58 protein-coding genes (1 of these 58 cut by a window edge) are annotated in these 57,671 nt (G+C 38.8%); 40 read left to right on the top strand and 18 right to left on the bottom strand.

Annotated elements, in window-relative coordinates:
- Together H561_RS0120575 and H561_RS0120570 are read left to right on the top strand one after the other, a co-directional pair.
- On the top strand, positions 1-377 hold the final stretch of the coding sequence (locus H561_RS0120575) for a pepsin/retropepsin-like aspartic protease family protein (RefSeq protein ID WP_027388669.1). It extends 559 nt beyond the left edge of the window; 377 of the gene's 936 nt are visible here — the last part of the coding sequence; its start codon lies off the left edge, out of view; the stop codon is at positions 375-377.
- Positions 378-461: 84 nt separating this feature from the next.
- Positions 462-1,040, top strand: coding sequence for a hypothetical protein (locus H561_RS0120570; RefSeq protein ID WP_027388668.1), 579 nt, complete (start codon positions 462-464; stop codon positions 1,038-1,040).
- Positions 1,041-1,072: 32 nt separating this feature from the next.
- On the opposite strand, the gene H561_RS0120565 is transcribed toward H561_RS0120570, so the two are convergent.
- The 5 genes from H561_RS0120565 to H561_RS0120530 all read right to left on the bottom strand — a co-directional run bounded on the left by H561_RS0120565 (position 1,073) and on the right by H561_RS0120530 (position 5,820).
- Positions 1,073-2,086, bottom strand: coding sequence for an ankyrin repeat domain-containing protein (locus tag H561_RS0120565; protein WP_027388667.1), 1,014 nt, complete (start codon positions 2,084-2,086; stop codon positions 1,073-1,075).
- 163 nt (positions 2,087-2,249) lie between these two features.
- Entirely contained in the window at positions 2,250-2,924 is a 675-nt protein-coding gene (locus H561_RS0120560) for a hypothetical protein (RefSeq protein ID WP_027388666.1), read from the bottom strand.
- A 543-nt stretch (positions 2,925-3,467) separates the two neighbouring features.
- A complete protein-coding gene (locus H561_RS0120550; RefSeq protein WP_155845875.1) occupies positions 3,468-3,950 on the bottom strand; it encodes a hypothetical protein in 483 nt (160 codons plus the stop codon).
- A 439-nt stretch (positions 3,951-4,389) separates the two neighbouring features.
- On the bottom strand, positions 4,390-5,004 hold the full coding sequence (locus H561_RS0120540) for a hypothetical protein (RefSeq protein WP_027388662.1): 615 nt from the start codon (positions 5,002-5,004) through the stop codon (positions 4,390-4,392).
- 243 nt (positions 5,005-5,247) lie between these two features.
- Positions 5,248-5,820 carry a DUF2500 family protein gene (locus H561_RS0120530; protein WP_027388661.1) on the bottom strand — a complete coding sequence of 191 codons (573 nt, stop codon included), beginning with the start codon at positions 5,818-5,820 and terminating at the stop codon, positions 5,248-5,250.
- 774 nt (positions 5,821-6,594) lie between these two features.
- On the opposite strand from H561_RS0120530, the gene H561_RS0120520 reads away from it, so the two are divergent.
- The 20 genes from H561_RS0120520 to H561_RS0120420 all read left to right on the top strand — a co-directional run bounded on the left by H561_RS0120520 (position 6,595) and on the right by H561_RS0120420 (position 21,717).
- Positions 6,595-7,434 carry a class I SAM-dependent methyltransferase gene (locus tag H561_RS0120520; protein ID WP_027388660.1) on the top strand — a complete coding sequence of 280 codons (840 nt, stop codon included), beginning with the start codon at positions 6,595-6,597 and terminating at the stop codon, positions 7,432-7,434.
- The gene (locus H561_RS23765) at positions 7,424-7,636 is read left to right on the top strand and encodes a hypothetical protein (RefSeq protein ID WP_081411708.1); all 213 of its coding nucleotides are present in this window, start codon (positions 7,424-7,426) and stop codon (positions 7,634-7,636) included. The genes H561_RS0120520 and H561_RS23765 overlap by 11 nt, the downstream gene beginning before the upstream one ends.
- 147 nt (positions 7,637-7,783) lie before the next feature.
- A complete protein-coding gene (locus H561_RS23505; RefSeq protein ID WP_051349498.1) occupies positions 7,784-8,356 on the top strand; it encodes an SMI1/KNR4 family protein in 573 nt (190 codons plus the stop codon).
- An 85-nt stretch (positions 8,357-8,441) separates the two neighbouring features.
- Positions 8,442-9,146 (top strand): hypothetical protein, encoded by a 705-nt coding sequence (locus H561_RS0120505; RefSeq protein ID WP_027388658.1) that lies wholly within the window; start codon positions 8,442-8,444, stop codon positions 9,144-9,146.
- A gap of 65 nt (positions 9,147-9,211) precedes the next feature.
- Positions 9,212-9,793, top strand: a complete 582-nt coding sequence (locus H561_RS0120500; protein ID WP_228372322.1) for a DUF1572 family protein — start codon at positions 9,212-9,214, stop codon at positions 9,791-9,793.
- A gap of 183 nt (positions 9,794-9,976) precedes the next feature.
- Complete coding sequence (locus tag H561_RS0120495) at positions 9,977-10,342, top strand: hypothetical protein (RefSeq protein ID WP_027388656.1); 366 nt, start codon at positions 9,977-9,979, stop codon at positions 10,340-10,342.
- Positions 10,343-10,481: 139 nt separating this feature from the next.
- Positions 10,482-11,396, top strand: a complete 915-nt coding sequence (locus H561_RS0120490; protein ID WP_081411707.1) for an alpha/beta hydrolase family protein — start codon at positions 10,482-10,484, stop codon at positions 11,394-11,396.
- Positions 11,397-11,599: 203 nt separating this feature from the next.
- On the top strand, positions 11,600-12,130 hold the full coding sequence (locus tag H561_RS0120485) for a hypothetical protein (RefSeq protein ID WP_027388654.1): 531 nt from the start codon (positions 11,600-11,602) through the stop codon (positions 12,128-12,130).
- Positions 12,131-12,459: 329 nt separating this feature from the next.
- A complete protein-coding gene (locus H561_RS23010) occupies positions 12,460-13,059 on the top strand; it encodes a hypothetical protein (protein WP_034763001.1) in 600 nt (199 codons plus the stop codon).
- A 148-nt stretch (positions 13,060-13,207) separates the two neighbouring features.
- The gene (locus H561_RS0120475) at positions 13,208-13,753 is read left to right on the top strand and encodes an SMI1/KNR4 family protein (RefSeq protein WP_155845874.1); all 546 of its coding nucleotides are present in this window, start codon (positions 13,208-13,210) and stop codon (positions 13,751-13,753) included.
- 155 nt (positions 13,754-13,908) lie between these two features.
- On the top strand, positions 13,909-14,451 hold the full coding sequence (locus tag H561_RS0120470; RefSeq protein ID WP_027388652.1) for a CbrC family protein: 543 nt from the start codon (positions 13,909-13,911) through the stop codon (positions 14,449-14,451).
- A 182-nt stretch (positions 14,452-14,633) separates the two neighbouring features.
- Complete coding sequence (locus H561_RS24545; protein ID WP_051349476.1) at positions 14,634-14,921, top strand: DUF3781 domain-containing protein; 288 nt, start codon at positions 14,634-14,636, stop codon at positions 14,919-14,921.
- 198 nt (positions 14,922-15,119) lie between these two features.
- Positions 15,120-16,613: a S41 family peptidase gene (locus H561_RS0120455; RefSeq protein ID WP_027388650.1), complete on the top strand. Its 1,494-nt coding sequence runs from the start codon at positions 15,120-15,122 to the stop codon at positions 16,611-16,613.
- Positions 16,614-16,730: 117 nt separating this feature from the next.
- Positions 16,731-17,252, top strand: coding sequence for a hypothetical protein (locus H561_RS0120450; protein ID WP_027388649.1), 522 nt, complete (start codon positions 16,731-16,733; stop codon positions 17,250-17,252).
- Between the two features lie 94 nt (positions 17,253-17,346).
- The gene (locus H561_RS23005) at positions 17,347-17,841 is read left to right on the top strand and encodes an SMI1/KNR4 family protein (RefSeq protein WP_051349475.1); all 495 of its coding nucleotides are present in this window, start codon (positions 17,347-17,349) and stop codon (positions 17,839-17,841) included.
- Positions 17,842-17,984: 143 nt separating this feature from the next.
- Entirely contained in the window at positions 17,985-18,608 is a 624-nt protein-coding gene (locus tag H561_RS0120440) for an SMI1/KNR4 family protein (RefSeq protein ID WP_027388648.1), read from the top strand.
- An 84-nt stretch (positions 18,609-18,692) separates the two neighbouring features.
- Positions 18,693-19,208, top strand: coding sequence for a hypothetical protein (locus H561_RS0120435; RefSeq protein WP_027388647.1), 516 nt, complete (start codon positions 18,693-18,695; stop codon positions 19,206-19,208).
- Between the two features lie 185 nt (positions 19,209-19,393).
- Entirely contained in the window at positions 19,394-19,894 is a 501-nt protein-coding gene (locus H561_RS0120430; protein WP_027388646.1) for a hypothetical protein, read from the top strand.
- A 196-nt stretch (positions 19,895-20,090) separates the two neighbouring features.
- Positions 20,091-20,639, top strand: coding sequence for a hypothetical protein (locus H561_RS0120425; RefSeq protein WP_034762996.1), 549 nt, complete (start codon positions 20,091-20,093; stop codon positions 20,637-20,639).
- 160 nt (positions 20,640-20,799) lie between these two features.
- Positions 20,800-21,717 carry an alpha/beta hydrolase gene (locus H561_RS0120420; RefSeq protein ID WP_228372321.1) on the top strand — a complete coding sequence of 306 codons (918 nt, stop codon included), beginning with the start codon at positions 20,800-20,802 and terminating at the stop codon, positions 21,715-21,717.
- Between the two features lie 168 nt (positions 21,718-21,885).
- Here H561_RS0120420 and H561_RS0120410 read toward each other — a convergent pair whose 3' ends face one another.
- Positions 21,886-22,653, bottom strand: coding sequence for a hypothetical protein (locus H561_RS0120410; RefSeq protein WP_027388643.1), 768 nt, complete (start codon positions 22,651-22,653; stop codon positions 21,886-21,888).
- A gap of 406 nt (positions 22,654-23,059) precedes the next feature.
- Here H561_RS0120410 and H561_RS0120400 point away from each other — a divergent pair, with 406 nt between their 5' ends.
- The 10 genes from H561_RS0120400 to H561_RS0120355 all read left to right on the top strand — a co-directional run bounded on the left by H561_RS0120400 (position 23,060) and on the right by H561_RS0120355 (position 29,328).
- Complete coding sequence (locus tag H561_RS0120400; RefSeq protein ID WP_155845872.1) at positions 23,060-23,689, top strand: hypothetical protein; 630 nt, start codon at positions 23,060-23,062, stop codon at positions 23,687-23,689.
- 33 nt (positions 23,690-23,722) lie between these two features.
- Complete coding sequence (locus H561_RS0120395) at positions 23,723-23,971, top strand: hypothetical protein (protein WP_027388640.1); 249 nt, start codon at positions 23,723-23,725, stop codon at positions 23,969-23,971.
- On the top strand, positions 23,949-24,110 hold the full coding sequence (locus tag H561_RS24085) for a hypothetical protein (protein WP_162143041.1): 162 nt from the start codon (positions 23,949-23,951) through the stop codon (positions 24,108-24,110). Before H561_RS0120395 ends, H561_RS24085 begins: the two co-directional genes overlap by 23 nt.
- A gap of 252 nt (positions 24,111-24,362) precedes the next feature.
- Complete coding sequence (locus H561_RS0120385) at positions 24,363-25,289, top strand: DUF2262 domain-containing protein (protein ID WP_027388639.1); 927 nt, start codon at positions 24,363-24,365, stop codon at positions 25,287-25,289.
- 94 nt (positions 25,290-25,383) lie between these two features.
- Positions 25,384-26,085 carry an SMI1/KNR4 family protein gene (locus tag H561_RS0120380; RefSeq protein ID WP_027388638.1) on the top strand — a complete coding sequence of 234 codons (702 nt, stop codon included), beginning with the start codon at positions 25,384-25,386 and terminating at the stop codon, positions 26,083-26,085.
- Between the two features lie 152 nt (positions 26,086-26,237).
- On the top strand, positions 26,238-26,762 hold the full coding sequence (locus H561_RS0120375; protein ID WP_027388637.1) for a hypothetical protein: 525 nt from the start codon (positions 26,238-26,240) through the stop codon (positions 26,760-26,762).
- Positions 26,763-26,926: 164 nt separating this feature from the next.
- Positions 26,927-27,541, top strand: coding sequence for a hypothetical protein (locus H561_RS0120370; RefSeq protein WP_228372320.1), 615 nt, complete (start codon positions 26,927-26,929; stop codon positions 27,539-27,541).
- Positions 27,542-27,600: 59 nt separating this feature from the next.
- Positions 27,601-27,732, top strand: coding sequence for a hypothetical protein (locus H561_RS24415; protein ID WP_262486249.1), 132 nt, complete (start codon positions 27,601-27,603; stop codon positions 27,730-27,732).
- 92 nt (positions 27,733-27,824) lie between these two features.
- Positions 27,825-28,460, top strand: coding sequence for a hypothetical protein (locus tag H561_RS0120360; protein WP_027388635.1), 636 nt, complete (start codon positions 27,825-27,827; stop codon positions 28,458-28,460).
- Between the two features lie 118 nt (positions 28,461-28,578).
- Positions 28,579-29,328 carry a hypothetical protein gene (locus tag H561_RS0120355; protein ID WP_027388634.1) on the top strand — a complete coding sequence of 250 codons (750 nt, stop codon included), beginning with the start codon at positions 28,579-28,581 and terminating at the stop codon, positions 29,326-29,328.
- Between the two features lie 136 nt (positions 29,329-29,464).
- Here the strand turns inward: H561_RS0120355 and H561_RS0120350 are convergent, their stop codons facing one another.
- The 11 genes from H561_RS0120350 to H561_RS0120290 form a co-directional block, all read right to left on the bottom strand.
- Positions 29,465-30,052, bottom strand: a complete 588-nt coding sequence (locus H561_RS0120350; protein ID WP_027388633.1) for a hypothetical protein — start codon at positions 30,050-30,052, stop codon at positions 29,465-29,467.
- 101 nt (positions 30,053-30,153) lie between these two features.
- Positions 30,154-30,324, bottom strand: coding sequence for a hypothetical protein (locus H561_RS24080; RefSeq protein ID WP_155845870.1), 171 nt, complete (start codon positions 30,322-30,324; stop codon positions 30,154-30,156).
- A complete protein-coding gene (locus H561_RS0120340; RefSeq protein WP_027388632.1) occupies positions 30,302-31,468 on the bottom strand; it encodes an immunity 26/phosphotriesterase HocA family protein in 1,167 nt (388 codons plus the stop codon). Before H561_RS0120340 ends, H561_RS24080 begins: the two co-directional genes overlap by 23 nt.
- Positions 31,469-31,566: 98 nt before the next feature.
- Complete coding sequence (locus H561_RS0120335) at positions 31,567-32,937, bottom strand: hypothetical protein (RefSeq protein ID WP_027388631.1); 1,371 nt, start codon at positions 32,935-32,937, stop codon at positions 31,567-31,569.
- Between the two features lie 196 nt (positions 32,938-33,133).
- On the bottom strand, positions 33,134-34,162 hold the full coding sequence (locus H561_RS0120325) for a hypothetical protein (RefSeq protein WP_027388630.1): 1,029 nt from the start codon (positions 34,160-34,162) through the stop codon (positions 33,134-33,136).
- A gap of 43 nt (positions 34,163-34,205) precedes the next feature.
- The gene (locus H561_RS0120320; protein WP_027388629.1) at positions 34,206-35,339 is read right to left on the bottom strand and encodes a hypothetical protein; all 1,134 of its coding nucleotides are present in this window, start codon (positions 35,337-35,339) and stop codon (positions 34,206-34,208) included.
- Positions 35,340-35,405: 66 nt separating this feature from the next.
- Entirely contained in the window at positions 35,406-36,422 is a 1,017-nt protein-coding gene (locus H561_RS0120315; protein WP_051349474.1) for a HEAT repeat domain-containing protein, read from the bottom strand.
- 15 nt (positions 36,423-36,437) lie between these two features.
- Positions 36,438-37,205, bottom strand: coding sequence for a hypothetical protein (locus H561_RS0120310; protein WP_027388627.1), 768 nt, complete (start codon positions 37,203-37,205; stop codon positions 36,438-36,440).
- A gap of 240 nt (positions 37,206-37,445) precedes the next feature.
- A complete protein-coding gene (locus H561_RS0120305) occupies positions 37,446-38,207 on the bottom strand; it encodes a DUF6630 family protein (protein WP_027388626.1) in 762 nt (253 codons plus the stop codon).
- 82 nt (positions 38,208-38,289) lie between these two features.
- Complete coding sequence (locus H561_RS0120300; protein WP_027388625.1) at positions 38,290-38,868, bottom strand: DUF7822 domain-containing protein; 579 nt, start codon at positions 38,866-38,868, stop codon at positions 38,290-38,292.
- 526 nt (positions 38,869-39,394) lie between these two features.
- The gene (locus tag H561_RS0120290; protein WP_027388624.1) at positions 39,395-40,222 is read right to left on the bottom strand and encodes a GLPGLI family protein; all 828 of its coding nucleotides are present in this window, start codon (positions 40,220-40,222) and stop codon (positions 39,395-39,397) included.
- Between the two features lie 760 nt (positions 40,223-40,982).
- On the opposite strand from H561_RS0120290, the gene H561_RS0120285 reads away from it, so the two are divergent.
- The 8 genes from H561_RS0120285 to H561_RS0120245 all read left to right on the top strand — a co-directional run bounded on the left by H561_RS0120285 (position 40,983) and on the right by H561_RS0120245 (position 55,668).
- On the top strand, positions 40,983-41,912 hold the full coding sequence (locus H561_RS0120285) for a hypothetical protein (protein WP_027388623.1): 930 nt from the start codon (positions 40,983-40,985) through the stop codon (positions 41,910-41,912).
- Between the two features lie 28 nt (positions 41,913-41,940).
- On the top strand, positions 41,941-46,023 hold the full coding sequence (locus H561_RS0120280) for a hypothetical protein (RefSeq protein ID WP_027388622.1): 4,083 nt from the start codon (positions 41,941-41,943) through the stop codon (positions 46,021-46,023).
- Positions 46,024-46,035: 12 nt separating this feature from the next.
- Positions 46,036-47,529, top strand: a complete 1,494-nt coding sequence (locus tag H561_RS0120275; protein WP_027388621.1) for a hypothetical protein — start codon at positions 46,036-46,038, stop codon at positions 47,527-47,529.
- Between the two features lie 10 nt (positions 47,530-47,539).
- Positions 47,540-48,277: a tail fiber protein gene (locus tag H561_RS0120270; RefSeq protein WP_027388620.1), complete on the top strand. Its 738-nt coding sequence runs from the start codon at positions 47,540-47,542 to the stop codon at positions 48,275-48,277.
- Between the two features lie 61 nt (positions 48,278-48,338).
- Positions 48,339-51,044, top strand: a complete 2,706-nt coding sequence (locus tag H561_RS0120265) for a DUF6603 domain-containing protein (RefSeq protein WP_155845869.1) — start codon at positions 48,339-48,341, stop codon at positions 51,042-51,044.
- A gap of 1 nt (position 51,045) precedes the next feature.
- Entirely contained in the window at positions 51,046-53,190 is a 2,145-nt protein-coding gene (locus H561_RS0120260) for a hypothetical protein (RefSeq protein WP_027388618.1), read from the top strand.
- A 688-nt stretch (positions 53,191-53,878) separates the two neighbouring features.
- Positions 53,879-55,039: a helix-turn-helix domain-containing protein gene (locus H561_RS0120250; protein ID WP_027388616.1), complete on the top strand. Its 1,161-nt coding sequence runs from the start codon at positions 53,879-53,881 to the stop codon at positions 55,037-55,039.
- Positions 55,040-55,128: 89 nt separating this feature from the next.
- The gene (locus H561_RS0120245; protein ID WP_027388615.1) at positions 55,129-55,668 is read left to right on the top strand and encodes a DUF3575 domain-containing protein; all 540 of its coding nucleotides are present in this window, start codon (positions 55,129-55,131) and stop codon (positions 55,666-55,668) included.
- Positions 55,669-56,858: 1,190 nt separating this feature from the next.
- On the opposite strand, the gene H561_RS0120235 is transcribed toward H561_RS0120245, so the two are convergent.
- Entirely contained in the window at positions 56,859-57,098 is a 240-nt protein-coding gene (locus H561_RS0120235; protein WP_027388613.1) for a hypothetical protein, read from the bottom strand.
- Positions 57,099-57,671: the final 573 nt, after the last annotated feature.

Below are 57,671 nucleotides of genomic sequence, written 5' to 3'. Positions count from 1 at the left end.
AAAGCAATGACGGCAGGCCTAAAATTCCGCTGACCATCAATGACAAAACCCGGTATGTGATGTTTGACACGGGATCAAGCCTCTTTACCTTGACCACCACTAAAAAAGATGCCCTTGAAATATCAAGTCCCGCCATAGCAGATTCGCTGAAGGTATCCAGCTGGGGTACAATGTTAACCTATTACGGCGTTAAAACCAAAAAACCGATAAAGTTCGGCAATAAAGTCCTTAATGGTTCGCTCGTTTATTATGATGAAAAGGAAACCTTCCGGGATTTTTATAAATTTGCTGAAATATGGGGCCTGACCGGAAATATTTTTTTCCTGAACAATACCGTTATCATCGATTATAAGAACAACGTTTTCGGAGTATTATAAAAGAATTGCCAGGTCATTGAGTAACTGATTATCTTTGTTAAAACTGATGACATCGAAGACCGCTAGAATCAAACTCTATCAATTATGCTAAAAAATAATTATCGTGAAGTGCTGTTAAAAAAAATCAGCCGGATCAAAAAAATCACATTCGGAATGATCGGGTTTTGTATTGCTTTTATGATCGCAGGCTTATGTATTTTATTCTATTATTCATACAAAACAGATATAACTGCCGACTACAGTATTTATTCAGTATTATTCGGTTTATGCTTATTCATCATTGTAGGAATATTGCTGAGATCTTTTTTTAAAAGCTATAACGAAGTTATTAATGAGATGAACAATGAAGATCTGGAGACTTTGGAAAAACTTGGTGAATCCCGATCCTGGACAGAAAAATCTCTTCCGTCATTTATTGTCTATTCAGGAAAAATAAGGGTTTTCAAATTGTATCATCAGCCTGATTTTTATTTTACCGACCTGACTGAGATTTCAATTCGTCCCAATAACTTCACCCGAAGCAGACAGAACCAACTGGTCATCTTCAAAAAATCAAAAGGGGGAAGTTATTTTTTCGGGATAGACAGCAATTATCTTCAGCGCAATCATCTTATTGACAAGGCAATAGAATATAATCCTAAAATTATTATAAAAAACAGATAAGCTTTCTCACTTGAAATCCTGCCCTGAGCATTTTACAGCCAAAACTTCCACCATTTTTTATTGACTGTTTCAAACTCATCATTATTTATCTTCAGGTGGAACAGGCAGATCTGGTCTGTTAAATAATCGTAGACATCATCTTCCAGATAAGGTTTTTCCGGGTTCATTAATTTTTTAACGGCTTCCGTGATTTTCTCAATATCATCACTGCCAGTTTTTGTAAAGGTTGTCAGGTTATCTAAAATAAACGCGGCAAAATCTTTATGGGTCTTTGAATAATTTGCATTTCCGTTTCTATACGCTTCATCCTGTAAAATATCTAATCCGCGAAGCATTTCCCCTTCCAATGTTTCCGCTTCTCCCCTAACGGGAATTAAATGAGTGCGGATGTATTTTACAATATCAGGATAGGTATAATGGGTCGGAAAATCCGGCTGGATGGTGGAACTTTCTTGATAACGGGGATTTAATTTCTCACATTTCCGGACAAGTTGCCGGAGGTCTTCAGGTGAACGCTCCAGCCAATCTCTTGGGGCAACGCCAAACTTATTCTTACGGCCGAGGTCTGCCCCCAGCATCATTATTTTCTCAACAACATTTAAATGCTTTTGCCTCAGTTCGCCTTCCGCCTTCCACGGAAATCCCTGAATTGCCCAATACGCCACCGTTGCTCCATTCTGATCCGCAGAATTGACATCACCTCCAAAGTCCAGGAAAAGGTCTAATGCACGGACCAGCCTTTCCTGCTGCACCGCTATGTGCAGAGCGTTATACCCTGATTTACAGTTCAGGTTGGGATCAGCTCCGTGATCAAGGAAAAAGCGGAGTATTTTCAATCTGTCATCCTCGTCCTTTATTCCGAAAGAAGTAAGAGCCTCCATCATAATAGGCGAAAAGGTACGGTGATCATAAACATTGGCATCAATCCCGTTTTGCCCGATGATCTTTTTAATCTGATCAAGATCTCCATTGGCAATGGCAGATAATAAAGAGCGCTGATGTTTGTCCGGAATAAATTGAATCCTAGTCTCTCGGTTAGTGATCATATCGTTAAAAGCTTTTGAAGATATTTATTTTAATGATTTTTTGCCTTTTCCTTTTTTCACACCCGGTGTTTTTTGTTTTATACCCGACCAGGCTTACTGCTCAAAACAGATCCATATGAGCTGATCTTCAAAATGGCCTGATATCATGTCTGCCAGAAGGATTTTAGTCGCAATACAGCAAATCGCCGGAACTCATTATTCCGATAATCTGTTTGGCATATTCATTTTTTATAATGTAGAGGTATGCTTTTAAATGAGGTTCCTTAGCTCCGTTGTTAATGCTGCTGCCCGTTTCATCGGTTTCAATTTTCATTGTATTATTTTCGTTGTCGCCCACAATACAATATTTGATGATCCTGTCTTTTAACTGCCAGGTATAAATGTCATAAGGTTTGATAAAAGTTTCTTTGGTTTTTTTTGACTTTCCATATTTCCCATCTAAAAGCTCAACAAATTTTTCGGTTTCTTTTGAAGAAATCTTCCCTGCAACCGCATTAAAAACCATCATCTTACCCTCTAAAGTGGTTGCAAAATTAATGGCATTAAAATTAAAATCATCAAATCTCGCCAGAACATCGTTGTATGAAAACATTTCCTGCTTGTATTCAATCCGTACGGGTTTTTCACTCCCGATAAACTCTCCGTCATAAATAGTATCTGCTCCTATAACTTCAGATTTTATCTGGTAATAATTATCATACGTTTTGTATTTGTCTTTATCTGAAAAATATGCTGAAGTCTTATTGTTAAAGTTAAAATCCTGCAATTCTATGGCTTCTTCCTTTTTACAATTTGTTAAAAAAAGCAAAGTGCTTAAAACAATTATTATTTTTCCCATTGTTGGCGTTGGCTTACATGTCAGTAATCTATTGATTACCAATTCACATTAATATATAAATTTGATCTCCAAATGATCCATGCACAGTATTATTTCTTACTGCAAAAGTTACTTTACCTTACGGCTGGTTTCATCATTTTTTAAATCAGCGGCTGCATTCTGCTGTTGTCTGAAGATTCAAACCACAAATCCGAAAAATTATTTACCGTATAAAAGGCAGAATTTCATTGTAGGGTTTTCCGGCAATAATTCCATATAGGGCAACCAAAAATAAAACAACGATAATGATTAAAAAGACAGGCTTATACCTGAATACCATCCCTTTTTTCCGGGTATACCGATAATTAATGTAAGTACCTATTAAGAAAAGGCCCGTAAAAAAGAGTATAAAATAATTTACCTGCATATGATAATGTTAAATGTAATGAATCCGTATCAGGCTTTTCAACAATAATTTTTATGATTTTCAGCTTGGTTCAATTCAGTTTAATGAACCGAATTTATTTATGAAAGGCCCGATACATGCTGGACTGCTTTTCTTTTTTATTTTACTTTGTCTATCCGGACTTCAACGGGATAGACTGATGCTTTGTCAACTTCAAATGATACTTCTACCTTGTCATTCGTTGTCAATGGTTTACCTTCATTATCGTAAAATATTGTTTTATCAGATCCCCGTCCTGCATCTTCAGGGACAAACACGCTGTTATACCCGTTTTGTGCCCAATTCATTGCCACGTAAGCAATCGTTTCTCCGTTATCGTCAGGCGCTGTATTGACATTGACGGTTTGGGGCCTGTTAATGTAAACCGTCATTCCTGGGGAATAATTCAAATAGCCTGTGACAGAAAAACGTTTCCCTTCATTCGCCTCTTTGTCATCTAAAATTTTTTGTACCGCTGCCTTTGACGATTCTATCGGCGTCCCTTTTTCACGGTTTTTACTACTGTCAAAATATGAGCACGAAACTGCTATTGATAAGGTTCCTGCGACTGCTGCCGTTACAAATAAGGTTTTGAATTTCATCGTAAATTTGTTTTTATTAATGGTGTTTTTTGGTATCGTGACATGCTTACGGCCCGGCATTATTTCTTCATGAACTGCACTGATTCTCTGATCAATAATAGATACCCGATACTTTCATTATTTCCTGATCGTACGGTGTCCCGGCCTTTTATGTTTTGATGATATAAGAATAAGAATTTTTTTTGAAATATATCAGCATTATTTTTCCCTTTTTGTTTCTGATTGTTTTATTCCCTGTGCAATTATAATATGGCATCGCTGATTTAATAAAATCAACAATGATCGCTGATTCATAACATCCCGGGCATAACGGACCAAGCGGCAGCAAATGCAGAATATCTTCCTGCCCATTGCCATCTGGCGATAAAATAAAAGCAAGATGTAAAAACGTATTATTATAATTGCTGCTAATGATTAGGCCGGTCCGACAGGATTACCGTCACTTCATTCTGAGGTCAGTGAGCGCTACATATCCGGCGGTCTCCTTTCCTTTTGGATCGACATAATAAACGTATACCCAATTACCGGCTTCTATCCTATCCAGATTCAGCGTAACCTTATTTCCTCTGATTACGTAGGAACTAAGTTTTGAAGCAGCATCCGGCTTTTTATGAAAGTAAGCCCTGGGAACGGAAACGATATAATCTCCCGCCGCCGCATCGGTTATTTTATAATACATCCCATTAAAATCTTCCGGCAGGTTATCCACGGCACAATGATCAAATGACGCACGTATTTTATTTTGTTCCAATACAAGAGCCACCTTACATTCCGGCTCGTTTTCATCACTTTTTAAAGTACTTTGATTCCCTGCCAATGTACCCTCACCATAATAGGATCCTGTCCGTGCACTTGGGGTATTCCACCATGCAAATATCTCAGCCTGTACATGATTCCCTTTTTTTATAAGGGATATATAGCAATAGGAGCCGTTTCTGTTCTTCATTTCATAGGTCCCGGTCTGCGCCGCTGCAGTGGCACCGGCAAAGAAGGTAACCCAAAAAATTGCCGTGAACCGTACGTTATGAAATAATTGTTTATTTGGAAAATTCATAATTCAATTTTGATAAATCTGATCCTGAAATCTTTTATTTTATACAGAAGGTAATGCTGATCTTATTTTTTCAGCCTATCCTGACGATGTTTCTAAATCCCGCTCGAAAACCATACCTTTATTTATTTTCTGTCTAAACGCAAAATTTCCAATTAAACGGTCCTTTTCTTTAATAATCATTGACAAAGTATTCATCTCAAGAATTACACTACCTGGAAATTCCGATAATGAAAATATCGTACATTAGACAGATATCAGTTTCTTTATTCTTTTCCATTTCTGTATGATGAAAAACTTAAAAAAATCTAATTTCTTATTTTCATAAAAACCTTCAATAGGAATATCCAAAAGTTCATAGTAAGTTAGATTTAAAGATTGCCCTTCTACGATATTCAAGTAATCTTCTTTAGAAATATAAATACCTATTTTTTCATTTTTTTCATCTGATAAATATAATCTATAATAGGCACTATCAGAAACATTTTCAGAAGTATAAGTATAACTGTCTTTTTTTAGAACCTTGAAATCTTGGTTAATTTTATCAACATCTTTATTCTTTATCCTTCTGTTTATTATGATTTTACCATACAAAAAATTGATTAAGACTAAAAAGATAATGATACCAATATAAACTGTCATCGAATCTTCATAATTTTTCCCCGTTAGAAATAACATTAGGAAAAAGAACAAAAAATAGATCGGCAGACCGATCATTATCAGAATAAAAGGGAAAATCAGTGTTGAAAGCCATAGACTTTTATTGTACTTTTTAAGGATTAAGGGAATTTCACCATGGGAAATTTTCTGTTTAGTCATGGATATACTGATTTAGCGTCCAGTTAAAGTTAAGCATAAAGCCTTAAATTTAAGATATAAAACGAGAGCGAAAAATTTATGTTTCAGCTTTTAGGACAAAAGCCGTTCAATTAAGCAACTAGAGGACTCATGTTTCAGAATGAACCCTAGAACCAGGTATAAAGGTCACATGGCTTTATAAATGGCGCAAAACGTACGAAGAATCTGGGGAAGGAAAAAATCCACGAATTGAAGAAGAAACTAAAGGACGCAGAGCTGGAGTGCGATATATTAAGAAAGCAGTCGGCATTTTTTAGTTCATTTCTTTTATATTTTTTTAAGGTATTCATGCATACTAAAGCATTTCCAGGAACAGTCGATGAAATATGTTTTCATTAAAAATCATCAATCCCTCTTTCCGATTGAAAAAATGTGCCGTAGTTGAGAAGTTGGCCCCAGCGGCTATTACAAAGGGAAAAGTGAAAAACACCTTTCTCATCTTATATAACCGAAACTTTACCTCCAATTAAAAGCAAAATCAGGAAGAGGATTAATCAATTATTTCTATCTTTGTCGTCTGTTATACTAATTCAACACATATCTGAGTCTTTTTAAGACAATCTCGTCAAAACGAGTATTAGCACATGAAAATCTTTCCGTTTTTTGTGCACAGATTATCATATCCTGTTATTTTATCAAATTTTAAACAAAAACAATTGATCACGAATTGATTGATTGATCACTTTTGCTATGGCTTTAGCATTTCAATAAGTGATGAAGATCTAATGATTAACAATGAAAAGTAAGCAGTTAATAAGCAGAAATATAGAAGCATTTTATAATAAAGCATCTGAAGAAACCAGGCTCGATAAAGGAATGGGCATATTTGAATTTGAAAGGATCAAATCACTCATAGAGAAATATATTCCTTCATCATCTTCAAAAATAATTGATATTGGCGGCGGTACCGGAAAGTATTCGGAATGGCTTGCCCATAAAGGACATCAGGTTCATTTGGTAGAGCCTGTATATAAGCATATAAAAATTGCCCGGAACAGAGCCGACAAATTAAAAAATAAGTTTTCTGTTCACTTGGGTGAATCCAGAAGATTAAATTTTCAAAATGATTTTGCAGACCTGATCATTTTACACGGGCCCCTTTATCATCTCCAGAAAAAAGAAGACCGAGAATTAGCGATTAAAGAGGCGAAACGGGTTCTGAAAAATGACGGAATCATTTTGGGCTTTGCCATAAATTATACAGCCTCCACCCTGGCGGGACTTTTGAACGGGCTCATTCACAAAAAAACATTTTTTGAAATGTGCGTGGAGGAATTGACAACGGGAATTCATAATCCTCCGGATGATTTTCCATGGCTTTTAGCTGAAGCCTATTATCATAGGCCAGAGCAGCTAAAAGAAGAGTTTATAAAACAGGAATTAACCTGTCTTAATACCTATGCTGTCGAAGGCATGGCCTGGCTGGACAAAGATTATTTTGCCAATATGCTGAATGAAGACAAGAAAAAAAGATTGCTGGCACTTCTGCAGGTCACACAGAATGACAGGTATCTTCTGCCATTCAGCCCGCATATGATGATCGCAGTAAAAAAACAGACAGCTTATGGAAAATAAAGATCGGTATTATCACGCCTTAATAGAAAATAACGGTCAGCTGAATGAAATTGACCTTGGAGAAAAATTTGGTCTTGACGAAAATGAAACCAGAGAAATAATTATACAGCTTCTCTCCGAACATAAAATTGAATATAAAAATCATCGAGCTTGTCATTACTGTCTCATGAACTCCAGGAAAAGGAAAAACAGACGCCGGTAACATTATATAAGCGTAATGCGGGCTGATTCAATAAAATTGAGTATTTTGGCCTGGAGTAAAATCAGTGCAGGCGGAAAAATAAATCGTTCCGGAATACCGTGTTACGCTTATACTTTGCCGTTAGCAATCATGTCAAAAATGAAACAAATGGACGAACTCATTCAAAAATTAGATACCTTTCTGTCGATATTAAGACCTGAATTTTACCGGGAACTTAACGAACCTTTGGACAACGCTCAATTGGACAAACTCGAAGAATATTATCAAATTGAAATTCCAAAGGATTTAAGGACACTGTACAAATGGAAAAACGGACAAAAAGCCAATTGTTATGAAGCGTTTGTAAACAATTCTATGTTTATTCCTTTACATCAGGCACTTCATGATGCGTCCGAACTGACTCCGATGATTGGATCTGATTTGGAGATTGAAAACTGGTGGAATGAAAACTGGATCCCGGTTTTTCAGAACGGCGGCGGCGACAGTATCTGCTACGACCTTAAAGGCATTTTTACGGGGCAAAAAGGGCAGCTCATAGAATTTTGGCACGCTGACAACGACCGGAATGTCATTGCACCTGCACTTGAATATTTTATTGAAAAAATAACCGACTTTTATGAAACCCGACAAAAAGAAGAATTTGACGAATATTTTAAAGTCGGCAAAATTGAGACAATTATCCGAAAAAATTTATCGTGGAATAAATATAAAAAGCACTAATGCTGACAAGGGTTTTGCATCGATTGCTGCCTCAAAGCGAAGTCCCGAACCGATAACCGTCACTTTATAACCTGCCAGTCCACCTATGAAATTTAATCCTTTTATCATTATTAACCTTTTGCTTGGGCTTTTTATAGGCATCGGCTTAGGCCTGACGGTTTTTATGATTCTGCAGGACGTAAAAATAATCGGCGCCTACATCGTTTCGGTACTTTTTATTTTATTTCCCGGCACCCTGCTGTATTGTTTGAATTCCGGATTCAGCGTTTCTGAAAAGACAGTGAAGAAACAAGCTGAAAGACAAGAACATGTAATATTTGATGCAAACGGGATATGGTATAATCTGCCTCTTTTTGATACCACCCAGTTTATTAACTGGAACATTATTGAAACCGTAATTTACACAAATTATCAATCTGACGACCATGCCAAATTTATTTTCCGTTTGACGAAGCCGCCGGTGCACACAATGACAGAAAACCCATGGTTTTTAAATAAAATTTTTCCGTTTGCGTTAAGAAATAAAAAAGAAGTTACAATAGAAGACGACTGCAAAAATTTCCGCGAAATCCCAAAGATGCTGGAAACCTATTTAACCAATACAAACCCTATTGACCTGAACGCAGATGATAGAAAAGAAACATTGCTGAGTTCAAAAACAACAGGTAAAAACGGTACGGTCAGAACAGAAGAACACTGGAAACCAGATAATAATTATGAAAGAGAGAGAATAGTTTATGACAAGTACAACCGGAATTCTGAGCAGATCCGCCGACCGGCAGGAACTTAAAAAAGAGAATCGTTAAAATGGGTTTTTGTATCAGGAAGGCCCGAAACCGAAAAAAAATATACGATATGGAAAATACTATGACAAACGACTTTTTAGACAGTGCGGAAAAGCAATTTGAATATTACAAAATGCTTGGTGAGAAAACATTTTCTCAGCTGACAGATGAACAGCTTTTCATACAATTAAATGAAGAAAGCAACAGTATTGCAACAATTGTAAAACATTTATGGGGAAATATGCTTTCACGGTGGACCGATTTCCTGACAACAGACGGCGAAAAGGAATGGCGGCGAAGAGATGCTGAATTTGACAATGACATTGCTGACAGAACCGAACTTTTAGAAAAATGGAATGAAGGTTGGGCTTGTTTATTTAACGCAATACATCCGTTGACCGAAAATGATTTGACAAAAGAGATATTTATACGAAATCAGGGACACACCATAACGGAAGCGATAAACCGGCAGCTTGCCCATTATCCATATCATATTGGGCAGATTGTGTTCATCGGAAAATTGCTGTGTAACGAAAATTGGGCTTATCTTTCTATTCCCAAAGGAAACTCGGAAGCCTATAATGCTGACAAATTTTCTGAACCGAAACATAAACAGCATTTTACAGACGAATACATAAAAGGAAAAAAATAACATTCCTTACCAGAGGTCCTTATCAGAAAATCTGATGTGAAAAGTTTGACATCCGTTTTAAATTGCACTGTTTAATATCAGCTTTGTGTTTCTCTCTGAACACAAAGTCCCAAAACACGATGTTCAACTTTTAGAAACAAACATTCAAATCACGTTTTATTCCAGAATTAAAGAATTAAAAAGATGAGTTACGACATTTCACTCTACAGGATCGAAACCAAAGAAAAAGAACAGGCAACCGATGATGAATACTTTTTCGACCATGAAGAAAACCTGGTTCCCTTTACGGAACAGCAGTTTCAGGAATTAAAAGAAAGATTATTAAGTTACAATTATAAGGTATCAGAGGAACACGATTACGGACTGTATTTTAATCATCCGGACGAAGATCATGCCACGGCACTGTTAACAAAAGAAGCAGTCTTCTTTACAGCAGGCTGGAACGAAGACTCAATTTTTGAAATAAGGATGACCGCTTCGGAATTTACGGACACAGGAGAATACGCAAAATATGATTTTCAAATCGGTGAATGGGAAACCTGGGAATGATATCCCGGGACTTCAGATAATCTGTAATTATTTTGTAAAATAAAGTTATACCGGCTCTATAATTATTCATTAATTTTAGCAGGACATTGTTTTAAAGTTGCAATGCTTTACCTTAATTAATTTAAAAGAATTTAAAAAAATGAAAACCAAACCGGTACTTTTTAAAAGCATTCTGAAAGCAAAAACATTGCGCAGGTATTCTCTCTTCATGTTATTGTTTTTCGTCGCTGGTTATGCATCAGCAACTCCGCCGGACTTTACGGCCAAAGAAATAAAATTTGTCAGTGAAGGGGACACACTGTCCGGAACTATTTTTACACCAGACCACATACAGGCAGCCGTTGTCATTGTTCATGGATCCGGACAGGAAAAAAGAACGGTAAAATTTGCTGAAATCCTGGCCAATAACGGAATTGCCGTTTTAACGTATGATAAACGCGGAGTCGGAGAATCTGCCGGTGTCTATGCCGGCCCTGAAGTAGGAACTAACAATGTTGATTTTTCAAACCTGAATCTTTTATCCTTAGATGCGAGTGCTGCTGTCAACACGTTGTATAACTTTTTATCAAATGATCATATACCCATAGGTTTAATTGGCGCCAGCCAGGCCGGATGGATCATTCCGATGGCTGCAGAAAAAAATAAGAAAGTCAGATTTATGACTATATTCAGCGGAGCACTGATAACGGTTAAAGAACAATTGAGATTCCAATTTTATACCGGCGGAAATAAGAGTTTCTGGGATACCCATTCAGAAGAAGAGGCAAGAAAACATATATTCAATGATCCGGACCGGTATGAGTTTACTGACACCAATCCCAACGATATCCTTTCCGGATTATCAGTTCCGGGGCTCTGGATTTTTGGAGGCAAAGACATTCAGGTTCCCGTACATTTATCAATAGAATATCTTGACCGGTTAAAACGTAAAGGGAAGCATTATGAATATCAGTTATTTCCGCAATTAGGGCACAATACAGCATTTTCAGCTTCTGAGGAACCTATGAAGAATGCAATTCGTTGGATAAAAAAACAGGAAATTAAAAAATCATAAGCAAAAATTAGGAATTTGCACAGCTATTGTTTGCGGCCTGCAGGAGTGTCTTTTCATACTTCGCTTTGTGCGGCCTAGAATAATACAGTTCCAATTCCCGCAGATGCCTCAGCATTTCCTGAACGGTACCGGCAATTTAAAAAAGTGCATTTAAAAGAACACCACCATCCTACCTTGAAAATCTCACCTGAAATAAATAAAAGATGTCTCCATTACTTAATACAACTCAAAAACTGAACATTACGGACGATTCCGGTTTTTTAGCCCTCGTAAATTCTGCCGCTTACCGATCATTTGTTGATGAAGATTGGGAATTAAGTCAGCTTATGAAACATTTTATTGACGAAATGAACAACAGGAATATTATTTTCTGGTCAACAGGCGCTCAAAACGAATGGACCGTTTCTTTTGCGGACAGATCTTCAGGTAAACAGGCATTCCGAGAATTCACTTCTGCCATTGAAGTAACGGACGGAAAACTTTATCTCACCAATTATGAAGACTTAACCATGTCAGCCCAATTTGAGGACACTAAAATTCCGGCTGACCATAATTCTGATTTAATGGTCCGGATTGAAAACGGGCATTATGATTTAACCGTCCGGCAGATGTTTGACCCTGAAGACAATGATGATAATGATGATGAAGACGGAAAAGTAAATTTTGAAATTGTAATCCAAAAAACTGAAAAAGGAACCGGAAAAATTGACAGCATCTATTGGTGGGAAGAATAAAGCGATTCCATAGGCCGCCGGGCAGAAGCGTAAAATACAACAGTAGTTTTTCAATTGCAGCCAAATCGTAATTCAGTTTTTCTACCCGATTTGAGTATGGTGGAATAATGTTTCCACTCAAACACAAAAGAATAAAGAGCAAGCCAACCGTTAATGCAGACACGAAAAAAAGAGGAGTTACGACATTACATTACTATTGAAAAAGTAAAAATATGCTTCTATCATTATTTGATTTAATTTTAACAGCATATAATTCAGATTTATTATTACGTTAATTCAGAAACTGTCTGTGCATTAAAAAAACAACTGCAACTTTAAACAAAAACCAGATGATAAAACTATTAATTAACGACCCTACAAAAAATAACAGACTTGAAGAAACCGGTTTTGGAGGGCTTCCTGTCAGAGAAATTGACAAAACTATTGATTGGCCCGAATGCAGAACCTGTAAGGCGGAAATGCAATATCAGGGGAAAATAAAAACGGACATTGGAATTGAACTGATTTTCATGTGCAATAATGATCCCGGAATGTGTGATGAATGGGATGCCGAAGGTGGTGGGAACAAAGCGCTTATTGTTGACGGGGAAAATCTTGAATTTTTCAAACCGGCTGATGCTGAATTATCCGTTAGAGATACCGAATACGGGGTAACCCTGGTTAAAACCGAAGACATTGATTATGACAGTGCCCGAGAAAATTGGAAAGGAAATAAAAGAGAGGTTCTGGGGCAGTTATATGGCGAACCGGCCTGGATCCAGGGAGACGAAACGCCTGAATGCGACTGCTGTAACAAACCGATGAGATTTGTCGCTCAATTAGAAGAAGGTCCCGACCATAGAACGGCAATGAATTTCGGCGGCGGCGGAGTTGCTTATTTATTTGACTGCACAAAAGGAAAAACGGCAAAATTCCTATGGCAGAGCTGATACCATGCGTGCACAATAAAGGGTTTGCTTCAGGCGGGCTGAAAGACAAAACCCGACAGCCGTTTTTCAATGGTACTTTAGTAATAATTCAGCTTTTGTGCTTCGATTGCCTGCCCGGATGCAAAGCTGCGGAACATTGCCTTATGTTATGACATCACAATACGAGAAAATAATGACCCTGAAGGACAGGCTTGACAAGACTGCCCTGAAATTTAATCCGGTTTTATCTGCCGGTACCGTTGAAAAGTTCGAAACAGAAAACCGGATTATTCTTCCGGCTGACTATAAGCTGTTCATTCAGTATATCGGTAACGGAGGGGACGGACCGCCGGAATACGGGATCAAGCCTATAGGGACTGATGAAATCTGGTGGTCCGACGCACAAAAAAAAGCATGGACATTTGAAAACATCCGTAAGCCTTTTCCATTTTCAGAACAATGGATCTGGGAAGGCGATGAGGCAGAAAATACAGAATTGCAGGACCGAATATTTGACGGGAATATTTATTTAGGAACTGACGGTTGCGGCATGGATTGGACACTTATCATTTCCGGCGGGCAGCAGGGCTTTGTCTGGCAGATAACGGATGTTGGAATTTCACCCTGCCGGCCACCCATGACATTTCTGCAGTGGTTTACCAAATGGTTAGACCATGACCCATCATCTCCGGACCCGTTTTGGTGGACAGATTAAACAGAAAACAGTACACTACAATAGGTTTGCATCAGGCGGTTGAAGGGCAAAACCAGCAGCCGTTTCGTAATGAAACTTTAAGATTGCCTGACCGGACATAGGGTCTCGTATCCTTATTGACAATATTAACCAGACACCCGTTAAGATATAAAAAGATGGAATTACCAAAATTTAAATACAGTCCGAATGCATACGGCTTAGACATTTTTGAAAAAGCTGAAGGAACTTGTTCTGTCTGTAACGAAAAAAGACAAATGAAGTATACAGGTTCGTTTTACAGCACAGAAGACCCTGAATACATCTGTCCCTGGTGTATTACAAATGGTAAAGCTTCTGAAAAATATGATGGGGAATTTAATGATTACTGTGGAATTGAAGGGATTTCACCTGATCCAAATGATCCGGCACCGGCGATTCCAAAAGAGCTGTTGCTTGAAATTACAAACAGGACACCGGGTTATTCTTCCTGGCAGCAGGAAGTCTGGTTGACACACTGTAATGAACCGTGTGCTTTTATCGGTTATGCCGACACGCAGACCATAGAACCCATAGCGGAAGAACTGAATGATGATATCGATAATAACGGCTATGACCCTGAATTGATCAGAACACATCTTTCAAAAGACGGAAGTTTAGTGGGTTATTTATTTCGCTGTGTCAACTGTGGAAAACACAGGCTGCATGTTGATTGTGACTAAAAGAATAACTTAAGAAGAAGGCAGCAGCCAACAGAAGTTTTGCGCCAGGCATGCTGAAATAAAGACTAAACAACAGTTTTTTGACTGAACTTTAATCGTATAATCTATGCCTGAAGGCAGGACTCTGAACGTTGGCGGTAAATGTTTTAAAATGAAGGGTATCAGAAACCCGACAAAAGAAAATGAATATTGACAAAAGTAAAATCCTTGATAACGTTTGCTACACAGAATTGGTCTATGGGCGAATTAATAAAAAATTAAAAACAGATTACTCTAAAAATGAAATTGAAACATTTCTTTTTAACATCTTAAAACAAACTCGAAAAGAAAACTATCAAAAAATAGGGAAAAATTTTTATGCAACCAACCTTGAAAACAATATAATAATAACCATAAATTCCAATACTTACAGAATTATAACGGTCGGTAGAATTACAAGACACGAATACAACAATGACAAATACATCTGAAATAATCGGAATTTCAATTTCAGCTCCAACTATTTAACAAATATAATAATCTGCATCACCCATCATCTGTGAAAAGTTATTTTGTGAAATTGTTAGACCGGTATTATAATAATTCATTAATTTTAGCAGAATAGGGTTGAGGGTGGCGCAATGTGTTAATCCTAGGCGATGCGCAATTACAAAAAACCGTTAATAAAAATGAAATTCCTTTTTACAATACTTTTTAGCTTATTAGCAATAATTTCAAAAGCCCAGACGAAAAATTTATCAAAGCAACAGGTCCGTCATGACTTGGAATTCCTTACGAAAACGCTTCATGAAAACTCTTCGTATGTTTATTTGAACGGTTATAACTTCAATAAAGATTTTGAAAATTATCAACACCATCTGAAAGACTTGACACAGCCTGAAGATTTTGGATTATTTTTAGCTGAAACAATCGGGAAAATTGGTGACAGGCATTCCTCTCTAAGGGATTATGAAAGCAGAGATTCCCTTTTCCTGCCATTTATTTATGCTCCTGAAGGCAATAAAGTCCTTGTATTAAAAAGAGATGACAATAAGAAATTGGAATTATCGAATCCTAAATTCCCTTATCTTAAAAAGGTTGATGAAATCCCGGTCGAAAATTTTCTCCGGAAAATACTTCCTGAAGAAACAACCGCTCCTGAGAAAGCATATTTTACAAGAGCGGTCAGAAAGCTTAGGGATATTCAAAAGATATACACTGTTTTAAACAAGCCATTACCTGCGCAGATCAAATTGACGCTTTCGGATTCCTCGCTTGAAAATGATACGGTTTTATTTGTTGCTCCGGTTGAAAGAGCAAAAAGGTCAATCTATTGGGATGATGAATTTGAGAGAAAATACATTTTAGTTAAAGATGAAGACTACAATAAAGAAGAAATTGTCAGCCAGCTTTTCCACATAAAAGACCAAATAGGATACATGCAAATTCCTACCATGGTAAGTAAAGAAGATGCTCCTCTTTTATTTGATAAGATCAATTCTTTCATGCAATCTGTCCAAAACAGCACTAAAGCTTTGATTATCGATGTGAGAAGCAATGGCGGCGGTACCCGTGATGTAACTTACGAACTGGCCAAATACTTTGTGCACCCGGATTCTATTTATGTAGTGAATGCAACAAAACAAAGGGCTCCCGTTCCTTTACCAAAAGAATACAGGGAAAGTTTACATCGCCGAAATTTATTTTCTTTTTCTGAATTGGATAAACAGGAGCAAAGAAGTGTTACAAAATTTTTGAAAACTTTCAGGCCAATGTATGAACTGGATAATAAAAAATACAGCGAATATTATTTTGGATTATTCAATGGGAAGAAAATAGCTGAACAGACTTTTTATTACGGCCAACCTGTTTATATATTAGCTAATGAAAAAAGTTTTAGTGCAGCATCTGTTTTTGTTGCAGCCTTTAAAAACATCCCGAATATAAAAATTGCTGGAATTGCAACAGATGGTTCAAGCGGCAACAGCGAAAGATTTGAATTGCCCAACTCACAAATACGCGTAAAAATAAGCACAATGGTTTCTTTTCAAAAAGACGGAAAAATTTTAGACGGGTTTGGCACTGAGCCTGACATCAAAATTGAAAGAGACGTTGATCAGATTCTTTGGAAATCAGATACACAGCTTGAAAAATTAAGAAGTTTGATATTGGGCAAAAACTAAATTGTATAAGACGGGCTGAAGTGAAACCCCTCAGTATTTTCAATACGAAAGGCTTTTAGAGTTGAATTGCCCCCACCCCACCCCAACGCTAAGCTGTAACACCTTAATTTTAATAGTATGACCTACATTGTCCCTAAAGAAAACCGGGTAAAAGAATTATTGGATTTTGGACTGCCAAAAGTCTTTTTAGAAAATATCGGAAATATTCCGGAATTGAAATACCGGGTGGAAGAGGTAGACGGCGCCTACTTTTATTTGCCCACGATATTGAATTATAAAATCCTAAGCGGAAAAAAGATTATTCCTATTTTTGACTGTGGAGAAAGTTTTACCATGCTTATTAGCGATAACGAAATTGGACACATCATCAATTTTGAACTCGAAAATGACGAAGTTTATGAAGATTACGGAACAAATATAGATTTGATGTTAATGGACATCATGATTGACTATTTTGATGACCATCCGGATGATGAAATCGATTTGGAAAATTATATTTCTGTAGGCTTAAAGATTGGCTTTGAAAAATCAGAAGAGTTATTTCAGTTACGCAATCTGTCCACAGAAGACTATAATTTAAAATCGGAAAATACAGCAGCCTGGAGAACAGAAACCGCAAAAGCTTTAAAAATACTATAGCAGAAAAGGATTTGTAACAGGTAGGCTGACCTGCAAAATTTTCAATTGAACTTTGCTGTACCCTGATAAAAATGATCCATTTGAATTGACAACAATGAAGGAAAAATTAGAGAATATCGGTTTTATCGTCCTGCCGAATCAGAAGAACAAAATAAATCCGGCAGTTTTAGACCGGTATCAGAAGATACCCGAAGACTATCTGAATTTTATATCCGGTATTGAGATCTGCGTCACAAAGGACAATAAAGCATGGTTCAATACCATGAACAGCTTTAACAGTGCCATCGGAAATGAATTTCAATGGAATGAGTTTGAATTGATGAGCTTAGAAAGTTATGCGGACGAAACTGATGAAGACAAGAAAAAAATAATTGAATTTTGGGACAGGCATATCCCCATCTTATTATCGTGCAGAAACTTTTACTGCTGCTTTGCCATTTCTTTACTTTCTGCCGGTTACGGACAGATTGTTTATGGAAGCGAACCTGAATTTGAAGAAACGGAATGGGTTGCCGATGATTTCTCTTCATTTATGACCCAGCTTACAGGTAAAACATTAAATAAAAAATATGTAGACCAAATCATATAACAAGAATATTTCAGCAGCCATGTTTACTCGATGCAGGATGGATTACAAAATATGCCTGATGGCAGATAATTATTTTTTAAGGAGAATAATTTCAGTTCCGAAACACCGGCGGAATATACTAAACTACCACACAAAATTGAAAAATGAAAAAAAATTTAGAGAAAATTGAACACTGGCTTAAAGAAAATGCTGAAAAAATAATTGAGCTTTCGTTACAGAAACCGGCGGTCAGGAATGAAATTAACGAACTTGAGAAAATAACCGGGAAAGAATTGCCCGATGACTTCAAGGAACTTTATTTATGGCATAACGGACTGAGCGGCGATGAAAATTTCGGAAGTCTTTTTTACGGCATGGACTTCTTTCCTATCGACAGAATAATCGAAGACTATACGTACAGAAAAGAACAGTATGCACTTATGAATATGTTGCTTAAAAAAGCTGACAAAGAAATTGATCCTGCCAATATTTATAACATCAGCTGGATAAAATTTGCATTTGACGGATCACATACAAGTCTGTATCTTGACCTGGCGCCAGGCACTCACGGGAATTATGGACAGATCATTTTTATTGATGATGAGTATGAAACAGGAATTTTAGTTGCAGATTCAGCCGCTGAATTGATTGAAACCTTTAAAGATGATCTGGAAAACAATCTTTATTATCTGGATGAAGATGCCCTGGAAGATGGAAATCATTATTTAACAACAGACCCAAAGATTGATATTATCAATTGGGAAACCAGTGAAAAATGGAAACGATAAATATAACTTCTGGCCCACAAGGCTTTTGTTTCAGGCAGGGTAAAGTGCAAAAACCCCAAACATATTAACCTAATAATCCTCACAGTGGCGAACCATCTCGACATATTCAGAAAAGACTTTTTAGAAGCAAATACCTGGGCACAGAGAAAAGACGGCATCCCACTTGATCTTCTCGACCAGCTGACACGCGAAGAATTAAAGGCCGCAGAAGCTGAACTGATAAAAGCGGTAAGCCTTCGGGACAGCTGGCCAACAGTCGGGCTCGGGCATATAAAATCAAAATCTGCACTCCCAACCCTTTATGATTTACTTGATAAGAGCAAAGGTGCCATGAGTGTGATTGTTGCCCATTCAATTTTTCAAATATGCCAGGACGCTCGGATGATTGAAACAGTACTTGAAGCCATGCCGGGAATAACCAGTGAATTTGAACTTATTGATATTCTCTACTATTTGCCGGATTTCAATGAAATAAGAATAGCAGAGCTGCATTGCGGCTATCTTAATCATAACGACTATCTGGTTGCCTATAACGCTGCCCGGTCTCTTGGCCTGCCGACCGACGGAATCGTTGAAAAATTCCGCAATAGGGAAAAATAACAAGGCATACGCAGCAGATTACCGGAAATTAATGGTATCAATGGGGATGTTCAGGTCAGGCAGGACTGAAATTCAAACTTCAGGCAGCAAGTTTAACAATTGAATGACTGTTATCATATCAATTGCAGTAATTTTATCGGATTATATAAATTACATGATAATTCATGACCAAAAACTAAAAATTTATGGACGGGAAAATTGAAAAACTTGACACGTATTTAAAAACTGAGGAGTATGATGATTTTTATAATCTTGATGAAGACTTGGTTTTCCGGGTGGATTGGAGAGAAGAGGACGATGCCATTATTGAATACTGTGAAAGGTGTTTAAAAACGAATGTGTTGAGTGCTGAAATGAAACAAATTTCGGACGGCCTGGAATTGACGGTACGTTATGAAGACAGGACTTACACAGAAAAGGTCGTTGACCGGGACAGGACCATTATATTGCTTAACGAAATAATGAAACCGAAATATGAAATCAGATTTTGCAGAATAAGTGACGGTTCTGACACCCTGGCTTTTCTTGCATTGTCTGACCAGGAGTGGGTATATTTAACGGAAAGATATGGGAAAGAAAAAATAGACCGGTGCTTTGAACCGATACACAAAGACACCGTACTCTTTAACAGAGCATATGATTTTGACTTTGAAGACAGTGATGCACCAGCTGATCCGGATTCATAAAAACGGTGATAATATGGCAGTTGAATTCCACGGGCTGAAACACAGGTCAAAAGCGATTTTTCATTAAACGCTACTCATAAATCACCATTTATTGTTTGATTTGGCGGGCTGAACTCTTATTGCTATCCCAAAAGCAAAGCTGAAACTATAGTGCGTATGCTCAGCCAGCGTGGCCTAAACTTAAAAACTGAATGTTATGGATATCGTAAAACACATTAAGCAACATACTGAACACTTACAAAAAGAGCTCAAAAACTATTCAGCGGGACAGAGAGCAGATCTAAAAGCGGCCACCCTGGGTTTTTATTTTCAGCTGCCCGGCTATGAAGAAGTTATCGGCAGATACCTTGGGATCAGTATTGACAGGAAACAGCTGATTGATGATATTTACCGTGAGAATGTCAACAATTACCACAAGGTCATTGAAAAAATCAACGCGGAAACTGACGTATATTCGGATGATTACGAAGAACCTGACCCTGTTGAAATTTTCATGTTAAGTTCATTCGACAATGCAGTGTCTGGCTTAGAAAAAACAGAAAGTTCAGTAGGATTATGCATTGGAATTATTGACACTCTGGACTACTACGAAAATTTCTCAAACCAACCGGCATACTGGAATGCTTTGTTAGAAAAAGAAGTGGCATTTCAAAACGAGATGTTAAAAGCTTTGAAATCGCAGAATGATTATGATATTTCCGTCTATCACAAACGATACCATCATGTGGAATTCGGCGAATGGTAAATAAAGAGATAAATAAAAAAAGATTTTTTTCAGGAGACTGATGTAAAAATCAGACCGTAGTTTTAATTGTATTTTAGCGCCAGAAAATAAAGAATAGAAATTTTATATCGCAGTACTGATCAAGACTACCGGAACAATATTTAGTAAAAAAATGACAAAAATGATCTTATTCATAATCTGTATCTTAACATCACAGATTACAAATGCTCAGGCGGCAGCCATGTACTCAAAGGCCTACGGAGAGCGGAAAAACCCTGCAATCATTTTTATTCACGGCGGGCCGGGAGGGAATTCAACGCTTTTTGAAGGGACAACGGCAAAAAAACTGGCGGAAAAAGGATTTTATGTCATTGTCTACGACCGTCGTGGCGAAGGCCGTTCCATGGATACTGCGGCAACATTTACGTTCCGGGAAGCGGTCAATGACTTAAATGACCTTTACAAAAGCTACGGCATTGACAAAGCTAATATTATTGCCCACAGTTTCGGAGGTTTGGTAGGAACGCTTTTTACAGAGCAGAATCCTGAAAAAGTAAATGCACTGATCCTCGCCGGTGTTTTGTTTTCCCAACAGGAAACCTACGACCATATTTTAAAAACGGCCGAAAAAAGGTATACCGAAAAAAAAGACACTTTGATGCTTTCAGAGATTTCGGAAATCGGGAAGCTTCCTAAAAACACTGCGGAATACAGAAAGCAGTGCTATGAAGTTGCCGGCAGGAACCATTATTTCAAAATGCCGTTTCCGACGCAGGAAGCCAATGAAATCCGGCAACGCTATGAACTCAGTGAATTCAACGCAAACAACATCAGGAATAACCATGCCCCTATTCTATTCTATAAAAACGAAAGCAAAAATAATATTGACACAAAACCAATTTTAAAAAATTTGAAAAAGCACGTAAAATTATTTGCCGTTTACGGAAAACAGGACCGGATCTTTTCAGAAAAACAGTTAAATGATATGAAGAAAATCGTTAACAGGAAGAACTTTAAAATCATCGACAATTGTTCACATTATTTATTTGTTGACCAGCAGAAGGAATTTATAAGCACCGTTGAAAAGTGGATAAAATAATATAAAATGTCCGCCAACACTGCCTTACCAAAACCTGAACTGAGCGGCTTTGACCGGGAAACTGTACAGAGTTCACATCCGTTATTTGATAAAAATCAGCTGTAGTTTTATGCATACACCCAATAGAGATAAAAAATTCTGCAGAATGGGTAGAACTTTTGGTATAATTCATGAATGCCAAAGAGTAAAATCTGTAATTGCCGTTGAGCCTGGAGGTCCCACCCAGACAGTATAAATGTTTTCCGGGTGTTGTGGATCGTAAAGTACAGCCGCATTATCTCCTGTCTTTGGCAGATCGATACGTTTCCACTGTCCTGTTTTTTGTATCCAGCGATCAACCCCAGCCATGTCTGTAAATTTTACAGTAATTGTTCCGATAAGACCGCCCGAGCTAGGGTCGATTTCTGGAATATCTGTAATAAGCCCGGAAGTTATTTTTCCTTCTTTTATCATACGGGTAAGTATATGATATTTTGCAGACCTACGGACTCTTAATAAGATACTGATCAGCAAGAATAATCCAGCCATAACAGTCAAGATTGACGGAATAAGCCATAGTGCACCCCCCTTTGCCGGCAATGACAGTGCACCCCACCATGCACCTACGGCAAGCCCTGTGATAAGAACAGGACCAGGTCCAATCCCAGGAAATGAAAGGAGTTTCCCAGTAAATCTACGGCCGGCACCAATATACACAAAGAAGCCTAAGATGATGAATGGTAGTCCGGCAGCCATACCAAAGATGGCTAAAGGAGGTTCATCTGAATTTGTCATATCCTGTTCTAAAAAACCAAATATAGAGCGGGCGATGAATACTCCACCTGATAAGATCATGGCATGACCAATCAAAATACCTAACAATGCAGCCTGACTGCCCTTTTGTCTGGCGATCTGCTGTTTACGTATCTCGATAGGATCTGTTGTATTATTTTTCATTATATCAAGTTAAGTTGCCCTAATTTCTATAGTCTGGCTTTTTTTAGGGGTATGTTTTCAAATTTACGGTAAATTAGTTTAAAGATAATCGGATGATGCAGGTAAAGTATAACAGCAGCCGGGGCATGCTGAAATAAAAAATTGTAAATTGAGAAATACACAATAGACAGAAAAATACTATATTTATAGTGGACACAAAGCGCATAAAAAGTAAATATCACTGCAGGCGGCTCACCGAATGTGGCTGTAAATAAAAAAATATAATAAAACGGGAAAGAATCCTGTTTATATAACATTTAATCTTGTAAAAGTCTTATATCAGACAAAGAGCCGCCTTATTCAAACATAAATGCGGATGGATATTAGTCCTTACTATCAGGAAATTGAATATTATGAACTTAACATTATGAAAAAAATCAACCCGTACTGTGTTCTTATTTGTATGGCATTGCAGATCAGTTTATCCGCTCAGAACATTAAACCTAAAGACCACTATGATTATCAGGTGAGAGAAGAAAAAGGAGACCTGAATAGGGACGGTAAACTAGACCGGATAACGGTAAAAATGGATACCATAAATGAAACAAGACCGCTGCAGCTGCAGATTTTCCTGTCTCAGCCCAATGGAAAACTGATTCTGGCTGTATCCTCCGACAAAATAATTGAACCGCAGTATCCTGCTGAAAACCATGGAAAGCATAATGAATACCAAATTCCGGATTTTTTTATAGAAAAAGGGATTTTGACCATGTGGAGCGAAATTAAAAGCGGAAATATTACCTGCGATTTCAAATATCAAAACGGGAATTTTGAATTAATCCATGTAAAAAAGCTGACCAATAATTCCACTAAAGGATATACTGATGAAAATACCGTTTTTACGGAAACCGAATTTGATTTGCTTAAAGGGCTGCGGACCGAAACTGACGAAGTGTTTGGCAAAAAAAAACCGCTCAACGTAAGAAAAAAAACAATCCTGATAAGGCCCTTGCCGAAGATACAGGATTTTAAATTTTCCGATAAAAATGTATATTAAAACAATACAGGATAATGTAAAGCTGAAAATCCTATGGAAATCCTGGAAAAATATGGAATTGCAGAAGCCGCGAAAGAATATGCCTGGCTTGACTGCGAAAGGTTTGAAGAAAGTGAAAGTTATATTGATGTGACTGAAGGTTTATCAGCCATTACCAACAACATATTCTTACCTGTAAACATTAATATCGGGAATGAAGGCTGGACTGAAAACAGAGAGCATGATATGATCGGAATTAATTTCAAATTAAAGAATGAAAATGATCAGATCAGGCTTCTGTGAGGAATGGTTTGATGTCGATTTGATCACCGAACTGAACAAAATAATGAAGAAAAACGGAATTGAAGAACAGTTTTATCCGGTTAAGACAGGTGACCAGTCTCTGATCATCGTTTTCGGAGACGCTTTTCTTAAACAATAGCTTGCAGGCGATACTATTCTGGAAAATGCTGGCCGGCTGACAATACAGAGACCACCGAACTTCAATTCATTAAAAATTGTCTGATGTATATAATAACTAAAACACGCACCGCTTCTAATACTCCTAAAGGCTGAAAGATAAAACTCAATGCCCTTTTAATTAGATTTCAGTTATGTTGCCGGCTTGTATGTTTCAAATAAACGCCTGATATCATGCTGATCTCTATCAAACAAAACACAAAAAAATAAGAAAATGGAAGCGACCTGGGATATTAAACTGATGGACTTGTTGAAAAATGCGAGGCTTGAAAGCCCTAAGGAAATGAGCCTCTTTCTGGAAAAACATTCACCGTTAGCTGTGGCGAATGAAGATTATTCGGTGTTGCTGTTATTCCGGAATTTTATGGTGCAGCATTGGAATGATGAAAGACGGATATTGAATTGTCATCCTGAAGATAACCGGTTTCAATGCGGGATTACAATCGTAAGATCTTCCGATGACTTTAATTCGGAAAGTAATGTTTACCTGCCCAATCATTTAAATTACAGAGCACTTAAAATTACCGGACAGGAAATTGAAATCATCACTGACGAAAAAATCATTACCACCAATATCACGGAACTGTTCAGAAAACTGAAGTTTTTTAAATTTTCAGTGACTGAGCAGGAAATCGAAAATGCTTTCAGCACCTTATGCAATGAACCCTATGAATTACCTGAAAAGCCGGAGGTTAAAAGCACAACAATAAAAATTCCGTCAGTCGGAGAATTAGTATACAATGAAAAACTGGAATGGTATGAAGGGAAATTCAATACCGGAAAGCAAAATATTGATATAAGTGTTTACAATACCGAACCCAATGAACTGAAAGAATTGATTTCATTTGTTGACAGGCAGATGAATTCAAAATTTTACGAGGAAATGCTGTTGGAAATGGAAAGCGAAATGATAGAACTGAAAAATGAAGTCTGGCTGGGGCAAGATGAAGAGACAGGTGAAGACGAGCCGCCAATAACTGCGGAAAATTTCAGAAAACGGATCTCTGTCAGCAGCATTGTATTTTATGATGATGGTAGCTCTTCAGTGTATTGCAATGACGGCGATATTTTCTGGGGCCATTTAATCGATATCAGTATGGATAAAAACGGAACCTATAAAGAAGTAAGTTTATTGGGATAAAATCAACTGCCGTTAGCAGGGTTGTGCGCTTCAGGTATGTTCCAGCGCAAAGTCCAAAAACGTAAGCATTAATAAAACATAAAAGAATGAAGATATGACATTGACCGAAATAGAAGAAGAATACGGCTTCAGATATCCTGAGCTTTACAGGCAGTTGGAAAAAGACGGAATGCTGGAGGTCGGAGAATACGGACCCGGCTGGCACAGCACGGTCTATCCAAGATTAAAAGAAAACCCGACCCTTTTACTGCACACCGGTGACTTTGAACTGCTCGATGCAAATGCAGTGAACGAAGCCATTAAAGAATTGGCAGACCCTGACGATTACAGGCAAATTAAGCCTGAATTCAAATTGATCCCGTTTGCACAAAGCGGCGCAGGCGACCACTATTGTTTTTTAATGAATGAACAAGACGGCGATGATATTCCTGTGGTATTCATATGGCATGACAGCAACGAAGCTGATTATCTTGCCAGGAATCTGCAGGACTATATTTTCAGGGCTTTGCTGACGGATATGTCCGATCAGGACGTTTATAATAACGTGAGTGATGAAGAATTTAAAAGCAACCTCAGCAGTATTCTGAAAACCCATACAAAATATCTCACCGGGAAACAGACTGATGTTCTGCAGAAGGTCATTTCAAGAGAAATCATTGATTATGACATCGAACTGCCAAGAGGAAGGAAAGAATCACACAGGGGGCTTTTAACTGACATCGAATTGAAAAGCATACTGACGGAAGTGATCCCATTCGAAAAGATGGACACGGCCTTTGAATATGCCGATGAATAGAAATGAATGCCTGAAGCGAAAAATTCATAACAGTCTTCCAATAGAATTTTAGTCATGTCATCAGTTTTTGTGTTTTGGTTGTTGCATCGGACTGATGCTTCCCGCCCGAAAACGCAATTTTAAACAAACGGCAATGACAACCGTAATAAATAATGGCAAATCAAAATTATACCGTTTTCAGGCGGAATTATGAAGGTAATATTTCAAAGAAATCAGAAATTGACCGGGAAGAATTCCACCATGATTTTTATGAAACCAAACCCCCTTTCGGGTTAGCCGTTTTTGGACTTTTAATGCTCCTGCCGGCCTTGTACAGTATGTTTAAAGGCCACACATTTTACGGGATCCTGATCATGACCGCAGGTTTATTTTTCATATATGGCGGACTTAAAAAAAGGAAATCGGTTTTCAGGGTTTCTAAAAACGGCGTATGGACCGCTGAATTCGGATTTATTTACTTCCGGCATATCGAGCGTTTTGAATTCTATCGTTATATAGGCAAACACAGTTCGGAACGGCTGAAAATTCATATGAAGAATTATAAAATGTACAGGATGGAAAGGCCTTTTTTAGAACAGCAGGTTTCCCATATTGACGGGTACGGGAATCTCAGAAACATCCTTGACCATGCCCTGACGATGGCAAATAAACGGAATAAAAACAGAAACGGCTTCTGACAGCGTTTTTATATCAGGCCTGCTGAATATAAGCTCAATAAGCATATTTCAATTTAAGAATAAATATGGGGTTTTTGCTTCAATTCTACTGCATTGAAATAGAATTTCCTGCATCAGTAAAAGCCTCGGAACATGAGCAGAAATTATAACCAACCACCAGTACCATGAAAATCCAAATAAAATATAAGATCTGCCTCATTGCAGGAATATTAATACTTATCGCTGCAGCAACGGCAGCAATCATATTTCTTAAAGGCATAAGCGCCATAGGAAGCCCGACAGGAGGAAAAGCGCCCGATTACCCCTATTTTATGACAACCGGGCCGACCGTAGTAAAAAAAATACGAATCCCCAAAGGGTCAAAACTGACTTATGAAGAGCACTTTTTTAAAGAAGGCCAGCAAAATAAAATAATGAATGAAAAAAAACTCACCGGCATAGAATTGCCCGAAGGAAAAACAATAGACTGGGGTGGCGTCCCTGTTTACAAAATTATAAAATTTTTCAATCCTGAAATGCAGGGATTCTCTGTTTATGCCGATTTTAACAAATTGAATAATGATAAGAAAACGGGATTTTCCAACCTTTGGGAAGGCTGTAGCGAGGAGCTGGGCATTACGGTAAAAAATCCTTTCGATTGGTCTTTCAACAGCAGCAATATTACTAAAGTGGACTATTGCGGCATGAATGATATGCTTTATTTCGAAGAAGATGAAGAACGCATCAAACAGCAGCAGCTTCCGGGTAAATTATATCATGAGCTCAAAAAAATTCATTAATTACAATAATCAGAACCTGTTCGGTACTTTTGAAAAATGTATGAAAAACCAACATAACTATGATAGAATCTTCACCTGAAAAAGACCGAAATGCAAATGTAACGGTGGCTGTTCAATTAAAGCTGAGTAATGACATTACCCTTTTGTATCCTTGCCTGGCGAAAGTAAATCATCACATTACGGGCTATTAATCGGAGAGTATGCAAAAGTGACGTTTAAGGACCAACACAAAACCTAAAATGCATGATCCAAAGCTGACACAATACCATAAGAGAAAAAACAGATGACTGAATTTAAAGAGATACATCAACTTTTTGGGGTGAATGAAAATAAAGGGGTTTCCGAAAAAGAAATTGATGCATTCAAAAATATTTGTGAAAATATTCCCAACGTTCTTTTTGACTATTATTTACAGCTGGGCAGGCTGAAAGAACTTAACCAAACCCAGGACAGGCTTATTGAACCTGAACAATTAAGATTCTCTGAACATCAGGATTTTCTGATTTTTTATGTTGAAAATCAGCGGGCATGTGTATGGGGAATCCATAAAAATGACTTACACACTGACAATCCGCTGGTGTATATGAGTTATGAAGAACACGAGTGGACTAAAGAAACGGATTTATTAACTGATTTTTTTAATGCAATGGCAAACCTGCAGGCTGTTTTTGCCTTCCCGTTCAGTTCGGAAGAATTTGTCTGTATCAATACGGAAGAACTCAAAATGATCGAATCAGATTTTAAAAAACGGGACTTTTCATTCTCACAATGGATTGGGATTGACTTTTACGGAAACCATAGCAACGATGTAATAGCTGTTCAGAAAAACGGTGATTACTACGATTTGATCTATGCTTCCCAAAACGAACAGCAGTTTAAAGAAATGGATGATATCCTTAACAAATTCGGAGAATACTGACGCTAAACCAGCGCATTATGGGTAAGGCAACAACATCCCTAAGAATGTATGCCCGTCTGAAATTTTGTATTTTTACGGTCCAAAATCATAAGCTGACATTATTTAAAATCACGGAAATATGACACTTTACGACAAATACATTAACGGAGAAACGGTGCAGGTTTACCGGGAAATTGATGCTTTGGGGCAGGACGCTTTTGTGCCGGCCAAGCTGGCCGACATTGAAAAAGTCCTGACGGAAACATTTCAAAGGGTTGCCTACAATCTTGAGATCATTTATAAGGAACTCAAAGAGATCAACTACTTGTTCAGGGAAAACCCTGAGCACAATTTTGAAAAACCTTTACACAGACCTTTAGAAGACACCGACCTTTTACTTCATCAACTTGATGATGCTGTAAAGCCATTCGGATATGTCCCGCTTTCAATGAAATATTTCTATAAAATGGCAGGCGGGGTAAATTTTGTCTGGGACTACGAAACAAACGAAGACTTTATCTGGCAAATGGCTGACCCCATTCAGATAGCAAGTCTTGATGCTGTTGTGGAAACAGTTACTGATGAATACTGGCAGGAAGAGATGCAACAGTATTTAGATGATGAAAATTTCGGAACTGCATTTTTAGAAGCAGCAGCTGACGATCTACACAAAGATAATATCAGCGGAGGCCAGGCCTATGCCATTGAAATAACAAAAGAACCCAGTATTGACAGTAATTTTATGAACGAACCGAATGGCACTACATTCATAAATTATCTGAGAATATGTTTTGAAAATTGCGGTTTTCCGGGCATAATAAGGCCTGATACGGATAATGATTACCAGGCATTTTTTGATAAAGTCAAGCCGCAGCTTAAACCTATATAATATTGATTACCAATTTTTTGGATCGCTAAAATCATGAATCATCCCAAACACGGTTCAGTTTTACCTATCCATAGTGAACACCGTTTGATTTTATTTCAGGGAAACACACAGCCATTTATAAGGCTTTACAATTCAATCATTTATGATGTTGAACGACGACTTCAATAACGCCTGCCTTGTCCTGTTTTTCATTATTATTAAAAGTCAGCTGAATTGACCTGCCCGGGGAAACGTCAATATACACCGGCAGGGGCTGCGCGGTAACACCGATCAATGGTATTTCTTTTCTGAGGCTTCCAAAATAGCCCGTAAAATCTCCGACAGTTAAAGAATCTGTCATGGATTCAGGAACCAGGAAAATCATTTCTGAATGTATTGTGGGGTTCGCTTCTTTATTCCGGTAATATTGCATGACGATGTCTTGCGCTTTTTCCTCTTTCAAAGAATCGTAGACCACCAGCGGCAGCGTATGTAAAAATTTTTTATTTAAAGACCGGATACCGGCCTCGTTAAATTTTGTATCGGGAAGTTTTGCTACGGAATCTATGTACGCAAGGAATACCTTCGGGCGGCCGGCTTTCATTTCCTTAACTTCCGGAAGGACCGATTTGTTTTTCCGGTTTTGGGCATGGTCCCCGCTGCAGCTCAGGAAGGCACCCAGTATAAAAGCAGGCAGAGTAAAACAAATGCTTTTCCGTTTAAAAGTAAAAGATGAGTTGATCATTTGAATGTTATTTTCTTGATCATTCCGATCAGGGTTTCATGTATATGTGTTTAAGAATCAATCAGGTTGTTTCCGGTTTAGCAACTTCCTCCAACAGGTGATCAGAAACTGTTCCAAATTTTCAGCGAGTAGAAACTTGTATCTTCATTGCTTCCGAAGTTAATCACCTGGCCTTTGGTTCCACGGATATCAGTCCCGGTATTGATGATTCCGTTCCGGATGTCCCAATAACAGGTTTTGGACAGGTTCTTACTGTTGAGAATGTTTTGCAAGGATTACATTATCTTCATAGGTTTTATCGGCATCAAGTCCGAAAAATTCAAATATTTCCCTTTTTATATCAAGGTTCACCGGGTTTCTAAGATCGTATTTAATATCATAGAAATGGCTGCTCTCCCAATAGGGCCTGTTTGATTGGTCTGCAATGCAATCTTCAAGTTTTTCAGTATCCAGACCGTAGCCGATCGATTCATTTCTGTATGGATTTTCATTGTAACCCATATATAAATTCTTATCCTCTGTTTTCAGGTATTTGTTAAATCGGGCAATATCATTCTCTTTATAAATAAGTCCGTACTGTAAGTATACGGTGTCTTTATCATCTGAACTGATGCTTCTGCTGTACGAGATCAGCATATCATATTCTGAAATTTCCAAAGGCTGATGCCCTATGATCATCTTTTCTCCATAGAAAAACTGGTTGTCCATAACCGCCTGCGACGGTAAGGCTAATGTCTTTGAAAGTTCAGCCGGATCAACATCAGGCGTATGGCTGATTTTATGATACACTTTTACAATCAGGGCTTTTCCCATCAGATGGGTTAAACCGTAATTTTTACCGGCTTTGAGGTTTTCTGTTTTTACCCGTTTGGCAACATCCATCAGGATTCTGCCGAAGGCATAGTTTCTCCGGTCGGTTTTGAAAGCAAAAAAGTCGCCTTCTTTATATTTACAGCGTTTTCTTTCTGCACTTTTAAAAGCCTCGATCTCTGACAAATCCTTTTCAGTGGTTTCCTCCATCCATTTTGAAAGCCATTTCTGAAGCGTTTCAAGATTGCCTTTTTCCTCAAAATTTTCTGAATGAAAAGTCGTTTGCGTGGTGAAATTTGAAATTTTTAAATGGTCTGCTGAAAAACTAAAATATACCCCAAACGGAGCAAATGACTGCGTCGCCGTAAAGTTGAGCTTTTTGGGCTTTCCTCTGGATGTTTTGGGCAGTAGAACGGTTCTGTTTTCTGCTGTCTTTTCATTCAGTTCCTCTTCAAAATAGGAGTCTTCGGTAACCGATATTTTCTTCCTGATGGTGTCACCGTCAAAGTACAGGTACATTTCATTTAATTTTACTATGTCCCAGCTGCTTTCTACAGGAATCAGCCCTAAATATTTTCGGTGTTCATTCGTTAGTTCAAAAATCATATCTGTATTTAATTAGGTGTCGGTTATACGGGCTGCTGTATTTAATCTTAAACGCTGCCGGAATGTTTATGGGTATTTGTGAAAAATGAAGCCGCCGTTTATTTTACTGACTGTATAAGGGTTTTTAAGTCCTTTTTCCTGGTATTTATAATGATCAGCTGGCTTTTGTCATCCAGCAGGGTTTTGTAGGTGAAATCCTGGTCAGAAGTGAATTTCCAATTTTTCAGTTCTTTAAACGTTCTCCTGATCAGCTGGAGTTTTTCAGCATTGTTTTTTGATACGATGATTATTTTTGTCAGGGGCGTTTTCTGCATTTTCTCAATATTCCTTTCCGTAACCGGGGTTTCATATTCTGCACTGGAACGGTAACGGAACAGCTGATCGATCGTATTGAAATCATTCTCATTTTCAGAAATGACATACCGGTAGGTCATTATATTGTCAAGCTCATTGATCCAGTTCGGAAAGCCGGTTTCATACAGCTTGATATAGCGATCAACGAAACTTTTATCCATTGATTTCTTTTCATTAACATATTCTTTCACCAAAGGATAAACTTTTCTTGCCATCAGATCAATATATTGATGGTAATACCAGTCGTTACGGTCTAATGTCCCTGATAATTTTTCATAAACATACCCATTCCCCAGTGCCGTAGCTAAAAGTTCATTTAAAAGCAGGTCAGCATAGTTGCTGTATTTGGATGTATTTTCCTTAAAAGCCTGATCAATCTCAATCTTGAGTTCAAGCGGCTGTTCATTGTATATGATATGAAAGATTTCATGCATCATCACGCTGAACAAATCTTTATAATCCTTTAAATGGGTCTGAATGGCACTTACAAAATTATTGCAGAATGCCTGCGCGGTAAAGTAATCCGAATCAGGCAAAGGATAGAAGGCAATCCGGAACGGGATAGACTGATCCCAGCTTGAATGGTAAAAAGACAGACCGGTCTGAAAAAATTCTTCGATCTGGTGGTCATCGGCATATTGTGTGATTTCCATTACCTGCTTTTCAAATTTCTCCTGGTTTGGCCTATAAATCAATTCATTATAGACAGGCGTAAAATCTGAAATAAATGCCGTCAGGTCATGTAAAGTTTTGTTGGGGACAATTCCGATGGAACGAAGCTTAAAATCATTCAGATTGTCAGTTTCGATGAGATTTTTCTTTAAGATATCCCTCGTCTGCATCGGAACTTTTGAACCGTAGGGATACTCTTCAAACTGATAGCTGTAATCAATAGCAAGCTTATCAAACCCGGCAATCTTCTTTTTATATTCGTCAGTATTATATTTTGACTTTTGAAATGATGTTTTAAATACATTGTCAGGATGGTTCTCAGAGAGATTCTGAATAAATACAAAAACCGCCAGCTGTTCTGAATACTTAATGGCAAGGGTGGGTTTCTGCCCGAAAGCAAAAACGGTCAAAAGCAGCAGGGGTATTAAAAGTAGAGATTTCATGTTTTTTTTATTTTATAGATCTATTGAACTTACATGGTTCCGTTTAATTCTTTTATTACATTCCCTATGAAACAGCTATTAATTGTATCATGAACAATTACTGAATCCAAACAGGCATCCGGAAATTCCGAAACCGGATTTTCCAGTGTCCCCTGCCCGATTAAACATAAAGCAGAAAAGCCGCAATTGAAACCCATTATTTTTTAGCATGTACGGGCAGCTCATTTTTCAGGCTGTTATTTTTAATCACTTTCCTGCATCGCTTAACCCGTTCAGGATCATCTTCGCTGGCCAGGCCGAGATCAAGAAATAATCCGTCCTGCAGTTTACAATCTCCCCAGCGCAGCTTTCGGTCTACTTGCTTTGCTCTTTCAAACAGGATTTCAAAATCGTCATCAACAGGTAATTTATTGACTTTCGCTCTTTCGTAAGCAGAAATCAGCATCCTCAATTCAGTTTCAGTTTCAGGCTGTTGAAGTTCCGGGTAGTTGTTGAAAACTTCTTTAAGCGCCTGATATTTTCCTTTTTGAACATAAGCAATTAGCGCATCAGCATTATATTTGGCCCCCAGGTTTTTGTGCCTGCATAACTGTATGGCTGCTTCTGTACCATGCGCTTCTGCATACGCAGTAACCAATGACTGCTTGGCATCATTAACTTCTGTCCTGTTAATCGCAGGTTTACAGGATTTAAAGTACTTAAAGAAATTCTCTTGATCCCCTTTCAGGGCATAATACTTAAGGATGATTAAGAAACCTCTGTCAAAATTGTCTTCTTCTTTAAAAATTTTTGTTTTCCTGAAATGGGCAATATAGGTTTCAGCTTTCTCAATTTCATCCTTCATCACCAGATTCGTGATGACATGTATTATGATATGGTTGTAGATAATAGGATCGTGAGTAATTTTTTGAGCAGAACTTAACATTTCTTCTTCCGTATAATCTGCAAAATCATACAGTAACAGAACTGCGGTATACCAATCCAAACGGGAAGTGATCTGTTTTTTACTTTCAAATCTTGTATAAATATCCTTCCATGAGCTCCGGTAGCCCTGATATCCGAATGACCCGATCCCCAGGCCTCTTCCTTCATAGGGAACGTCAGCGGTCTTTTTAATCACTTCCAGTACTTCTGTATCGTTGCCCAAAGCTTCCTGCGCATTATCTCCCGGAGTATTCAGTGCTTCAATGCAAAGATCGATGGCCTTGTCTGTTTCTTTTTTCATTACTTTTTTTAAGCTGTTGCATAAACTTTTTAGCACACGTATTTTATTTCACGGGTCTGATAAGATACAGTTCATTTTTATCGGCAGTAAAAAGCTTAACATTTAAAGTTTTATCGGTATAATAAAAATAAGGATAATAATATTTTTCAAATTCGTTTTTTAACCCGGTAATTTTTTCTCCTTCCGATTCAAAAAATTGATTCGTTTCTCCCGATTCTCCCAGCACCATCGGTTTTTTGAATTTCAAAGTGTCCCGGTCAACATACAGCTGGCAAAATAAATTTCCTTTCCAGACAACCTCTTGGGATGAAGGAGAGCCTCCGCCGATGTTATGCGTGACATGATCCATTTTTACTCTCTGAAAATAAACGGGCTTAAAATTTTTCCAGTCCGGTGCTTCTCCCCATTCATTATCGGAATACTTCCCGAAAAGATTCGACAGATAAGTGGTTTCCCCTTTCTGATCATCGATATTTTCACGATCGGGCAAAAGACCGTTTAAAAACAGTTTGTACCAAATGTTGTTCAGAAAATAAATAATCTGCTGTTTGGGACGATCCCCGCCTGATGCATAATTATCTCCGTCAATGGTATAATAAGCGGCTTCGCTGATTATTTTTTTGAATACCCCGGTCTGCTGCGTCTGATCCCATTTCAGGTCCTTGTTCTGAAGGATAAACGGCTTCTCGGCAGGATCACCATCCAGAATCCAGGTTTTATAATAGCCTCTCTCCGGATTTACCATATAATCCCCAAAGAGAATTTCCGAGTAATTTTTAGAAGTGCGTTTATAAATATACCGGTCTAAAAGATCTCCGTCCTTATTGAGTTTATAGGTAATAAAATCCTGATATACTCTGCTTCCGCCGCCGTATTGGTCTTCTTGTACAGCCTTTGCATCCCGGTCTTCAGGAATCCTTGTAGTGATGACAATTAAATGGTGGTGAGAAGAAATAAAGTGGCGTACGGGCTCGAAGCTGTGGAATGCCCGTTTCATCTCGTAACTGCCGAAACGGATGGTTTTTTCAGATTTGAGGTCGTGGTAATTCTCAAATTTACCGGGCAACCCTGTGTTGACGGCCGCATTGGTAAAATAAATCTTCAGGGATTCGAATTTAAAAGCAACCGCTAAAACCAGCAGGATCAGCATTCCCCCGGTTATGATTTTATTTTTCATGGGTCATCATTATTTTATCTCGTTGTTTTTAATGTATTTCAATGGAATAAATACTCCTTAGACTATTTACCCCTTTAAAGTCCGTTCTAAAAATTTGACAGCTCTGGTTTTCGCGAGGCCTATCTTTTCTTCATCCAATTCATCCAGTGCTGTTTGTGAAATCCCAAGTGTAGTCTTGCCAAATTCCCGCACAGCAATGAGTATAATAGACAATACAAAATAGTGACGTTCAGCAGTCAAGGCCGTTTTATACGCTTCAAAAGCCTTAATTCTCAACTGTCCGCTTTTATTTCTGAAACCCATCTGCATATATGATGAGGCACTCCAGGCCCTGCAGTCCGGATCTTCATCTTCCAGCAGATGCCGCTTCAGGATATCCGTATCTTTCATAGTCCCGATCCAGCCCAACACAATAATTGCTCGGTCTCTCTTATCACGTTTTTCACTTTCTGCAAATTTTCTCGCGTATGCCAAAATTTGATTTTTATATTTACTTTTTTCGTTAATACGGCCTAAAATGAAAATGATTTCGCTTTGAAAATCAACATCTTCATTGCTTTCCAGTTTTGACAGCAGTAAAATTTCCGCTTTCTCTCCGTGGTTTTCAAACCTGTTTTGCAGCTGTTTCCTAAATTCATCATCAAGGGAGGGATCGTTAAGCAATCCGTAATGAAATTCCACAAAAGGACTTTTTGCAACCGACAGAATAAATTGATCTGTATCGCTTCTATTTCCTTCTTTGATATCCTTAATCCATTGCTGCAGTTCTTCTAAAGTGGAAAAATTAATTTCGTCAAGTATTTCTTCTATATCATTTTTCAGCGGCTCATCATTCAGATTTTTAAGCTTATCTTTCAGAAAATAATGTGCTTTTTCTCTGTCCTGCCTGAAGCTGAAATACAATTTCAGATTCGGTTGAAAATACCTTTTCTTTTGCTCCAGCAAAGAAAAATGAAATTTCAGGTATTCGTCCTCATCAGAACCGGTCAATTCTGAACAAAACTGGCAGATACTCATTGAAGCTTTGCTCTTTAACCTGTTTATTTCGTCAAAAAGCATTTTCAGTTCGGCTGTTTTTTTCATTTTAATTCCGGCAGTTTACAGGGGTTTTTTCCAAAACTGATAACCTGCCGAATAAATCCGGAGGTCTTCCATTTTCCTGATAAAGGATTTTTCGAACATCGATAATTCGACTTCCGTTACATTGATCGATTTGACGATCCTGTTTTCCTTTGAATCGAAAGATATTTCATCTTCTTTATGGTCCCTTTTGGAAAGAGCATAATAGAATGACTGATCTTCCCAGTAAGAAGCATCAGGGTCGTCGTCAACCGTGATTTTCTTGCCGTTTTTATTGAGGTATTCTCTGATTTTATTAAATTCGGATGTGTTTTTTGAAGTCTTTCCTACCCGCAGGTACATTAGTTTTCCTTTACGGTCTTCCACCATATCCATCTTTGGGAAAGGTACGGTGTTTAAAACAGCAATGGTATCTTTTTCCGGATCATAGGCCACCGTTTGATAACCATAGCCGAATATTTCGGTGGGCTTTTTATTTCTGGCCATCCAGTCACCGGTGTGTTCCAAATACAAATCCGTAGGAAATCTTCCGTCCGTTTTAAAGTAGCCCAAAGTATCTTTTACAAAAAAAGAATTATTTAATAGTTCCAAAGCTTTTTCTTTACTTACACTCTTAGGCTCCGTGGCAATAATTTCATTGGTTTTTTTTACTTTGTTTTTATAAAACCCTGATACATCAAAATCATTCGATATTTTGGCTAAATCAACAAATTTTTTATTCTGAGCATGGCACGATGCCGCAATAAATGATGCTGACAGAAAGCAGATTTTAATGGTTTTTTTCATAAATAATATAAATTTGGCGGTGTCTTTTTAAAAAATACTATTAAATAAACATTTTTGTATTTGGTGTTATGATTTCAAATTTTTATGTATCAGTTCTTCTAACTTCTGTTTTTCAAATTCCATCTATTTTCAGCCTGTTGTTTATCCGTTTTTTATTTGATCATCCCTAAATTCAAGCGATTATATGAGGTCTTAAATTCTATGAAAATTCCGGATTCATCCATTTTCCGGGCTCATTTTTCAGCCGTCTTTTTTCCTGATGTGCGTCGTTACCCCTAAGCTTTCGACTTCATTTTTCAGAAAATTCATAACAGACATGGTACCGGTGCCTATCAGTATATCATCCTGCTGCATAAAGGTTTTGATTTCGGATAATGAGATATTGAACCTGTTTTTCAGGTAGATCATGACCTTCGCCGCGTTCGGTCCTGTGTCTGAAATACAGAGGTCATAAATATTGGTATCAAGGATAATAAAGCCTTCATCCTGAATATTAAAAATCTGTTCAAATTCTTGTGCAGGCAGTACAAAATAATGATAGGCATCATCCCCGCATTCAAAAAACCCGATTGATAAGTTTGCGGCTTCGAGTTCTTTATCCAGCTCACGAAAAAGTAAGGGAAGAAATTCTCCACGCTTCCGGGTTAAAGCTAAAACTTTAGTTTCCGGATTTTTGGGGCTCCACTTTACCGGAATACGATCTTGCTGCTTCAATATGCTGCTGATCCCACGCTTCACCTGCCCGGAATATTCTTCTCCGCTCCAGTCAACGGTCTCGATTAGTCTGTTTTTTACCGCAACGGCAAGGAAAATGACCGTTTCTGTTAATTCTTCAATGTTTTCAGCATAATAATCAACATCAATAATACTTTCTATGATATTCGTGTGGCCTCTCAGAAATGCCGGTACAGCAGATCTTGGTCCGTTAGTTAAATTTTCAAATTCCGGAAATTTTTCCTTTAATATCATCCTGGCGACAGATTTCAGCGGGTCTTTTTGCATATTCTGGTATCTGATAACTGTTTTTGCATTAATGATCTTTTAAACTAATCTTTACTGTATGCAGAAAATTGCGATCATCATTTTAAAGGTCATGATAGAGGGTCTCCATCCAAAAGTCTGACCAGTCCGTTTCTTCATGCTCAATTTCTCCCCATTCAGTACACACGTCATCAAAATCATTGTAAAATTCCGATTCCCGGATATCTCCGGCACTTAGATTTCCGTTGAGATGCTTAGCATAGAGCCCTTTTATTTCCTGTCTGATATTTTTTAATTCCGGGAAGGTGTCCGGAACGAAATTATTACCGCTCAGTTCTACGATTTCGAAATTCTCAAGAACAGCATATTGATGTTTGCGGCGGTTCAGGATCTCTTTTGTCTCTTCAACAAAATCCCTGAATGAATCCGTCCGGTACAGCTCATCATAGGTCAGCAGCAATTCTAAAAAATTGATAACCAATTGTTTTCCTTCGTTGAATTTACCGGCAACCGCTGTTTTATCGGTTTCTTCAGTGACGTTCGAGAAGATCATTTCGCTTTCACAGGATACCATTAACCAATATAAAGGATGTACATGGTTATCATATTCTGAAAGGCCGGTGGCATCAGCCGGATTTTGCTGATACCGGTCTGTTGTATACATAAAGCTTCTGTTTGCCATAATCAGTTAAAGATTTAAAAAATTCATTCAACAATTATTTACGATTTAGTTTTGAAAAATTACGTTTAAATCAGTTCAGACACAACATTTATCCCATAATTCCTTTAAATTCATAGTAACCCCCTGTTTCGCCCGGATTTAAGACTCACCATTTTCTGGACCATTATTTTAAGAACATCCCATTTTAATTCTCCGGTAACGATTTCGGGGCATGATTTATCTTTTCACGGTTTTAAATGATATTTTATATTCCTGCTCCCCAAAAGGATAGCCTTCTGATAATCTCGTTCCTGGGTCTGTAATTCCCTTATCATGTTTTGTTTTTACGTAAAATCTGCATGATATCATACAATTGTTTAAATTTTCAAAGCTTTTTATGCAAGTGTTAAAAAATTACTATGAATTCCTGTTGATCTTTGGCATTACAGAGTATTACTGCAACCCTATATCCTTTAGATTATCATAATGTCCCGAAATAATAGATTGATATCAATATTCCGGCACCCTGAATATGTTATGGTCTTTATCACAAAGATGTGCTGAGTTCAATCCTGTTGTTGTCTTTCTTGATTCTGGCCTTTAAACGGTTTTCCTGATCTTTCAGTGAACTGCCCGGTCCATCTTTCCGTACCATGGTCATACCGCCCATCATCAGCTTTTTAACGCCTGCTGCAGGATCATTTTCATAATCCTTCAGCAATTTACTGTATTGTTTCGGGCTGATCTCAATTCCAGTGAGATCTAAAAAATTCTCCTCGGAAGCACTGATGTTTTTCACGGCCTTTAAAGTAAAAATATGAGATTGGGTCTGATCTTCAATCTCCACAATAAGTCCCGGAAGCCCGTGAAATTTATAGGGCCCGTCCTGAATGGGAATATCTGCGGTGAACCATGCAGACCAGTGCCTCCCTGCAAAATCAGTTTCTGCTTTTTGGGTTTTCCATTCCCCTATGATCTTTTTTTCAGAAGTTATTTTCCAGACAACAGGTCTTTCTTCAGCCATCTTATATTTGTCTGCTAGAATGGCAGCATGTAAAAATGTTTTATAGTCCGGGTATTTTTTGGTGACTGAATATTTAACCGATCCCCGCTCCATGTTAGGTTTCACATTCATCGTGCCCGTTCCGGTAAGCTGCCGGTCAAGGTTTACCTTCATCATCGAATCTGATTTGTATTTTGTATAACTGTAAAATTTTGATCCTGATGTTGAAGTATCCAGATTCATCATCTCATGTTTTACATCAGATATATTGGTGGAATCAGGAATGAACCGGTATTCATAAGAAAAGCGGGTGGCCTGCCCGCGGACTGAAAACCCGAAGATCAGAAAAACAATGGCTGTTAATAATTTCATTTTAATATTTTATTGATAGGTTATATTCTGTCACAAAATACTGCATTCAGGTGCTTTACGATCAATAAAGCTTCCTTTTCAGTTTTAATTGAAATATGTCACAACTTCAACTCAAATTATCACTAATGAATTAGTGATACGAATATAGAGATTAAATTGAAGCAAACAACTATTTTTCTAGTGATAAGCGTATAAATTCATTAATACGCTGATGATAAGGTAGAAATATTTTAAAGATTTCCGAAGACACAGGTCAGCACTTATGCTTAAAGATTTTAATTGGGAGCGATGGCTTTAAAGATGTACTGTGTCTATATAAACCGGTTTAAACTTTTAAGAGATAATAATATCCAATACCGGAACAGTATAATCAGCATTAGCAGAAGTACAACAGGATTAATAAGCTATTTCAGATAGTATCATGGTCAGAAAAGGGGTTCCATTCTAAACAAACGATCATCGGTATACCGTAATAACTTCAGGCCTTTAATAAAATTCACACGTTCAAAACAGCCGGGCCTTGTTGTATAGAACGACACTTTAGCCAGAAAAATCAAAATCCCGTATTTATACGTATGAATATGCTTTATGGAGTTGTTACTTTTGTAGGAGAATACAAAAGCATAAAACCCTGTTTGCATATTAAACAGAAGTCTGATTTAAGAAAGGAATTATAATTTTACTAAAGTCCTGGTTAAGAAGTCAGAAAAACATAACCGTATCATAATCGTAATACATTAATCATTTAAATTATATAAAAATGGCGTTAAAAAGTTTTAAAAGAGTCTTTGACAGTGATAAACCGTATTTAGTCCTGACCGTGGAAGGTGACGGTAACAGCTATGATAAGTTGATAATTATCCAAAGTGACAAAACAGAAACGGAAATAGCTAAGTTAGCTGCTGGTGAAGAACTCAAAAAGAGCCTGAAGGCATCAGCAGCCGATCTGATTTATGATCTTTCTGCTGTTAATGATTGTAAAGACAGAAAAAAAGGATTTATATTTAAAGATGCGGTGGACAGCAAAGAGGTCTATGTAAATGCCTCCAATACCATCATATACGGCAATGTGGAAGTATTGGGCGTTGACATCAAGGCGCTTTATATAAGCGCAGACAAAAGACTGATCGGTAAAGGTGACGTGGACAGCAGCAGGATAAAAAACGAAAGTATTCAGTCTGCTTTGGAATTTGCCAACATAGACGGATTAAAAGGCGAATTAGGCTGTGATGCCAATGGAATAGGAAAATATAATTTTTATTATCTGAATCTGGAAAACACGGTTAATCAGGATGATGTTACCAATGCAAAAACAGCATGGCAAAGTGCAGAAAAAATTGTTACTGATGCTAAAGCAGCCGGGAAAACCCAGGATCCTGCAGAAAGAGATAAAGCGCTGAAAAAATATTTAAGTATGGCCAAAGCCTACCTGAGAATTACCGAAGAAAAAAAGATACCTGCGGATATTAATAATGCCCAAAAAGCTGTCACAGAAGCTGAGAATGAGATTATTAAAAATAACATACAGAATGAGGACAGTTTCCTGGAGTCTTTAGGAATCAGGTTCAAAAAAGCCTCCCTTATTCATTATGAAGCTCAGGATGTGAACAAAGATCTTAACGCTTTATTGAAAGAATTAAACGGCAAAATCAAAGAAAACGATACGCTTCTTCTTAAGGAAGATAAATAAATCGATACCGGAAAACCATAAGTCTTCAATGCCTAAATTACTCCCTTTAAAAATAAATGCACTTGAGCTGGATCAGCCCCGGCAAATCATCGGTCAGGATATACGATTCGAAAATATTCCGTGGATGAACGGGCCAAAGGATGTATTTGAAAATCCCAATACTCCTTTTAATACCGGTTCAGTCATTCCCCGCCCGTTTTCTTATGATAATGCTGTTTATTTGGAAAAGGGAGTACATTTACATTTCACTTTACCTAAATTTTTTAAGAAATTCGATGAACGGGGCAACCTCCCTCCCGCTCCCGACAGATGGTATATCAGGCATGGAAAGCAGGAATGGGTCATAGAGAGTGACTACATCTGGGATGTTAATGATCCGGATCTGGATAAATACAACACCTGCAGCTATCCGGAAGGGAATCCCGAAGGAGACTTTACATTCCATTATGTCGGCAGGAAGTATTCCCGTCGTGAATGGGAACATCAAGGGACCAGGCCTCCGGATAAATATCTTGGCAATCTGACGGCGGCCGGCTGGGGAAGCCTGTCATTCGACATGCATTTTGCCAACTGCAGAAGTATATTCGGGTTTCATGACCCTGATCCTGCTCTTGATGAATCCTATATCATCATCGGCTGGACAGAGAGAGACCGGAGCCTTCCTGTTGTTGCGGGTAATTTCAGGATAAAAACCGAAGAAAGCCGCAATCAGGCAGAAGGGTTCAGTATTGCGATCGCCAACACGCTTCCGGAAGCTTTAACCGCTTTAATATTAGAAGATTTAAGCGATGAGGATGAAACGCTGGTTGAAAGATTAAGGAAGGAAGAGCAGATAGAATCTATATTGAATACCGAGAGCTTAAGCGACCGGAAATTAGACTGGGTTTCCCGCCTCCGTCACCAGCAGCATGAAAAACAGTTCAGTGTAACAGGCGGATTTTCAAGCTGGCAGATAACGGCTCATGATCTTCCCGTGGACAGCGCTGTCGTGCTCTATGAAATTGAGAACCGGTTTTCAAAGGATATCAGGAAACTGAATGCACTTCAGAGAGAATGCGACCTTGCTTATCAGAATTTCTATTCCGGTTTGGAACATTTATACATTGACTGGTCCAATTACCTGTCAAGATTGTTTTTGGAGGGATCTTCTGCCAATAACGATCTGAATAAATTTCTTGAGCAGATTGAGTCTAAAACAGAGGCCTTAAAATATGAAGAAAGGTACTGCGGGCAATTGGCGGAAAAAATTGATATCATCACTGAAGGGCTTGAACATCAGATAAAAAACAATCAGAATATTGGGTCGGTTATCGACCGGCTGCTCAATAAAACAGAAGATATAAAAGCGGCAGCCAATACATACTTGCCTGTATTAAACAGCAATTCGGATGAACCGGCATTAAAAAAAGAACTGAAGGATGTAACGCTCTCAAAAATAATCATCGAAAGAAAAAACGAACTTAATTTCTATGAAGCCTTGCCCCCCACCGTTATTATTTCAACATCCGGTAAAAATTCCCTGATCCGTACCTTCAATGACAAAGGAACCTCCCCGGAGCTCAAGATTGATGCTATAGAAACAGAGGACGGTATCGATGCCATCATCAATAAAATTACCGGGGATAATATACTTCCGGTGACTGAAGTTGCAGCGAATGTATGGAAAACGTACAAAGTGGAATGGCATGCAGAGTTCCTGCCCAAAAAGAACGGCCATTACCTCAACGATGCCGATGGAAATTTCTCTTCTGATTTTTTATTTGATACTTATCAGCTAGATGAGCAGAACGCCGATCTGATCAAAAATTATAATCTCGATAACATTGCTTATCATGCTTCAGGGAGCCATTATTATGGAAACTCTTTTGTAGACAGTGCTTTGAAAGAGTATGTACTCGACAAAATCAACAAGGCAAAAGAAACATTTGAACACGGAAATAACAATCAGCCGATTTATGATCTTTTAGAACAGTACAGGTCTAAGCTTGATGAGACAGATCTGTTTGAATTTACACTTTCCGATTTTAATAACCTGATGATTCAGCGGAGCAATGCCATGTCTGTACTGCCTTTAATCCCTAACGGATTCCATAATCACAAAAAAGCAGCGGCAGGGATTAATACCTTACTCACCAGGCATAAAGGAAGTATCAACCTGTTATCAGCCCATGATTCGTCTGCGTTTAACCCGCTCAGGAACGGGGCATTAAGCATCAACCGCCTCAGGATTATAGACAGTTTCGGGCGAGAAGAAAAACTTTACCCGGATAAAATCATTACCACAAAAAATCAGACATTTTTAGATAAGCGAAACTGGGTTATTTTACCCCCGAGGCTCTTACAGCCGGCCGCTTTAGAAGTTAAATTCGATTATGACACCTCAGATACGGCAACAAGTCCTGTTATCGGCTGGATGATACCGGTTTTCCTTAATCAGCATCTTGAATTCTTCGATCATAAAGGCGTGCATATCGGTGCGGTAAATGATGAAGGCACCTGGGAACCCACGCCTTTTATCATCGTGTCAGATGAGGGAAATGAAGCAGCCCTTGAAAAGATAGAAAATCCTGATCTTCAGGATATTGTTAAATGGTTTTTAGAACAGAGTAAGAAACCCGGCTTTACCGCTGAAGTCATTAAGGAAATACAGCATAATTTAGAACATATTGCCCCGGAAAATTATCAGAATCCGTCTCTGATGGAAACCATAGCCTCTATCCCCATGGCCATCACGAAAATAGATTACCGGCTGGTCTCTAAAGGAAAACCGGTCTATAACGTTAAAAATAAAGATATTGTATCTGATCATTCAGCTCATGAAAACGGATTGAGCAACATTAAGTTCCCGATCCGCTTCGGGGATGTGAACCAGTACAATGACGGCCTGATCGGATATTGGCACAAGGATTCAGACGGTTTCATGGATAAGACTTTATATATCAACAGCGAAACGGTTTCGGCGATCAGTTCCGATGCGGAGAAAAGCATTAAGGTGTATCATGAGATGAAAAGTATTTTTCATACCCCTGTTTCCAGAAGCCGTTTTCCGGATACATTAAGTATCCGGGCAAGAATAAAAAAGGCGCTGGACGAAAGTTCCCAGTTGTCGGGTATTTTAAATACGGACCTGCTCGAAAAATTAAGCCAATCCCCTATCAATCCGGATAGGCTTTCCCGTAACGTACAGAATATCTTTGAACGGTTCAACATCAATGACCTGATAAATCCCGACCTGTATTTTTTACTGGACCGTTTTACGGGGTTACTTAATCCGGGCAATTTCAGAACCGTTGATTTAAGGGAAGAGGATCAAAATTCTGTGAGTGATCAGTTTGAAGCCGTGGCTTATTTCCTTGAAAACAGGCTTGAAAGCAAAGGCAGTATTTCCAGGCCGGATATCTTAAAACAATTTACCGAAAAAGGGAACCTTATCTGGGAAACCTTACAGGAATTGAATATTATTCCACAGGAGAACCATCCTGCAGCGTTTGCAATGGCTTCAAAAGAAGAAGACGGGAAAGGATTTGCCACCATTAACGGCCGTGAAAAATCTATTATTGCATTGCTTCACCCGAAGGCCGGCCTGTTTTTCAAATCCGGGATCTTACCCGAAAAAAATATAGGCCTGCCGTATAACGAGATCAAAGATGCCCTTAGGAAGATCGAACTGACGCTGCTCACGTCCCCTGTTATAACCCCTAAAGAAAATCTTCAGATTTCACTGATGAAAGATAAGCGCTACAAATGGTCCTGGATAGACCTGCGAAAAGCAAAAAAAGAAAAGCTCTCAGTGGAAAATAAACCGATACTGAACCGTATCCCGCAGGATCCGGCTTTAAAAGATTTGGAAGAACAGGATATCAATACGCTGAAAATTAAAGAATTGATCGGTCAGGAAGCATTTTTCCCGGATGAAAACCTGTATTATATAAACGTAGAAAAGTACCGGGAATTTACGAATCAGGAACCTCTGACGGAAGACGATAAAAGGCTGATTCAGCTTGTTGAAAGCAAAAAAAATTCCATTCCGGATTTTAATATCTCGAACCCTGACATTCCGAAATTAATATTAAAAGAAGGCTGGATATCCATTAAATCCACTCAACTCTAATCCAAAAAACAGATGGACAATATCATCTCCTATAACTACCCTTTCGACAGTCTGGAAAACCAGCAGATCATCAACCTATACAGAGACATTAAGGTTTCTTCAGGCTTATCAGGCTCAAAGATTGATTTCGATACCCGGCGGGGAAGCTTTCTGTCATTGGCAGACCATGATTTTATAAACTTTAGTTTCGATGTATTTAAGATCGGATCTGATAAATCCTATGTCATCAACGTGTTTTTTAATTATGAGACTTTATCAGAGGGAAATGCGTATGATCCGTTTATCAGGATTGATGATCAGTACAGCCTTTCGATCCGGGATAATATTTTATTTATTAATGCGGACCACAGCGAAAAACTCACGCCGGATACCTGGTATAACATGACGGTTACTATTAAGAGGGACAGGATAAAAACTTTTTTGTTTGATAAAGAAATAGGAAGTGCGGCGATCTCTTCAGAATCCGTCAGGGAAATAAAACTGCAGGGAGGAAAAGCGTCTGATATTAAGTTTTCCGATCTGAGCATTCAGGAAGAAGTCAATGCATCGGCTTTGGATAAAATAAGAAATTATCAGAACTTAAATAATCTGTCCGTTTTCAGTCCAATACATTTCCGGCTTTACAACAGGGCGGATTATAAAGACCGTTTATTTTTAGAAGATGGCGGATTAAGCCTGTTTCTGGATATTGATTTCGGTAAATACCTCGTAGAATTTGATTCCGGAAAAGATGTACACCTCCTCCTGAAAGCCAAAAAGGGTTTTTTTAAACTGAAACAAGGTCTTCCGTACCCCGAAACGGTAACTGCTGAAGGCGATGATTTCTGCATTCCATTAAAAACGGATTCTATGCAGGTAAAAGACCACAGGCTTACGGTTCCGATCTCTTATGTAGAATTGGTCAATTTGAGGAACCAGGACCAGCTGCTCGTACAATTGGAACTCACGAACTGTATATTAAAAACAGAAGATCATGGGAATACCCTGCTATCCGGAGATCATTCCGTTACCATAGACCAGACGATTGCCATCCAGGATAATCTGGGTGCTGGCGGATGTCCTTTCGATGTATTTGTTTTCGGTAATGACACTTTGTACAACGGCAGCGATAATGAAGTACAGACGATCATACTGAGAGTAATAAACAATGCAGGTGAAAGTATGGCATTCGGGCAAAATTCATCTTTTGAAATAACTTCCAGCCAGATAGAAATAATAAGGCCGGATGTGTGGCAGGCTGCCAATATGAAAATAAAAAACAGGAACGGTACAGAACTGAATACCCGTAAAGATGAAAAGCTTAAAGTTTTTTTTGCACAAGATGCCGCAATAGCAGAAAACCAGTGGATCGATATTGAGGTTTCGGGGATACAGGCGAAAGCCGCTTCACCGGAATTCCCTTCAGGATCTTACCCGTTTTACCTGGAATACAGAAATATTCCGGGATACAGAAGCGGGAAAACCCGGTTTTACATCAGGACAGGAAAAATATTTTATTCAAATTAAACCCATAAACATGTCGGAAAAGCTAAATATAAAAGATTTCAGATCAGATCATGCTGATATTAACCTGCTGGAATCAAAAAAAGGTGTTATCAATAACCTGACATCAGATCGCATAGAATCGAATGAAGGTACTGTTAATACCCTCACGGTTGAATTTCTAAAGCTGAAAAAGCAGATTGAGATGCTGTCAAATGAATTGAAAATCATCATAGACAACAGGGAGCTCATCAATATTAAATGGGATAAAACAGAAGTTAAAAATAGTTTATATGCCAACAACGAATGGGTATCGGTACCTATCGGTACCATAGTGGCTTTTGGCGGCCAGTGGATTCCTGAAGGATGGGAATTGTGCGACGGAGGACGGATTGATGACTGGTACCCTGAGGCAAAAAGAATTGTAGGAGGGCGAAAACCGAACTTAATCAATAAATTCATCAGAGGTAACGATTCGTTTTCTGTAGAAGAAAAAGGTTCGGATAGCGTGCAGTTAGCAGCAGAAAACCTGCCCTGGCATACCCATGTTTATTATGAACCCAGGATTGTAGCAAGTACAAAATTGGGAACTAAAGGGATGGATAATAATGACCGATTATATAACAGTCACATAACCGAATATGACAAGAGATTAACCAATAATAATATTGACCTGCAAGATGGGAATTATAATCCCTCAAGACTGGAAGGAAGGAGTTTCAGTATCGTGCCTGCCCATGTTACACTAAGATATATCATTAAACTGAAATAAAAAGGTATAGTACCCGCTATGCTGCCGTTTGAAACGTATGGGTAAGAACAAAATAACTCAGTTGGAATTAAAGGTCGGAATCAAAGATTTCGAGCTGGATCTGACCGGTGCGTTTGAAAATAATGAGGAGGTTTCCGAAATGCACCTTAAAAACCGGCTGTCAGATGCAAAAAACCGGCTGAGCTCTCTTCTGGACGCACATAAGGATTTTGCACAGGCCATCGATCCGCTTATTCCTGAAGAAGCAGACTTCGGGGTCTATAAGCTGAAAGATAAAAAGAGCGCCGATCATTTATCTGCCACCAGGCTGGAGGTGGAGTATCCTTATTTTAATGTAATGATCCTCCTTTCCGGGAAATTCAATCTGCTGAGCTTATCGCTAAACGGATCTATCGGGTTTTCCGGTTTACCGCTAATCGGAGAATATCTGCAGGGATACGGGATCTCAAAGCTGGACCTTATCTGTTTCTCACAAAAAGAAAAAAGCCTTTCCAAAGCATCCGCATTTTTCTTAAAAAGACAGTTTAAAGATACGGTATGGGTTAAAGATGAAGACCTTAAAATTAAAGATGATTTTAATATAGGATTGGAATATGCTTCCGGTGCCCAAAAGCAGACCGTTGTTTTTCCGGGTAAAAATACGGGAAAAGCAGATTCAGCCCATTCTCTCCCTGATAAAAATAAAGACCGGGAAGAGCAGTCCGGCCCCGGCAAAGAGGAACCCAAGACAAAATCTCCGGCAAGAATTACCGAGATATCTCCGAAAATTGTAAACAAAAGCATTCAGATCCTCCTTTCGGCAGACCTGAATATAGGGCCGTTTGCCTTCCAGGTCATGGGCCTGGGCATTGTTATTCCGTTTCATATTTTAAACGGCTTCAGGTTTCCTGATTCTCTTGCAAAAGTACAATTTGCCATAAAAGGCCTGGCTCTCGCCTATCATACGCCAGGATTTTCTGTATCAGGAGCTTTTATGAGGGAAGTTGCAGAAGTAAAAAAGGCTGACGGGAAGACGGAAAAGACAGAAACCTACAATGGCCTCGTTACTTTTAAAATGGGAAAGATTGAAATCGTTGCCATCGGCTCATACATTAAAACCGAAACGTATTCATCGCTGTTTGCATTCGGATATCTGGGGGTACCGATTCCCGTAGACCCGTCTTTTAATATTCTGGGCTTAGCGCTGGGCTTTGGCCTGAACAGGAGTTTTGTGATGCCCGATATTTCAGAAGTTGCAGAATTTCCGTTAGTAAAAATCATTAAAAACGGAGGATTAAAGGAAGGAGACAGTATCCGGAAAATATTTACGGATTTAAACAAGTATATACCGGCCGAAGACAATAACTACGTCATTGTCGCAGGGATAAAATTTGATACCTATAAAATTATAGTAACCACAGGGATTTTGGCCGTAGCCTTCGGAAACAGGACTTCTGTTAATTTGCTGGGCCTGTCGGCCATGTTTTTGAAAGGGGTGTACAATATCGAATTTGCATTTTCCCTGAGGGCAGATCTCGAAGACGGTGTTTTTATCGCAAGAGGGCAGCTTACCGGTAAATCCTATGTTCTGCTTCCTGAACTGAAGCTCACGGGAGGTTTTGCTTTCGGAATGTGGCTTAAAGGTGAAGAAGCCGGCGATTTCGTTTTGTCCGCAGGCGGTTATCACCCCAGATTTAAAGCACCCTCCCATTATCCGGACGATATCCCCAGGCTTGGTTTTGATCTGAATTTAGGCCCCGTAAATATTTACGGCAAAATATATTATGCGCTGACACCGGGCTGCATCATGGCCGGAATAGAAGCCGGAATCATCTTTAAATATGAAGGCGGCTTACTGTATGCAAACATTGCCATCCAGTTCCGGGCAGACTTTATCATCCGGTGGAATCCGTTTTATTACGAAGCGGAAATCGCCTGCCGCCTTTTCATAGAACTCAGGGTCGGTATCGGCTGGTTCAGCATCAGCTACAAACAGAACATCATTGCTGATTTGCTGGTGGCAGGCCCCAATTTCGGAGGAAAAGCAGTGATTAAAATTGCCGGGTATGAACTGGAAACCTATTTCGGCGACAGACAGAAAAAGAAACCTCAACTGCTTCTGCCGGATTTTGTAAAAGCCTATCTGAACGATACGGATAAAATTTTAACCTGCCATATTTCAAAAGGGATTATAAAAAAGACCGGCACGGATAACGGCTCTCAAAAAATCGTCGTCAACCCCAAAGATTTTGTCCTGGATATAAGCAGCGCGATCCCGGTAACCGGGATAACCGGGCTGAGTACGGGACCGGTCAATCATAAAATCTATCCGGTATATTCCGATTCGCCTCCGCTGACGAACATTCTGCACCTGGAAGTGATGCTTGGTGATACAAAAATTGATTTTTCATCTTTTGTCAATGAATTAATCCTCCAATCGGCAGCCAGATCGATTTGGAATGATACCAACAGCGTTTCGGATAAAGAAGCGTTATCAAATGACAATCTGTTAAAAAATGTCTGCAAAGGCATCAGGTTAGAATTTTCAAAGACCGCTATTCCGGTTCAGTCTGTGCCCGTTTCCCTGTATGATACCGCCATAAAGACTTATGAAGATGCTTTTGGCTATTGTGCTGTAAAAAAGGTTGATAATGCCGGTTTCAGACAGGAAGGGATCCTGAACGGATTAAACCTTATAGAACAGGATGAATTCGATGTATCGGATTTGGAAAATAACATAGAAACATACCGTTACAAAATGATTTCGGGTACCTACAGCATTATATAATATGGGAAATGAGCTAAATGAAATAGGGATCGGTTTGTCGCATATTCCAACCGTGCAGGCCGGAAAATATACGGTCAGTGCTTTTCTGGAAAACGAATTGAATACAGGGAATCTGCAGAAGACAGAGTTTCATGTAGCCGGATATAACTATCTGATTCCTCAAAACGAGATATTGGCCATGTATCCCATCAATAAGGGAAAAGGGAATTATGCCGGAGTATTTCCCCATATCCAGTTCAGACGAAGTACGCTGCCGTGGGAATACAGGCGTACTTATAACGGGGAAACGCTGCCTTATTTATTTCTGGTACTGGTAAAAGAGGAAGAATTTCAACAAAAAAAGGTCATCACGAAAGAAAGCAGTACCGATTATTTAACAGATTCTCTGGAATCGGAACAAAAGGCCATTACCCTGTTAAAATTTGAGGAGGGGTCGGAAATTGCTCCGCCGTTAAACCTGATCGGTTCGCTGGCCCATGTGCGTGTTCAGAAACATCAGGAAATATCGGCACTGAACTTACCCGAAGAGACGAGCATCCTTATCTCTCACCGCATGGTGGAGCCTGATACGGACTACCGCGCCTTTGTCTGTTATTATGTCGAAATAAATGAGCAGTCCAGAATGGTATCCGGAACCGGGGTTAAAACATCCTCATGCCTGGTATTGAATGAATGGTCGTTTGAGTCAATCGGGACGGAATTATATCAGATCGATACAAAAAAGATGAAAAACCATCCCGGCTTTAAAACGTTTGCCGGTGTGGGAGATTCTGAAGTATTGGATTATGATGGCTTGAAAACGGTAATAGAAAGCCATATAGACAACCCATCCTACCGCACCCTGCTCAGGCTGATCGGGGAAAACGAAAAGTTCCTGCACGAAAAAAAGGCACGATTCGACAGCTATAAGCAGCAGCTGACACATGAAGATTCAGCGGATTCCCCTGAACAGAAAAGCAAAGACAGGACGGCAGGAACTAACAATGAGATTATAACGCAGGCATTTGAAGAAAACGAAAAAGAATTTGAGAAGGAAAACAATCATATTCTTGAGTATCTGGAATATAACGGGAAAACCCTGAAAGGGCTTTTGCATGAGCTGGATATACAGGCATTTAAAACGGATCTGGTAACAGAAAACAAGGCTGCCAACCAGTTGCTTAACATTGCCAAAGTCCCGCTGGAGCATCAGCTTAAGGGCGGAGGCAAAATGATTTCCTGGTATCAGGGCCCTTTTGTCAACAGGAAATACCGTTTTGATCTTGATGCGTTTATAAAAGACAAGGGCAGCGGTACTTCTGCAGACCTTGATGTGCCGGACCATGCAGACCATCTGATCCTGTTTAATGAGGACACCAAAATGTATGATATGACGTATGCCGCAGCATGGCAGCTGGGCCGTCTTATGATCATGAACGACAACAAAGTTCTGCAGGAACTCAAAAAATGGAAATACGATTTATCCTTAAACCGGCTGATAGAGGAACAAAACAATACGACCCACCTGATGCAGCTGTCAACCGATGATTCGGTGTATGAGATTCCCGCAGTCTTATGTAATTATGCGGCCGGCTTTTTAAAATTTGAAAATTTCCCGCTTTATTATTTATTTCCGCATGCGGATTTAAGCACAGAAGAAAGCTGTAAATACTTTAAAATTGACAATTCATGGCTGCTGGCATTTCTTTTCGGTATTTTTAGCGCCGGCCCGAAATTAAAGACCGGTATTTTCAGAAATTCCGTTTTGGGAAATTCCGTTATCCGTGGCGTATTTAATTATGAAACTGAACATTACGGAATAATCCTGCAATCACAAATGATCAAAAACTGGCCCCATCTTGTCATAGGGTTAAACCGGGAATTTGATTTTAAATTTGTAACCGGCATCAACAGTTCTTTACGACTGTACATTACAGACAAAAACTTTGATGAAATACAGATGTATTTGAAAAATGAAAATGCCCACTTCGCAACAGATTATTCCAAAACGTCTGATGCAGGCGAGTTCATTCATAAAAAAGAGGACGGATATATGATCCGCGGACAGGCAATACCGCAGGGCAGACTGCCTTTTGAACTGCTGTATAAACAACCGTATGTAAATTTTAAAATAACGAATAAGGATGCCCAAAATCTCACGGGATAAGAACATAACCGGCTGTATTGCTGATGTCCGTTATTAAAATCATCCCCTGAAAAACCTGGATTATCCACAGGACAGGCATTCTAATTAATTATATCGCACCTCTGCATTCCGGAACTCCGTCTGAACTCTATCTGGATAATCACTTAGTGGATTGGGAATTGCAAAGCGGCTCTGATAAAGCGTAAGCTGAATAGAGGAACTGCTATGCCTGCCCACCGGTCCGAAATAAAAAATGAGTTTCTATTGTACCTTTGCAGTCACCCTGTCATGAGGTTAAATCGTATCTTTAGCCCTGTGTTTATACCGGGCAGAAAGTTCAGAAACCCTGATACCTGTACCCGATTAATTTAAAAAAACCGGGCAGTTTAACCTGATTGTATGACCGCACAGACAGACGGTCTGTTCAGCTTAATAAAGCCATCCCAAAATAATCTGCAAATTATAAACAACCATAACAGAAGTATCGATTTTTTGTGTACTATTGCAAACATTATTCAACCTGAAAAAACTGATATGGAATAAAAATTTCCGGGTACCTGATATGCCCTGCATCGCTATCAAAAAAAACACAGCACGATGAGAAATCTGTTTTATTCCTAAACCTGTCATTATCATCGCAATTTTGTTTTTCGCAACAGAAATGATGAACAGCAAAACACAGCTTTAAACCAACTTTTATATTAAGAATTTGATTTATACAACACTTTTAAATATTGCCATTTTTCAGGGAATCGTATTAGGCTTCGTTATTTTAAAATCTTCCCTGTTCAACAGCCATTCGAATAAATATTTAGCCTGTTTGCTGTTTGCCCTTTCCATTAAATTGATCATGCATGTTTTCGAGGTTCAGCATGTATTTGCCTCCTGCCCTCTTCTGCATTTTATAGACAATATTGAATGGGTATTCCTGATACCGGCTTTTATATTCCTGTTTATTAAAAACAGGACGACGGATACTGTCGGAAAAAGCAAACTTAAAAACTACTGGTGTTTTATTCCATTTGCCTATTCCGCGGTCCTTAATGTTATAAATGACCTTGACCATGTTGCAGGGGTTTATACTTTTTCCCAGGCAGGCATGGGGATCCTCCGAATATTTGGTTTGCTTCACCTTTTTTTAGCGGTTACGTTTATCCCATTCCTTCCGGGTTACTCTTATTTTATGATAAGGCGCTTAAAAGATCCGAAGGAAAAAAACTGGATACTTACCCTGTTAACGATGGTTTCGTTAGTGCTCATGGTTTGGCTTGTTACCGCTTTAGCCGGATTGCTTCTTGACTATGACATTTCTTCCACGATGAGTGCCCTGGCTTTATTTGCCACCTTCATCATCCACTGGACTGCTTATATAGGCATTTACAAATATAAACTGGCCAGGAACAAAGAGGCCATCTACACATTGCTGAATACTGATGTATTGAGTTCTTCGGATAACAATCTGCAGATGGCAGAAAGCGCTGATGGTAACAGTACTACGGGCCCAATGGCATATAAGGATTCGATCACAGCAGATAATATTTATTTTCAGGAACTGGAACGGCTTTGCAAAGATGAGCACATTTATACCGACAGTACATTAAACAGGGAAAAAGTCGCTGAAAAGCTTGGCATCAGTGCGGGGTATGTGTCACAGATTGTCAATACCATCACGGGAGATAACTTTGCCCATTATATCAATCAATACCGTGTGGAAGCGGTCAAGGAAATGATATGGGATCCGGAGTATTCCAATTATACTTTGCTGACCATGGGATTAGAATCCGGGTTTACTTCGAAAACAACTTTTTACAATGCTTTTAAAAAAGTAACCGGCCAGACCCCCAATGAGTACAAAAACACCAGCAAATAAGTACCATTTTATCCATTTTTAAGCTTTTGAAACCCGTTCTAAATTGAATTATTTGAGTTTTGCGCTTAAATAATTTAAATTAATTTTTTATGAAAAAAACCTTTTTACTGCTCATTATTTTGTTTGCTTTTTATTCGGTCAGGGCTCAAAATGAAACTGATGCAAACCCTTATCAGAAAAACAATGAAATTAAAATCAATTTAATCGCGCCGTTATTGGGTGCTGTGGAAGCAGGGTATGAACGCCATCTCAACAGACATTCATCACTCGGGATTTCTGCATTTTTTGTTTATGACGACACAAAAAATGAGGATATGAATTACTACGTCTCCCCGTATTATAGATACTATTTCGGGAAGAAATACGCTTCCGGTTTTTTTGCCGAAGGATTCGGAATGTTCACTTCCACTGACGGAAAAAAAATATACTCAGCAGACCGCCTGACCTTCACTGAAAATAAAGAGGTTTCTGATGTTGCCCTGGGGGCCGGTCTGGGTTATAAGCTCGTCACAAAAAAAGGATTGGTTTTTGAAGCCAACGCAGGTTACGGAAAGCTCCTGTTCAATGCAGACAAAACAGATCATGACGTGGTTGCAAAGTTTGGAGTGAGTATCGGCTACCGCTTTTAATATCAGCTCTGTCTAAAAACTGAGGCATACTAAGATTTTTGTTTGCAGCGGATAAAATACAAAACTGAAGAATGAATAAAAATCCTGACGAGAGTTGGGATTTGTTTCCGTTGATGTGTACCAACCCATAGCAACATCTCCAATTTTTTTTGCCCCCCTCCCAAGTGGTATTGCCTGATGAAATATTTTCCATTTTTTAAACTGAACTTATCCTGAAATGCCTTGACAACAATTTCCTGATCCGGCTTCATCATGGCGGAGCCCCATGAAACCATTGTAAAAAAACGGGTGGATGAATCCGGATGATGGGCAGTGAACGCCCGCGGGTTTGTTTTCCTTAACCCTTTTTGTCCTGGCCTGGCTTGACGGTTCCGCCCGCGGACCGGTCCCGGCTTTGCAATGCGGGTAAAAAAGAAAAGAACATCAACAATAAAAAAGTAAGATTACCCCATTTTTAAATTTATACTATTTTTAATGAATTTTTGAATTTATTTCAATCACAGTCCATGGGATACCCGTTAAAATCCGGCCCGGCCACCATGAGTTAAAAAAATAATTTTGTGAACCCATTTTACACAAATTCGGTTCTAAGACCCCCTATTTCTATCCCTGGGTCCCGATCCGCATCAAAACGGTAATCAATTTGTGATGAAAATCATGGATGTTTGGGAATTTAAACGTAAAAAACCGGACTTTTTAAAGAGCGTGCCCCTAAAAAATCAATGACAGAATGGAGCATCTTTGTGGGCAGGAAATGAAAAACTGGTTCCAGGTTTGTCTGGGCAGAAGCCTTATGATTCTGCCAAGCTAAGCCTCATCCCGGATGATGTAAAGCTATTGTATTGCCGCCATTCCTGTCAAACCCTCTCATCCCTCATAAGGAGTCCAAAAGGACCGAAATCAGGCAAAACGATGCGTTTAAGAACCTAAAACCTTTAAGCTGACCATACCCCCCGGATCCGGGAACCGTACAAAAAAATCCCCACCCTTCCAGATGGAGATTAAACTAAATCAGTATTGTATTACATCCGAAGTAAGCGCTGTTAAAGCCGGTGCCTGCTCAGCATGGTTGGAGCCCGCCCGGGTCAGTCCTGAAACTCTTTGCCGTCATTCTCATCCGGCAGCGTACGGTCTGCCGTTAAGCCGTCCTGGCAGAAGGCACTCCGAAGATTCCAGACATGGCTGAAGCTTTATCGCAGCAGGCCGCATTTGCTTTGTCCGTTGCCGGGAGGATCCTGCCACATCGGACAGATCCTCTTTCCGGGCTGTGGGCTGCGGTGATGCTCTTCAGCGGCCGGCGGAATCCGGTCCCCCGTCCGGACGGCACCTGGGCCTGCTCCGGATGAAGTCCTGTCCGTGCTGGTTGGTGGCTGCTGCCATTCCTGCTTTTCCTGAAAATCTGCCGGGATCATTTTTGGGGTTGGTGCCATGGGGTTGCTTTTTTTGGATTACCGGAACAAAGGTATCACCGGTTTTTGAATGGGCCATGGCCTGAACAGGTTTTGGCAGCTTGTGTCCGGTTTTGGCAGGTTTTGGCAGGTTTTGGCAGCCTATAACCGGTCATATCCGGCATTTCTTCGGGTCCACTTCGGGTCTTCTTCGGGTCGGCTTCGGAAAACAGGGGGTTTTTCCGAAGAGCTTCCGAAGAAGAGTCGAAGAATGCCCGGAAAAAAGGGCGTTTCCGGCAGGTTATTCCGGTCCGGAAATATCAATTTTTAACATTGAATAATTGTTAATTTTTAGCTTATTTATTTGAATATTTCGTAAATATGAGATTTCCTAATTACAAGTGTTATTTTACTAAAATATTTTCCTATGGTCACAAGACTTTTGAGAAAGTTTTTTTTATTTTTATTTTTAATTTTTATTTTTATTTGTTCTTTTGCCTTGATGCAAAAGAACCAAAAGATCAAGACTTAAAACTTTTAAACGCTACAAATTGAGCCAACGCTGAAAAGTTTAAAATTGACTCCCGTTGGTCGTCGAACCACTTCCGTTAGGTT

The organism is Chryseobacterium gregarium DSM 19109, assembly GCF_000430845.1.
GTDB lineage: Bacteria > Bacteroidota > Bacteroidia > Flavobacteriales > Weeksellaceae > Chryseobacterium > Chryseobacterium gregarium.
The sequence above is the reverse complement of the archived record's forward strand: the minus strand, read 5'-3'. Positions and strand labels throughout refer to the sequence as shown.

Coding starts and splice junctions, on each gene's coding strand:
- H561_RS0120560 (WP_027388666.1), bottom strand. CDS start 2,924: ATGGGAAAAATAATAATTGTTTTAAGCACTTTGCTTTTTTTAACAAAT.
- H561_RS0120360 (WP_027388635.1), top strand. CDS start 27,825: ATGACTGAATTTAAAGAGATACATCAACTTTTTGGGGTGAATGAAAAT.
- H561_RS0120490 (WP_081411707.1), top strand. CDS start 10,482: ATGAAAACCAAACCGGTACTTTTTAAAAGCATTCTGAAAGCAAAAACA.
- H561_RS0120370 (WP_228372320.1), top strand. CDS start 26,927: ATGAAAATCCAAATAAAATATAAGATCTGCCTCATTGCAGGAATATTA.
- H561_RS0120565 (WP_027388667.1), bottom strand. CDS start 2,086: ATGATCACTAACCGAGAGACTAGGATTCAATTTATTCCGGACAAACAT.
- H561_RS0120495 (WP_027388656.1), top strand. CDS start 9,977: ATGAGTTACGACATTTCACTCTACAGGATCGAAACCAAAGAAAAAGAA.
- H561_RS0120395 (WP_027388640.1), top strand. CDS start 23,723: ATGGAAATCCTGGAAAAATATGGAATTGCAGAAGCCGCGAAAGAATAT.
- H561_RS0120420 (WP_228372321.1), top strand. CDS start 20,800: ATGATCTTATTCATAATCTGTATCTTAACATCACAGATTACAAATGCT.
- H561_RS0120335 (WP_027388631.1), bottom strand. CDS start 32,937: ATGAAATCTCTACTTTTAATACCCCTGCTGCTTTTGACCGTTTTTGCT.
- H561_RS23005 (WP_051349475.1), top strand. CDS start 17,347: ATGAAGGAAAAATTAGAGAATATCGGTTTTATCGTCCTGCCGAATCAG.
- H561_RS0120450 (WP_027388649.1), top strand. CDS start 16,731: ATGACCTACATTGTCCCTAAAGAAAACCGGGTAAAAGAATTATTGGAT.
- H561_RS0120320 (WP_027388629.1), bottom strand. CDS start 35,339: ATGAAAAATAAAATCATAACCGGGGGAATGCTGATCCTGCTGGTTTTA.
- H561_RS0120550 (WP_155845875.1), bottom strand. CDS start 3,950: ATGAAATTCAAAACCTTATTTGTAACGGCAGCAGTCGCAGGAACCTTA.
- H561_RS0120570 (WP_027388668.1), top strand. CDS start 462: ATGCTAAAAAATAATTATCGTGAAGTGCTGTTAAAAAAAATCAGCCGG.
- H561_RS0120455 (WP_027388650.1), top strand. CDS start 15,120: ATGAAATTCCTTTTTACAATACTTTTTAGCTTATTAGCAATAATTTCA.
- H561_RS0120410 (WP_027388643.1), bottom strand. CDS start 22,653: ATGAAAAATAATACAACAGATCCTATCGAGATACGTAAACAGCAGATC.
- H561_RS0120470 (WP_027388652.1), top strand. CDS start 13,909: ATGGAATTACCAAAATTTAAATACAGTCCGAATGCATACGGCTTAGAC.
- H561_RS0120305 (WP_027388626.1), bottom strand. CDS start 38,207: ATGCAAAAAGACCCGCTGAAATCTGTCGCCAGGATGATATTAAAGGAA.
- H561_RS0120440 (WP_027388648.1), top strand. CDS start 17,985: ATGAAAAAAAATTTAGAGAAAATTGAACACTGGCTTAAAGAAAATGCT.
- H561_RS24085 (WP_162143041.1), top strand. CDS start 23,949: ATGATCAGATCAGGCTTCTGTGAGGAATGGTTTGATGTCGATTTGATC.
- H561_RS24545 (WP_051349476.1), top strand. CDS start 14,634: ATGAATATTGACAAAAGTAAAATCCTTGATAACGTTTGCTACACAGAA.
- H561_RS0120310 (WP_027388627.1), bottom strand. CDS start 37,205: ATGAAAAAAACCATTAAAATCTGCTTTCTGTCAGCATCATTTATTGCG.
- H561_RS0120290 (WP_027388624.1), bottom strand. CDS start 40,222: ATGAAATTATTAACAGCCATTGTTTTTCTGATCTTCGGGTTTTCAGTC.
- H561_RS24415 (WP_262486249.1), top strand. CDS start 27,601: ATGATAGAATCTTCACCTGAAAAAGACCGAAATGCAAATGTAACGGTG.
- H561_RS23010 (WP_034763001.1), top strand. CDS start 12,460: ATGATAAAACTATTAATTAACGACCCTACAAAAAATAACAGACTTGAA.
- H561_RS0120315 (WP_051349474.1), bottom strand. CDS start 36,422: ATGAAAAAAACAGCCGAACTGAAAATGCTTTTTGACGAAATAAACAGG.
- H561_RS0120380 (WP_027388638.1), top strand. CDS start 25,384: ATGACATTGACCGAAATAGAAGAAGAATACGGCTTCAGATATCCTGAG.
- H561_RS0120475 (WP_155845874.1), top strand. CDS start 13,208: ATGACATCACAATACGAGAAAATAATGACCCTGAAGGACAGGCTTGAC.
- H561_RS0120500 (WP_228372322.1), top strand. CDS start 9,212: ATGGAAAATACTATGACAAACGACTTTTTAGACAGTGCGGAAAAGCAA.
- H561_RS0120505 (WP_027388658.1), top strand. CDS start 8,442: ATGAAATTTAATCCTTTTATCATTATTAACCTTTTGCTTGGGCTTTTT.
- H561_RS0120270 (WP_027388620.1), top strand. CDS start 47,540: ATGTCGGAAAAGCTAAATATAAAAGATTTCAGATCAGATCATGCTGAT.
- H561_RS0120245 (WP_027388615.1), top strand. CDS start 55,129: ATGAAAAAAACCTTTTTACTGCTCATTATTTTGTTTGCTTTTTATTCG.
- H561_RS0120385 (WP_027388639.1), top strand. CDS start 24,363: ATGGAAGCGACCTGGGATATTAAACTGATGGACTTGTTGAAAAATGCG.
- H561_RS0120325 (WP_027388630.1), bottom strand. CDS start 34,162: ATGAAAAAAGAAACAGACAAGGCCATCGATCTTTGCATTGAAGCACTG.
- H561_RS23505 (WP_051349498.1), top strand. CDS start 7,784: ATGGACGAACTCATTCAAAAATTAGATACCTTTCTGTCGATATTAAGA.
- H561_RS0120340 (WP_027388632.1), bottom strand. CDS start 31,468: ATGATTTTTGAACTAACGAATGAACACCGAAAATATTTAGGGCTGATT.
- H561_RS23765 (WP_081411708.1), top strand. CDS start 7,424: ATGGAAAATAAAGATCGGTATTATCACGCCTTAATAGAAAATAACGGT.
- H561_RS0120425 (WP_034762996.1), top strand. CDS start 20,091: ATGGATATCGTAAAACACATTAAGCAACATACTGAACACTTACAAAAA.
- H561_RS0120485 (WP_027388654.1), top strand. CDS start 11,600: ATGTCTCCATTACTTAATACAACTCAAAAACTGAACATTACGGACGAT.
- H561_RS0120285 (WP_027388623.1), top strand. CDS start 40,983: ATGGCGTTAAAAAGTTTTAAAAGAGTCTTTGACAGTGATAAACCGTAT.
- H561_RS0120540 (WP_027388662.1), bottom strand. CDS start 5,004: ATGAATTTTCCAAATAAACAATTATTTCATAACGTACGGTTCACGGCA.
- H561_RS0120430 (WP_027388646.1), top strand. CDS start 19,394: ATGGACGGGAAAATTGAAAAACTTGACACGTATTTAAAAACTGAGGAG.
- H561_RS0120375 (WP_027388637.1), top strand. CDS start 26,238: ATGGCAAATCAAAATTATACCGTTTTCAGGCGGAATTATGAAGGTAAT.
- H561_RS0120400 (WP_155845872.1), top strand. CDS start 23,060: ATGAAAAAAATCAACCCGTACTGTGTTCTTATTTGTATGGCATTGCAG.
- H561_RS0120355 (WP_027388634.1), top strand. CDS start 28,579: ATGACACTTTACGACAAATACATTAACGGAGAAACGGTGCAGGTTTAC.
- H561_RS0120300 (WP_027388625.1), bottom strand. CDS start 38,868: ATGGCAAACAGAAGCTTTATGTATACAACAGACCGGTATCAGCAAAAT.
- H561_RS0120260 (WP_027388618.1), top strand. CDS start 51,046: ATGGGAAATGAGCTAAATGAAATAGGGATCGGTTTGTCGCATATTCCA.
- H561_RS0120520 (WP_027388660.1), top strand. CDS start 6,595: ATGAAAAGTAAGCAGTTAATAAGCAGAAATATAGAAGCATTTTATAAT.
- H561_RS0120350 (WP_027388633.1), bottom strand. CDS start 30,052: ATGATCAACTCATCTTTTACTTTTAAACGGAAAAGCATTTGTTTTACT.
- H561_RS0120235 (WP_027388613.1), bottom strand. CDS start 57,098: ATGGCACCAACCCCAAAAATGATCCCGGCAGATTTTCAGGAAAAGCAG.
- H561_RS0120275 (WP_027388621.1), top strand. CDS start 46,036: ATGGACAATATCATCTCCTATAACTACCCTTTCGACAGTCTGGAAAAC.
- H561_RS0120280 (WP_027388622.1), top strand. CDS start 41,941: ATGCCTAAATTACTCCCTTTAAAAATAAATGCACTTGAGCTGGATCAG.
- H561_RS0120530 (WP_027388661.1), bottom strand. CDS start 5,820: ATGACTAAACAGAAAATTTCCCATGGTGAAATTCCCTTAATCCTTAAA.